Source organism: Symbiobacterium sp. (assembly GCF_040797425.1).
GTDB lineage: Bacteria > Bacillota > Sulfobacillia > Symbiobacteriales > Symbiobacteriaceae > Symbiobacterium.
In genome coordinates this window covers 1-54,132 of sequence record NZ_JBFNEH010000021.1, presented here as the reverse complement: position 1 = coordinate 54,132, position 54,132 = coordinate 1, and the positions used below count along the sequence as shown (strand labels likewise).

The 54,132-nt window shown below is 68.7% G+C and carries 54 protein-coding genes; 40 read left to right on the top strand and 14 right to left on the bottom strand.

All coding sequences use genetic code 11. From position 1 onward, the window contains the following. Nucleotides 1-222 precede the first annotated feature (222 nt). The 5 genes from AB2385_RS08535 to AB2385_RS08515 are packed head-to-tail and all read right to left on the bottom strand — an operon-like array spanning nucleotide 223 to nucleotide 4,759. Nucleotides 223-858 carry a response regulator gene (locus AB2385_RS08535; RefSeq protein ID WP_367654540.1) on the bottom strand — a complete coding sequence of 212 codons (636 nt, stop codon included), beginning with the start codon at nucleotides 856-858 and terminating at the stop codon, nucleotides 223-225. Further along, on the bottom strand, nucleotides 855-2,789 hold the full coding sequence (locus tag AB2385_RS08530) for a histidine kinase (RefSeq protein ID WP_367654539.1): 1,935 nt from the start codon (nucleotides 2,787-2,789) through the stop codon (nucleotides 855-857). Before AB2385_RS08530 ends, AB2385_RS08535 begins: the two co-directional genes overlap by 4 nt. Next, on the bottom strand, nucleotides 2,789-3,400 hold the full coding sequence (locus tag AB2385_RS08525) for a molybdenum cofactor guanylyltransferase (RefSeq protein ID WP_367654538.1): 612 nt from the start codon (nucleotides 3,398-3,400) through the stop codon (nucleotides 2,789-2,791). Before AB2385_RS08525 ends, AB2385_RS08530 begins: the two co-directional genes overlap by 1 nt. Nucleotides 3,401-3,424: 24 nt before the next feature. Continuing rightward, the gene (locus AB2385_RS08520) at nucleotides 3,425-4,294 is read right to left on the bottom strand and encodes a hypothetical protein (RefSeq protein ID WP_367654537.1); all 870 of its coding nucleotides are present in this window, start codon (nucleotides 4,292-4,294) and stop codon (nucleotides 3,425-3,427) included. A 6-nt stretch (nucleotides 4,295-4,300) separates the two neighbouring features. Then, nucleotides 4,301-4,759 (bottom strand): NUDIX hydrolase, encoded by a 459-nt coding sequence (locus AB2385_RS08515; protein WP_367654536.1) that lies wholly within the window; start codon nucleotides 4,757-4,759, stop codon nucleotides 4,301-4,303. A 214-nt stretch (nucleotides 4,760-4,973) separates the two neighbouring features. Here AB2385_RS08515 and AB2385_RS08510 point away from each other — a divergent pair, with 214 nt between their 5' ends. Beyond that, nucleotides 4,974-5,510, top strand: coding sequence for a hypothetical protein (locus tag AB2385_RS08510; protein WP_367654534.1), 537 nt, complete (start codon nucleotides 4,974-4,976; stop codon nucleotides 5,508-5,510). A 49-nt stretch (nucleotides 5,511-5,559) separates the two neighbouring features. Here the strand turns inward: AB2385_RS08510 and AB2385_RS08505 are convergent, their stop codons facing one another. Further along, complete coding sequence (locus tag AB2385_RS08505; protein WP_367654533.1) at nucleotides 5,560-6,597, bottom strand: aromatic acid exporter family protein; 1,038 nt, start codon at nucleotides 6,595-6,597, stop codon at nucleotides 5,560-5,562. An 82-nt stretch (nucleotides 6,598-6,679) separates the two neighbouring features. Here AB2385_RS08505 and AB2385_RS08500 point away from each other — a divergent pair, with 82 nt between their 5' ends. The 10 genes from AB2385_RS08500 (at nucleotide 6,680) to AB2385_RS08455 (ending at nucleotide 17,213) form a co-directional block, all read left to right on the top strand. Next, nucleotides 6,680-7,282, top strand: coding sequence for a DUF1256 domain-containing protein (locus tag AB2385_RS08500; RefSeq protein WP_367654532.1), 603 nt, complete (start codon nucleotides 6,680-6,682; stop codon nucleotides 7,280-7,282). 173 nt (nucleotides 7,283-7,455) lie between these two features. Continuing rightward, nucleotides 7,456-7,998, top strand: coding sequence for a hypoxanthine phosphoribosyltransferase (gene hpt / locus AB2385_RS08495; protein WP_367654531.1), 543 nt, complete (start codon nucleotides 7,456-7,458; stop codon nucleotides 7,996-7,998). Between the two features lie 18 nt (nucleotides 7,999-8,016). Further along, nucleotides 8,017-9,555 carry a glutamine-hydrolyzing GMP synthase gene (gene guaA / locus AB2385_RS08490; protein WP_367654530.1) on the top strand — a complete coding sequence of 513 codons (1,539 nt, stop codon included), beginning with the start codon at nucleotides 8,017-8,019 and terminating at the stop codon, nucleotides 9,553-9,555. Nucleotides 9,556-9,746: 191 nt separating this feature from the next. Next, nucleotides 9,747-10,772 carry a heat-inducible transcriptional repressor HrcA gene (hrcA, locus tag AB2385_RS08485; RefSeq protein WP_367654529.1) on the top strand — a complete coding sequence of 342 codons (1,026 nt, stop codon included), beginning with the start codon at nucleotides 9,747-9,749 and terminating at the stop codon, nucleotides 10,770-10,772. A gap of 149 nt (nucleotides 10,773-10,921) precedes the next feature. Beyond that, nucleotides 10,922-11,542: a nucleotide exchange factor GrpE gene (gene grpE, locus AB2385_RS08480; RefSeq protein ID WP_367654528.1), complete on the top strand. Its 621-nt coding sequence runs from the start codon at nucleotides 10,922-10,924 to the stop codon at nucleotides 11,540-11,542. Nucleotides 11,543-11,576: 34 nt separating this feature from the next. Then, nucleotides 11,577-13,433: a molecular chaperone DnaK gene (gene dnaK, locus AB2385_RS08475; RefSeq protein ID WP_367654527.1), complete on the top strand. Its 1,857-nt coding sequence runs from the start codon at nucleotides 11,577-11,579 to the stop codon at nucleotides 13,431-13,433. 107 nt (nucleotides 13,434-13,540) lie between these two features. Then, complete coding sequence (gene dnaJ / locus AB2385_RS08470) at nucleotides 13,541-14,692, top strand: molecular chaperone DnaJ (RefSeq protein ID WP_367654542.1); 1,152 nt, start codon at nucleotides 13,541-13,543, stop codon at nucleotides 14,690-14,692. 64 nt (nucleotides 14,693-14,756) lie between these two features. After that, nucleotides 14,757-15,554, top strand: a complete 798-nt coding sequence (locus AB2385_RS08465) for a hypothetical protein (RefSeq protein ID WP_367654526.1) — start codon at nucleotides 14,757-14,759, stop codon at nucleotides 15,552-15,554. Between the two features lie 16 nt (nucleotides 15,555-15,570). Beyond that, nucleotides 15,571-16,485, top strand: a complete 915-nt coding sequence (prmA, locus tag AB2385_RS08460) for a 50S ribosomal protein L11 methyltransferase (RefSeq protein WP_367654525.1) — start codon at nucleotides 15,571-15,573, stop codon at nucleotides 16,483-16,485. Next, nucleotides 16,482-17,213: a 16S rRNA (uracil(1498)-N(3))-methyltransferase gene (locus AB2385_RS08455; RefSeq protein ID WP_367654524.1), complete on the top strand. Its 732-nt coding sequence runs from the start codon at nucleotides 16,482-16,484 to the stop codon at nucleotides 17,211-17,213. Before prmA ends, AB2385_RS08455 begins: the two co-directional genes overlap by 4 nt. A gap of 25 nt (nucleotides 17,214-17,238) precedes the next feature. Here AB2385_RS08455 and AB2385_RS08450 read toward each other — a convergent pair whose 3' ends face one another. Together AB2385_RS08450 and AB2385_RS08445 are read right to left on the bottom strand one after the other, a co-directional pair. Continuing rightward, nucleotides 17,239-18,075: a PIG-L deacetylase family protein gene (locus tag AB2385_RS08450; RefSeq protein WP_367654523.1), complete on the bottom strand. Its 837-nt coding sequence runs from the start codon at nucleotides 18,073-18,075 to the stop codon at nucleotides 17,239-17,241. 13 nt (nucleotides 18,076-18,088) lie between these two features. Beyond that, nucleotides 18,089-18,844 (bottom strand): PIG-L deacetylase family protein, encoded by a 756-nt coding sequence (locus AB2385_RS08445; RefSeq protein ID WP_367654522.1) that lies wholly within the window; start codon nucleotides 18,842-18,844, stop codon nucleotides 18,089-18,091. A 274-nt stretch (nucleotides 18,845-19,118) separates the two neighbouring features. On the opposite strand from AB2385_RS08445, the gene AB2385_RS08440 reads away from it, so the two are divergent. The 9 genes from AB2385_RS08440 (at nucleotide 19,119) to AB2385_RS08400 (ending at nucleotide 27,369) form a co-directional block, all read left to right on the top strand. Beyond that, on the top strand, nucleotides 19,119-20,225 hold the full coding sequence (locus AB2385_RS08440) for a D-alanine--D-alanine ligase family protein (protein WP_367654521.1): 1,107 nt from the start codon (nucleotides 19,119-19,121) through the stop codon (nucleotides 20,223-20,225). Nucleotides 20,226-20,332: 107 nt separating this feature from the next. Then, entirely contained in the window at nucleotides 20,333-20,677 is a 345-nt protein-coding gene (locus AB2385_RS08435) for a histidine triad nucleotide-binding protein (RefSeq protein WP_367654520.1), read from the top strand. 86 nt (nucleotides 20,678-20,763) lie between these two features. After that, nucleotides 20,764-20,943: a 30S ribosomal protein S21 gene (gene rpsU, locus AB2385_RS08430; protein WP_367654519.1), complete on the top strand. Its 180-nt coding sequence runs from the start codon at nucleotides 20,764-20,766 to the stop codon at nucleotides 20,941-20,943. Nucleotides 20,944-20,965: 22 nt separating this feature from the next. Next, on the top strand, nucleotides 20,966-21,415 hold the full coding sequence (locus AB2385_RS08425; RefSeq protein ID WP_367654518.1) for a GatB/YqeY domain-containing protein: 450 nt from the start codon (nucleotides 20,966-20,968) through the stop codon (nucleotides 21,413-21,415). A gap of 116 nt (nucleotides 21,416-21,531) precedes the next feature. Then, a complete protein-coding gene (locus tag AB2385_RS08420) occupies nucleotides 21,532-22,116 on the top strand; it encodes a 4Fe-4S dicluster domain-containing protein (protein ID WP_367654517.1) in 585 nt (194 codons plus the stop codon). A gap of 19 nt (nucleotides 22,117-22,135) precedes the next feature. Next, on the top strand, nucleotides 22,136-24,259 hold the full coding sequence (locus AB2385_RS08415) for a molybdopterin oxidoreductase family protein (protein ID WP_367654516.1): 2,124 nt from the start codon (nucleotides 22,136-22,138) through the stop codon (nucleotides 24,257-24,259). A 50-nt stretch (nucleotides 24,260-24,309) separates the two neighbouring features. Continuing rightward, nucleotides 24,310-25,647 (top strand): nodulation protein NfeD, encoded by a 1,338-nt coding sequence (locus tag AB2385_RS08410; RefSeq protein ID WP_367654515.1) that lies wholly within the window; start codon nucleotides 24,310-24,312, stop codon nucleotides 25,645-25,647. A gap of 17 nt (nucleotides 25,648-25,664) precedes the next feature. Then, the gene (gene floA / locus AB2385_RS08405; protein WP_367654514.1) at nucleotides 25,665-26,645 is read left to right on the top strand and encodes a flotillin-like protein FloA; all 981 of its coding nucleotides are present in this window, start codon (nucleotides 25,665-25,667) and stop codon (nucleotides 26,643-26,645) included. A gap of 457 nt (nucleotides 26,646-27,102) precedes the next feature. Then, on the top strand, nucleotides 27,103-27,369 hold the full coding sequence (locus tag AB2385_RS08400; RefSeq protein WP_367654513.1) for a hypothetical protein: 267 nt from the start codon (nucleotides 27,103-27,105) through the stop codon (nucleotides 27,367-27,369). Between the two features lie 75 nt (nucleotides 27,370-27,444). On the opposite strand, the gene AB2385_RS08395 is transcribed toward AB2385_RS08400, so the two are convergent. After that, a complete protein-coding gene (locus tag AB2385_RS08395; protein ID WP_367654512.1) occupies nucleotides 27,445-28,422 on the bottom strand; it encodes a hypothetical protein in 978 nt (325 codons plus the stop codon). Between the two features lie 230 nt (nucleotides 28,423-28,652). On the opposite strand from AB2385_RS08395, the gene AB2385_RS08390 reads away from it, so the two are divergent. The 3 genes from AB2385_RS08390 (at nucleotide 28,653) to lysS (ending at nucleotide 32,876) form a co-directional block, all read left to right on the top strand. Further along, nucleotides 28,653-29,933: an MFS transporter gene (locus tag AB2385_RS08390; protein ID WP_367654511.1), complete on the top strand. Its 1,281-nt coding sequence runs from the start codon at nucleotides 28,653-28,655 to the stop codon at nucleotides 29,931-29,933. Nucleotides 29,934-30,052: 119 nt separating this feature from the next. Then, nucleotides 30,053-30,913, top strand: coding sequence for a DegV family protein (locus AB2385_RS08385; RefSeq protein WP_367654510.1), 861 nt, complete (start codon nucleotides 30,053-30,055; stop codon nucleotides 30,911-30,913). 466 nt (nucleotides 30,914-31,379) lie between these two features. After that, on the top strand, nucleotides 31,380-32,876 hold the full coding sequence (lysS, locus tag AB2385_RS08380; protein WP_367654509.1) for a lysine--tRNA ligase: 1,497 nt from the start codon (nucleotides 31,380-31,382) through the stop codon (nucleotides 32,874-32,876). Between the two features lie 143 nt (nucleotides 32,877-33,019). Here the strand turns inward: lysS and AB2385_RS08375 are convergent, their stop codons facing one another. Beyond that, nucleotides 33,020-34,576: a CapA family protein gene (locus AB2385_RS08375; RefSeq protein WP_367654508.1), complete on the bottom strand. Its 1,557-nt coding sequence runs from the start codon at nucleotides 34,574-34,576 to the stop codon at nucleotides 33,020-33,022. 409 nt (nucleotides 34,577-34,985) lie between these two features. On the opposite strand from AB2385_RS08375, the gene yqfC reads away from it, so the two are divergent. From yqfC to AB2385_RS08300, 15 genes are all read left to right on the top strand, one after another. Continuing rightward, complete coding sequence (yqfC, locus tag AB2385_RS08370; protein ID WP_367654507.1) at nucleotides 34,986-35,282, top strand: sporulation protein YqfC; 297 nt, start codon at nucleotides 34,986-34,988, stop codon at nucleotides 35,280-35,282. 1 nt (nucleotide 35,283) lies between these two features. Continuing rightward, a complete protein-coding gene (gene yqfD / locus AB2385_RS08365) occupies nucleotides 35,284-36,549 on the top strand; it encodes a sporulation protein YqfD (RefSeq protein ID WP_367654506.1) in 1,266 nt (421 codons plus the stop codon). Then, nucleotides 36,542-37,561, top strand: coding sequence for a PhoH family protein (locus AB2385_RS08360; protein ID WP_367654505.1), 1,020 nt, complete (start codon nucleotides 36,542-36,544; stop codon nucleotides 37,559-37,561). The genes yqfD and AB2385_RS08360 overlap by 8 nt, the downstream gene beginning before the upstream one ends. Nucleotides 37,562-37,644: 83 nt before the next feature. After that, on the top strand, nucleotides 37,645-39,918 hold the full coding sequence (locus AB2385_RS08355) for an HDIG domain-containing metalloprotein (protein ID WP_367654504.1): 2,274 nt from the start codon (nucleotides 37,645-37,647) through the stop codon (nucleotides 39,916-39,918). After that, nucleotides 39,896-40,366: an rRNA maturation RNase YbeY gene (ybeY, locus tag AB2385_RS08350; protein ID WP_367654503.1), complete on the top strand. Its 471-nt coding sequence runs from the start codon at nucleotides 39,896-39,898 to the stop codon at nucleotides 40,364-40,366. Before AB2385_RS08355 ends, ybeY begins: the two co-directional genes overlap by 23 nt. Continuing rightward, entirely contained in the window at nucleotides 40,363-40,848 is a 486-nt protein-coding gene (locus AB2385_RS08345) for a diacylglycerol kinase family protein (protein ID WP_367654502.1), read from the top strand. Before ybeY ends, AB2385_RS08345 begins: the two co-directional genes overlap by 4 nt. A gap of 16 nt (nucleotides 40,849-40,864) precedes the next feature. After that, entirely contained in the window at nucleotides 40,865-41,278 is a 414-nt protein-coding gene (locus AB2385_RS08340) for a cytidine deaminase (protein WP_367654501.1), read from the top strand. Then, entirely contained in the window at nucleotides 41,275-42,228 is a 954-nt protein-coding gene (gene era / locus AB2385_RS08335; protein WP_367654500.1) for a GTPase Era, read from the top strand. The genes AB2385_RS08340 and era overlap by 4 nt, the downstream gene beginning before the upstream one ends. 140 nt (nucleotides 42,229-42,368) lie before the next feature. Next, a complete protein-coding gene (locus AB2385_RS08330) occupies nucleotides 42,369-43,664 on the top strand; it encodes a LysM peptidoglycan-binding domain-containing protein (protein WP_367654499.1) in 1,296 nt (431 codons plus the stop codon). Between the two features lie 35 nt (nucleotides 43,665-43,699). After that, nucleotides 43,700-44,494, top strand: coding sequence for an alpha/beta fold hydrolase (locus AB2385_RS08325; RefSeq protein WP_367654498.1), 795 nt, complete (start codon nucleotides 43,700-43,702; stop codon nucleotides 44,492-44,494). Nucleotides 44,495-44,849: 355 nt separating this feature from the next. Next, nucleotides 44,850-46,211 carry a magnesium transporter gene (mgtE, locus tag AB2385_RS08320; protein WP_367654497.1) on the top strand — a complete coding sequence of 454 codons (1,362 nt, stop codon included), beginning with the start codon at nucleotides 44,850-44,852 and terminating at the stop codon, nucleotides 46,209-46,211. A 114-nt stretch (nucleotides 46,212-46,325) separates the two neighbouring features. Continuing rightward, nucleotides 46,326-47,375: an NADH:flavin oxidoreductase/NADH oxidase gene (locus AB2385_RS08315; RefSeq protein WP_367654496.1), complete on the top strand. Its 1,050-nt coding sequence runs from the start codon at nucleotides 46,326-46,328 to the stop codon at nucleotides 47,373-47,375. Between the two features lie 16 nt (nucleotides 47,376-47,391). Beyond that, nucleotides 47,392-47,766: a CrcB family protein gene (locus AB2385_RS08310; protein WP_367654495.1), complete on the top strand. Its 375-nt coding sequence runs from the start codon at nucleotides 47,392-47,394 to the stop codon at nucleotides 47,764-47,766. Further along, on the top strand, nucleotides 47,763-48,143 hold the full coding sequence (crcB, locus tag AB2385_RS08305) for a fluoride efflux transporter CrcB (protein ID WP_367654494.1): 381 nt from the start codon (nucleotides 47,763-47,765) through the stop codon (nucleotides 48,141-48,143). Before AB2385_RS08310 ends, crcB begins: the two co-directional genes overlap by 4 nt. A 190-nt stretch (nucleotides 48,144-48,333) precedes the next feature. Next, nucleotides 48,334-48,822, top strand: a complete 489-nt coding sequence (locus tag AB2385_RS08300; protein ID WP_367654493.1) for a ferritin — start codon at nucleotides 48,334-48,336, stop codon at nucleotides 48,820-48,822. A 74-nt stretch (nucleotides 48,823-48,896) separates the two neighbouring features. Here the strand turns inward: AB2385_RS08300 and AB2385_RS08295 are convergent, their stop codons facing one another. The 4 genes from AB2385_RS08295 to AB2385_RS08280 all read right to left on the bottom strand — a co-directional run bounded on the left by AB2385_RS08295 (nucleotide 48,897) and on the right by AB2385_RS08280 (nucleotide 52,439). After that, a complete protein-coding gene (locus AB2385_RS08295; RefSeq protein WP_367654541.1) occupies nucleotides 48,897-49,811 on the bottom strand; it encodes a hypothetical protein in 915 nt (304 codons plus the stop codon). A 42-nt stretch (nucleotides 49,812-49,853) separates the two neighbouring features. After that, nucleotides 49,854-50,546 (bottom strand): ABC transporter permease, encoded by a 693-nt coding sequence (locus AB2385_RS08290; protein WP_367654492.1) that lies wholly within the window; start codon nucleotides 50,544-50,546, stop codon nucleotides 49,854-49,856. Further along, nucleotides 50,546-51,253: an ABC transporter ATP-binding protein gene (locus AB2385_RS08285; RefSeq protein WP_367654491.1), complete on the bottom strand. Its 708-nt coding sequence runs from the start codon at nucleotides 51,251-51,253 to the stop codon at nucleotides 50,546-50,548. Before AB2385_RS08285 ends, AB2385_RS08290 begins: the two co-directional genes overlap by 1 nt. Before the next feature lie 169 nt (nucleotides 51,254-51,422). Further along, entirely contained in the window at nucleotides 51,423-52,439 is a 1,017-nt protein-coding gene (locus tag AB2385_RS08280) for a LytTR family transcriptional regulator DNA-binding domain-containing protein (protein WP_367654490.1), read from the bottom strand. A 143-nt stretch (nucleotides 52,440-52,582) separates the two neighbouring features. On the opposite strand from AB2385_RS08280, the gene AB2385_RS08275 reads away from it, so the two are divergent. Then, on the top strand, nucleotides 52,583-52,909 hold the full coding sequence (locus tag AB2385_RS08275; protein WP_367654489.1) for a thioredoxin family protein: 327 nt from the start codon (nucleotides 52,583-52,585) through the stop codon (nucleotides 52,907-52,909). A 40-nt stretch (nucleotides 52,910-52,949) separates the two neighbouring features. After that, nucleotides 52,950-54,038 carry an LLM class flavin-dependent oxidoreductase gene (locus tag AB2385_RS08270; RefSeq protein WP_367654488.1) on the top strand — a complete coding sequence of 363 codons (1,089 nt, stop codon included), beginning with the start codon at nucleotides 52,950-52,952 and terminating at the stop codon, nucleotides 54,036-54,038. The last annotated feature ends 94 nt before the right edge of the window (nucleotides 54,039-54,132 follow it).

Genomic DNA, 54,132 nt, shown 5'->3' with positions numbered 1-54,132 from the left:
GGGCGGGGGGGGGGGGGGGGGCGGGGGCCCCCCCCCCCCCCCCCACTTAAAAGAAACAGGACGCCTCCCGCAAGGCGTCCTGTTTCTTCTCACATGGGGGAAGGGGATCTCGACTGACCACACTCACAGCATACCCCCTGCCCCCCTGTGTGACATCCTTCCCCGGGCGGGATTTTGCTGCCCACGCCGGGAGGAGTCGGACCTCCTCCCCGCGGATGAGGGTCATTCGTCCACCAGGTGCTCCCGCACCGCCCACAGGGCCGCCTGCGTCCGGTCGGCCAGCTGCAGCTTGCTCAGGATCGACGAGATGTGGGTCTTCACCGTGGTCTCGCTGATGACCAGCTTCTCGGCGATCTCCCGGTTGGTCATGCCGTGGGCCAGGCACTTCAGCACGTCCAGCTCCCGCGGGGTGAGTAGCTCCCGGCGGCGGGCCTGCTGCGGCTGCGTCGTGCGCACCATCAGCCGCTTCATCACCTCGGGGTGCAGCCGGGGTTCGCCCCGGTGGACCGCCCGGATGGCGTCTACCAGGTCGGCCGGCTCAATGTCCTTGGTAAGGAAGCCCAGCGCGCCCTCCTCGATACAGGCCATCGCCTTGTCCAGATCCAGGAACGAGGTGAGCATGATCACACGGGCGCCGGTCCCCTTGAGGGCCCGCAGTGCGCTCAGCCCATCCAACTCAGGCATCATCAGATCCATCAGTACGACGTCGGGCTTCAGCTCCTTGGTGAGCTTTACCGCCTGCTGGCCGTCCGCCGCCTCGCCGACCACCTCGAAGTCATCCTGCAGCTCGAAATAGGTCCGCAGCCCCTGCCGCACCATGAAGTGGTCATCGCAGATCAGTATCCGTACAGGGTTCAACCGGTCTCACCTCCGGAGGCTACAGGAATTCGGGCCCGGATGCACGTTCCCTGGCCTGGCCGCGACTCGACTTCCAGGGAGCCCCCCACTTCGCTCACGCGCTCTCTCATTCCGATCATACCGAATGAACCGGCGGGCACGCCAGCGGTCGGGTCAAATCCGATGCCGTCATCGCAGACTTCCAGGAACGCTTCGTCCGGCTGCAGCTTGAGCCGCACCCGCACGTGTTGCGCCCGGGCATGCTTCGCCACGTTGTTCAGCGCCTCCTGCGCCACCCGGTAGAGGGCGAACTCGACCTCCGGCGTCAGCCGTTCATCGCCCTCCAGGGCCAGCGAGACGTCGATGCCCTGCCGGCGGCGGAAGAGGTTGATGTGATTGCTGAGCGCCATCGCCAGGCCCTTCTCCTGGAGCGCGGCCGGCCTCAGCTCGAAGATCAGCGAACGCATCTCGGCCAGGGCCTCCGCCGCCATCTCCTGCGAGCGGCTCACCAGCGCGGCCGCCTTCTCCGGCTTCCGTTGCAGCAGGCTGGCGGCGGACTCCAGGTTCAGCGTGAGGCCGAAGAGCATCTGGGTGACGGAGTCGTGCAGCTCCCGGGCCAGCCGGTTCCGCTCCTCCAGCACCGCCACCTCCCGCGCCTTGGCGTGCAGCTCGGAGTTCTCGATGAGGCGGCCGGCCTGGTTGGCCAGCAGCGTAAGCAGGCGCATGTGCTGCTCGTCGAACCGTCCGGGCTGCTGGCTGGCCACCACCAGCACGCCCAGCGTCCGGTCCTTGGTGCGGATCGGCGCCTCGATCACGTCCCGCCAGTGGCCGGACCGCACCAGGTCCTGATTGAGGCGCGGATCGTTCTCCGGGTCGCGGGAGACGTGGGGCTGTCCGGTCTGCAGCACGAGGCTGGTCAGGTTGCCCTGCATCGGCAGCTCCAGCCCGATGTACCGCTCCATGCCCTCGCCGCTGGTCGCCCGCACGAACTGGCGGCCGTCGGCCGTGAGCAGGGTCACCAGGGCCGACGACCCGCCCGTCACCCGCACGGACTCCCGGGCGATGACCGCCAGGACCTCGTCGGGGTGGATGGCCGTGCTGATCGCCTCGTCCACCGCGTGGAGCGCCTCTGACTCCGCCAGTCGCCGCTCCAGCGCGGTCACCGTCTCGGCCAGACGGGCCGTGCGGTCCTGTACCTTGTCTTCCAGCGTGGCCAGCAGTTCGTTCAGCCGGTGGAACTCCTGGGAGAGCGCCCACGTCGCCGCCAGCGGGCCGAAGAGCAGCACGATGGCAGGCGGCTGGTACTGGAAGATGAGGGCCGCGGTACCGCCCAGGGTGGTGATCATCAGGTACGGCACCAGGGGCAGGCGCTCCCACTCTTTCCGCAGGTACTCCCCCACGGGGTCCCGTCGCAGCGCCGCCATGCCGAGGGGGTAGAAGACGATGCGGATGAGGAGCCGGATCGAGATGCCCACGACGATGGCGAGCCAGTCCTGGCTGAAGACGATCGCCCCGGCCGCCGGCCGGAGCATTCCCGCCGCCCAACCGCCCAGGGCCACGGCGGCGAAGGTGACGACGCCGCGGACGAAAGCCCGGGCCAGGCGGTTCTCTTTCGGGCGGGTTGCCCGCACGAGCGGCATGCCGAACAGGTGGTAGGCGGCGGTGCCCACGGCCGAGCCCAGCCCCGCGATGAACGGGTGGTAGAGCAGCATGGCCGCCACATCGATGGCCATGGAGACCGAGATGTCGCCGCGGGCTCCCCGGATGGCCACACGCCACGGCTGTGCCAGCCAGACCAGCAGGGCGATGATCGCCGCGATGGCAAACGAGGAGAGCGGCGGCGGCAGCGGCTGGCTCCGGCCGGGGAAGGAGACGGGCAGGAGCAGCGAGGCGCAGGCGAGCAGCCCCAGGGAGAGCATCGAGATGAGCAGGGAACGCGAGTTCTTCTTCATTATGAATCGCCTTCTTGCCTCACCCGGCGGCGGGCCTGTTCCCAGTCGTCGGGGGTGTTGCAGTTGAAGAAGAGCCGCTCGGGGTCGCCGAAGCGGCGCAGTTCGGCGTCGTCGATGACCCGGACGCGCAGGTCGGTGAAGATCGCGATGGGCCGCAGCCGCCGCGCGTCCAGGTTCCGGGTGATGACGGGCAGGCAGCCCTTGCCGTACACGGCGTGCATCGGCTCGAACTCTCCGGCCACTCGTGGCACGACGATATCGTGACCGGGGGCCTCCCCCACCATGTAGCGGACGAGGGACTCGTCGACGAAAGGCATGTCCACGGCGCAGAAGAAGGCGTACTCGAAGCGGCTGGCCTGCAGCCCGGCCTCCAGCCCGCCGAGCGGCCCGAGGCCCGGAATCCGGTCGCTCACCGTCTGCAGCCCCAGGAAGGCGAAATCCGCCGGGGTGTTGGTGACGACCACCACCTGTGCGAACCAGCAGCTGAACCGCCGGGCCAGGCGGCTGATCAGGGGCTCCCCTTCGAGTTCGAGCAGCGCCTTGTTGCGACCCATGCGGGTCGAGCGCCCGCCGGCCAGGATCACGCCGCAGGCCTGCATCGGAGTCTCCACTGAGCCCTCACCTCGTCCGTTGCGTTATTGTGCGGGCAGAGCCGGCAGCTCGAGCAGGAACATCGCCAGGGCGGGGCTCTCGGGGTCTGCCTCTGCCGCCTCCTCCGCCAGGGCGGCGGCCGTCTCTGCGTCGCCCAGCGCAAGAGCCGCCTGGCCGGCCAGTACCAGGGTCTCCGCCCGCCAGGCGGGGGAGTACGTTCCCGGGGAGTACGGCCGCGCGAGCACCAGCGCCCGCTGTGCGTAGTTCAGGGCCTCTTCCGCATCGCCCAGGCTGAGCTTGAACCGGGCCCAGGCCGCCGCCACGTCAGCCCGTTGCGGTGCGGTCGTACGCTCCTCGGCCGTTCTCAGCGCGTGCTCGGCCTGCCGGAGCCGCCCGAGGCCGCGGTAGGCGTAGTGCAGCTCCAGGTGGCCGCGGTAGTGGTAGGGGTCGATGGCGACGATGGCCTGCGCCAGCGCCAGCGCCCGGGTGTACTCGGTGTTGTGGTAGGCGTTCAGGGCGAGGTCAAAGAGCGGCTCGGCCCACGCGACCGCCCAGCGCTCGCCCTCCCGGCGGAGCGTCAGCCAGGCTTCAGGCCACTCCACGGTGCGCCCCGGGTCGGTAAGCACCAGCCCGTTCACGCGGACCCGCATCACCCCGGGCTCCGCCTCCACAGCCTGGGCCACCTCTTTGTAGGTCACCTGGGTCTGCTCCAGGTAGGCGCTCACGGCGTCGCTCCCCATGCGTTCCCGCGCCTCCCCGGTGAGCGCGTTCCAGACCAGCGTGAAGTCACCGGCAGCGAGTGCGGCGAGGAACCGCTCTGCGTCGGCGGCAGCGGCTTCTTCCTGCGAGAGCTCGGCGCCGCACCCGGCAACCAGGAGCGCGAGCACCCCCAACAAGGCGATCACGCGGCGCACCGGCGTTCACCCCCGTTCCGCGGCCGCGGCGAGAGCCCGGTCGACCCAGGCCCGCACCTCGGCCGTCAGCGGGATCTGGTCCAGCTCCGCGGGGCCGAACCAGCCCACATGCTCCACCTCGTGATTGGCGACGGGGCTGACCGCAGTCGGGTCAGCGGGGCGTGCGAAGTAGATCAGGTCGATGTGCTCGTGGTCCGGCCCGATGCGCTCGAGCTGGACGCCCTCGGGGCGGGCGAGCTGGCGCGGGCCGGGAATGGGCGGCAGGGACGGCGGTGAGGTGAGGACGACCGTGATCCCGGTCTCCTCCCGGACCTCCCGCACGGCGGCCTCGTCGGGCAGCTCGTTGGGTTCGATGTGCCCGCCCGGGGGCAGCCACATGCCGAGCTTCCTGTGCCACAGCAGGAGCACCCGGCCCTGGTGGACCACGAAGGTGGCAACGGTGAAATCGCGTGTGACGGCGGCCATGCGCGCAAACAACCCCTTCAGTAGTACCATTGCACAAATCTTCGCCCCCCGCAGCAGGCCACCTGTGCGACACGGTTCGTGCGGCAGGCACATACGCTGGGAAACGGGGGTGAAGTGGATGTTTTACGGGCCCGTAGGATTCCCCTCTTCTCCCGGAGCGGGCGGGGGATCCCGTTCAGACGGTGCGGGCGGCACGTCCCGCGACAGGAGCGGCATGCCATCTGGCATGGGCGGCACGTCCGACGACCGCAGCGAAATGCAGCGCGGCATGGACGGCATGACCCAGGAGGCCATGCCCTGGGGCCAGATGGGCATGCCCGGGATGATGGGCGGAATGCCTTGGGGTAAGCCCGGGATGATGGGCGGAATGCCCTGGGGTAAGCCCGGGATGATGGGCGGAATGCCCTGGGGTAAGCCCGGCATGATGGGCGGGATGCCCTGGGGCAAGCCTGGCATGCCGTACGGCATGGGCGGCGAGGCTTACGACCAGGGTGACACGCCCTACGGCAAGGGTGGCATGCCCTTCGGCATGGGCATGATGCCCTGGGGCAAGCCCGGCATGCCCTTCGGCAAGGGTGGCATGCCTTTCGGAAAGCCCTTTGGCAAGGGCGACACGACCTACGATAAGGGCGGCTTCGGCAAGCCTCCCGTGTGGGGAATGACCCCCGGCGGCGGTTTCGCCAAGCAGTACCCGCCCGGCATGATGGGCATCCCTTACGGATACTATCCCGGCTACGGCCTGGTGCAATAGCCGGGCGGGCGAGAGGAGACGGCAGGGCCGCGGGAGGCGGCGCCTGCCGTCACGCCTGTTCGCAGAGGCGGGCCAGCGCGTCTATTCGCCACCCCATATGACGAATCTCGGCCAGCACCAGGTGCAGCTGGAGGCCGAACTCCCGCCGGTCGCGGTGGTCGATCAGCCCTTCCACCCTGCGGCTGAAGGCCGCAAGGGCCTCCTGGTACCTGCGGGCGGCGTCGGGATCGCCGGGACCCTCGTTCAGCACCCGGTCCATGACCGACGCCCGGTAGGCCTGCAGGGCGCGCAGGACCGCCGTCAGCAGTTCCCGCTCCGGCCCGTGGGGCAGGCCGCCGGCCTCCAGGATGAGCTTGTGAATGTCCGTGATCGCCTCCACAAATACGAACAGCGAGTTGTTCGCCTGCTTGAGCAACGCCGCGCGCGGCTGACGGACCTCCCGCGTGTCCAGGTCCAGCGTGGAGCGGGCGGCTGAAAGGTGCGCCTGCGCCGCGACCGCGTCGGCCTTGATTTCCTCCTTGGTATAGTCCTGCGGGCTTCCGAGGCTTCGCACCAGGCGTTCCAGGAAGCGTTCGACCTTCCCGTTGCCGGCGGCGATCTCCGCCTTGGCCCGCCCCAGCGCGTCCGGCGGGTGGATGAGCCGGTTGACCACGTATCCCACCGCCATGCCGGCCGCGATGACGCCCATGCGCGCGAGGGTGTAGGCGAGGAAGTCCTGCTCCGGCCGGTCCATCACGAAGAGGACGACCACCACGGCCAGGCCCGCCGCGTCCGGGAGCCGCAGCCGCACCAGCAGCCCCAGGACGAGGACCGAGGCCAGGGCCATGGTGAGCGGATTCACGGGGAGCCACAGGCCCAGGAGGGTGGCCACGAGGCCGGCCACGGCGTTGCCCAGGAGCTGCTCCCGGAACACCTCGTGGGCCTGGCTGAGGGTGGGCTGCACGGCGAGCACGGCGGCCACGGCGCCGAAGGTGGCGTAGGCCGAGCCAAACCAGTGCAGCAGGGCCAGCGTCAGGAACACCGCCACGCCGGTCTTGATGATGCGGGCGCCAAGGAACGGCTGAAGCACGCGCAGGGGGAAATCCATCTTGATCACCTGCATCCAATGATTGACAGGCCGGGTAACTCCTGTTATAGTCAGAATTACCGAAACAAAGGAGGAGTGCCCGGTGTCCCGCGATGGCGCACGATCACCGGTGGTCGACGTGCACTTTCAGGACCCGACGGCCGTTCGGCAGCTCGCCAGGGCGCTGGGCGACCAGTTCCGGGCGCACGCGCAGGCGGAGCGGTATTTCCCTGTCTTCTTCCTGGTGGGGGCAACCAGCTCCACCGGCGACTCCCTGGGGCCGTTCACCGGCTGGTTCCTCAAGCGCAAGGGCTTCACCGGGGAGTACGTGGGCGACCTCGAGAACCCGGTTCACGCGACCAACCTGCGGGGGCGGCTGTCCGAGGCGCGAGCCCGGGCGCTCCGACGGGAGAAGCTGCCGTACCTCATTGCCGTGGACGCGGCGGTGGGCCGGCCCGGCCGCCTTACGCTGACCCCCGGCCCCCTGCGCCCCGGCGCCGCAATGGGGAAGAACTTGCCCCAGGTGGGCCAGGTGCACATCATGGGCGGAATGGCCAACTTCCCCTTCATGATCTGGTTCGCCGGCCTCGACCAGACCGTGGGCATGGCGGAGGTGATCGCCGACGGCCTCATGGCCTTCTGGGCCGACTACGAGTCCGGAAGGCTCTTCGGTCGCCGGCAGATGCTTCAGACCGGTCTGGCGTGAAAGAGATGCGATATCGTCGCCCGATGGTTCGCCGCCGCGTGCGGCGAACCCTTTTTGTATGGCCATGTACGGCCTTTGACATGTGGGGGTATAGTGACCTTGACGTGTCTCTACAGGACGGGTAGACTGTTCCCAATACAGGCGAATCCAGGGCAGGAGAGGAGACCGCGACGATGCAGCAGGATATCGAACGCGTGCTCATTACGGAAGCGGAGATCAAGGCCAAGGTCGCGGAACTGGGCGCACAGATCTCAAGGGACTTCGCAGGTAAGGACCTGGTGGTGGTGGGCATCCTGAAAGGGGCCGCCCTCTTCTGTTCCGACCTCTTCCGCGCCATCACCATCCCGGCCGAACTCGACTTCATGCGCATCTCGTCCTACGGTGCAGCCACCAAGTCCACCGGCGTCCACCGCGTGCTGCTGGACCTGGACTACACGCTGGAAGGCCGGCACGTCCTCATTGTGGAGGACATCGTGGATACGGGCCTTACCATCAAGTTCCTGAAGGAGTACCTGTCCCAGCGCGGCCCGGCATCGCTGAAGGTGGCGGCCCTGCTGGACAAGCCCTCCCGCCGGAAGGTTCCGGTCACCGTTGACTACTGCGGCTTCGAGGTGCCGGACTTCTTCGTGGTGGGCAACGGGCTCGACTTCGGCGAGAAGTACCGCAACTTGCGTGATATCTGCATCCTCAAGCCGGAGATTTACGGCAGAGCCTGATTCGGAAGGAGACGCGGAATGAGCTACCACAGCGACCTGATCGTGGTTGTGGATTTCGGGGGGCAGTACGGCCACCTGATCGCACGCCGCGTGCGGGAGGCGCACGTCTACTGCGAGATCTGGCCGGCCAGCGCCCCGGCGCAGCGTTACCGGGATGCGGGCGTGAAGGGGATTATCTTCTCCGGCGGCCCGGCCTCGGTCCTGGCCGCCGGTGCTCCTCGCATCGACCCGGCGGTATACGGGCTGGGCATCCCGATCCTCGGCATCTGCTACGGCATGCAGCTCATGGCGCTACAGCTGGGCGGCGAGGTGGAACGGCCGGAGCGCGGGGAGTACGGCAAGGCCACGCTGCGCCTGGCCGAGGAGCACCCACTGCTCAGCGGCCTGGAGCGGGAAACCCCCGTCTGGATGAGCCACTTCGACGCGGTGAAGCGGATGCCGCCCGGGTTCCGGGTGCTGGGTGCTACCGAGAACACGCCGGCAGCCGTGATGGGTGATGACGAGCGTCGTCTGTACGGCGTGCAGTTCCATCCGGAGGTGGCGCACACGCCTCAGGGCCGTCAGATCATCCGGAACTTCCTCTTTAACATCGCCGGGTGCAAGGGGGACTGGACCACCGAGTCCTTCATCGCCCATCAGGTGGAGGCGATCCGCCAGCGGGTGGGCGACGGCAAGGTGCTGTGCGCCCTGTCGGGCGGCGTCGACTCCTCGGTGGCGGCGGTGCTGGTCCACCAGGCCGTCGGCGACCAGCTCACCTGCGTGTTCGTCGACCACGGCCTCATGCGCAAGGGTGAGCCCGAGCAGGTGGTGCGCACCTTCCGCGATCACTTCCACATCAACCTGGTGCACGTCGACGCCTCTGAGCGCTTCCTGAGCAAGCTGAAGGGCGTCGCGGATCCCGAGCAGAAGCGCAAGATCATCGGGAACGAGTTCATCCGCGTCTTTGAGGATGAGGCCCGCAAGCTGGGGCGGATCGACTTCCTGGTGCAGGGAACCGTCTACCCCGATGTGATCGAGTCCGGTACCGACACCGCCCGCGTGATCAAGTCGCACCACAACGTGGGCGGGCTGCCGAAGGACATGCAGTTCCAGCTCATCGAGCCCTTCCGGGAGCTGTTCAAGGACGAGGTCCGGGCCGTCGGGCGGGCCCTCGGCGTGCCGGAGGAGATCGTCGGCCGCCATCCGTTCCCCGGACCGGGGCTCGGCGTCCGGGTGCTGGGTGAGGTCACCCCGGAGAAGCTGGCGATCCTGCGGGAGGCCGACCACATCTTCGTGGAGGAGGTGCGGAGGGCCGGGCTCTACGACGAGCTCTGGCAGGCCTTTGCCGTGCTGCCGGATGTTCGCAGCGTGGGCGTGATGGGCGACGAACGGACGTACGCGTATCCCATCATCCTCAGGGCGGTCACCTCGGAAGACGCCATGACGGCCGACTTCTACCGGTTCCCCTGGGAAGTGCTGGAGCAGGTCGCCCGACGCATCGTGAACGAGGTTCCGCACGTGAATCGCGTTGTGTACGACGTGACCTCGAAGCCTCCGGGAACCATTGAATGGGAATAGTGCGTATCTATATGGAGCCGGGGCGGCGTGCCTCCGGCTCCTTCTTCTCGGCGCCGCCGCAGCCTTGCGTCCCTTGACTTTCCTACGGGTTGATGCTATTTTCATGCTAGGTGCGTTAGCACTCGCGGGCGTTGACTGCTAATGGGTCAATGCCCTTTTGGCACCTGGGGCCCGTGCGGAGGTGACTCCCCGTGATTGATGACCGCAAGAACAAGGTGCTGCAGGCGATTGTGGAGGATTACGTCGCTACCGCGGAGCCGGTCGGGTCACGGACGATTGCGCGCAAGTACAACCTCGGAGTCAGCCCTGCCACGATCCGCAACGAGATGTCCGATCTCGAGGACATGGGCTACCTGGAGCAGCCGCATACCTCGGCGGGCCGAATTCCCTCGGACCGCGGCTACCGTTACTATGTCGATTGCCTGATGCCCGAGTACTCGATGAGCCGCGCCGAACAGGAGCGGATCAGCCAGACCTTCAAGCGCAAGATTCGCGAGATCGACGTCCTGGTGCGCGAGACGGCGCGCCTTCTCTCCGATACCACGCACCTGACGGCGGTGATCTCGGGACCGCAGTTCGGCAAGGCGGTGTTCAAGGAAATCCGGCTGGTGCCTCTGGGACGGGACAGGGCGCTGATGATCTACATCACCGACGCGGGTCAGATCGAGAATCAGGTGCTGGAGCTGCCCGTCGAGGTGACCATGCTGGAGTTCCAGCAGGTGTCTGAGGTCCTGAACGAGCAACTGCGGGGGCAACGGGTGGACTCGCTCTCCCGCGGAGCCCTCCAGGCGCTTCACCGGGAGCTCTCCAAGTACGGCATCCTGCTGGAGCAGGCGCTCTACTTCCTCGAGGAGCGGATGGAGCCGGGCGAACGGCGGCGCCTCTACTTCGGCGGCACCACCCACATGCTGGACCAGCCGGAGTTCCGGGACGTCAACAAGCTGAAGAGCCTGCTCTCCTTCCTGGAGCAGGAAGATGTCGTCGCCGAGGTGTTGCAGCTGGACCGGGAGACCGACAAGGTCGAGATTCAGATCGGCGAGGAGATCCGGCTGCGCGAGCTGGCCGACTGCTCCATCGTGACGGTGACCTACCGGCTGGGCGACAAGACCATCGGCAAGATGGGTGTGATCGGACCGAAGCGGATGGAGTACGCCAAGGTGGTCTCGGTGCTCAACTCCGTGGCCGCTTATCTCAGCGAGGCATCGGTTCACCGGTAGGCATGGCGCCCGGGGAAAGCGAGTCCCCGGGCCTTTTTGTGCGCTGCGTTGGGCTTGACACCGCTACGGGCCGGTGCTATGTTCATTTGTGAATGCGTTAGCACTCGTTCCGGTCGAGTGCTAACAGGAAAAAGAGGTGACCGGCATCCATGGAGGAGCAGTCCAGGAACAACCCTCCGGACCAGAAGCCGCCGGAACCAGAGCAGGCTCCGCCCGACGGGCTGGAAGCGGCTGAGTCCGCGCCGGAACCGGTTGAGGCCCCGCAGGGGACGGCGGAAGGCGCCGGCTCGGCCGAGGCGGAACAGCCCGGGCAGCTTGAGCAGGAACTCCAGGCGGCGCAGGCGAAGGTGGCGGAGCTCACCGATCGGCTGATTCGGCTGCACGCTGACTTTGAGAATTACCGGCGTCGCATGCAGCGGGAGAAGGAGGAAGTGGCGGTTTACGCAAACCAGCGGCTGCTCCTGAACCTTCTGCCCGTGCTCGACAATCTAGAAAGAGCACTGGCCACGCCGCCCACTCCCGGCGACGAGCGGCTGCGCCAGGGCGTGGAGCTCACGGCCCGCTCGTTCCGCGACCTCCTGAGCAAGGAGGGGGTCACCCCCATCGAGGCCGTGGGGAAGCCTTTCGACCCGAACCTGCACGAGGCCATGATGACGGACGAGGATCCGCAGCAGGAAGACGGCATCGTGCTGGCCGAGTTCCAGAAGGGTTACCGCCTGGGGGACCGGGTGATTCGGGCGAGCCTGGTCAAGGTCAACAAGCTGAGCTAGCGGGCAGACCTGTTCTTAAGGAGGCTTACGGCAGATGGCCAAGGTAATTGGCATCGACCTGGGCACCACCAACTCTTGTGTGGCGGTAATGGAAGGTAACGAACCTGTTGTGCTCGAGAACGCGGAAGGCGACCGCACCACCCCGTCGGTGGTGGCGTTCAGCAAGACCGGCGAGCGCCTGATCGGTAAGGTGGCCAAGCGGCAGGCCATCACGAACCCCGACCGCACCATCATGTCGATCAAGCGGCACATGGGTTCCGATTATCGCGTGCGCATCGACGACAAGTCGTACACCCCGCAGGAGATCTCGGCGATGATCCTGTCCAAACTAAAGGCAGACGCCGAGGCGAAGCTGGGTGAGAAGATCACGCAGGCCGTGATCACCGTGCCGGCCTATTTCACTGACTCCCAGCGGCAGGCGACGAAGGACGCCGGCACGATCGCGGGCCTGGAAGTCCTGCGCATCATCAACGAGCCGACCGCGGCTGCCCTGGCCTACGGCCTGGACAAGGGCGAGGACCAGCGGATTCTGGTCTTCGACCTGGGCGGCGGTACGTTCGATGTGTCGATCCTCGAGCTGGGCGGCGGCACCTTCCAGGTGATTGCCACCGCCGGCAACAACAAGCTGGGCGGCGACGACTTCGACCAGCGCATCGTGGACTACATCGCCGACCGCTTCCAGCGGGAGCACGGCATCGACCTGCGCAAGGACCGGCAGGCCCTGCAGCGGCTGCGTGAGGCCGCCGAGAAGGCGAAGATTGAGCTCTCTTCCGTGACCACCACCAACATCAACCTGCCCTTCATCACCATGACCAGCGAGGGTCCGGTCCACCTGGATGAGACCCTCACCCGGGCCAAGTTCGAGGAACTGACGGCCGACCTGGTGGAGGCCACCATGGGGCCCACCCGCCAGGCCCTGAGGGACGCGGGTGTCGAGCCCAAGGACATCGACAAGGTGCTGCTGGTGGGCGGCTCGACCCGGATCCCCGCGGTGCAGGAGGCCGTGCGCCGGTTCTTCGGCAAGGAGCCGTACAAGGGCATCAACCCCGACGAGGTCGTCGCGATGGGCGCCGCCATCCAGGCCGCCGTCATCAAGGGCGACGTGAAGGACGTCCTGCTGCTGGACGTCACCCCGCTCTCGCTGGGGATTGAGACCCTCGGCGGCGTGTTCACCAAGCTGATCGAGCGCAATACCACCATCCCGACCCGGAAGAGCCAGATCTTCTCCACCGCCGCCGACGGCCAGACCCAGGTGGAGATTCACGTGCTGCAGGGCGAGCGCGAGATGGCCGCCGACAACAAGACCCTGGGCCGGTTCATCCTCGACGGCATCCCGCCCGCACCGCGGGGCGTGCCCAAGATCGAGGTCACCTTCGACATCGACGTCAACGGCATCGTGCACGTGTCGGCCAAGGACCTGGGCACCGGCCGGGAGCAGCACATCACCATCCAGTCGCAGACCTCCATGTCCAAGGAAGAGATCGAGCGGGCGGTCAAGGAGGCCGAGGCGATGGCCGCCGAGGACAAGCGGCGGCGCGAGGAGGCCGACATCCGGAACAATGCCGACGCGGCAGTGTACAATGCAGAGAAGATGATCAAGGAGTCGGAGGGCAAGGGCATCGACCCGTCGCTCATCGACGCGGTGAAGAGCAAGATCGAGCCGGTCAGGGAGGCCCTGAAGGGCTCCGACATCCAGAAGGTCAAGCAGGCCACGGAGGAGCTGACGGAGGCGGTTTACAAGCTCTCTTCCGCCATCTACGAGAAGGCCGGGGCCAGCGCCGGGACCGGCACCCAGTCTGGCGGCGCCAGCGGCAGCACGACCGGTGGCACGACCGGCGGCGACGGCCAGCACATGGATGCCGAGTTCAGGGTGAAGGACGAGGACAAGTAGGCCGGACTGGACGGCACAACAGGAGGGGGGCCGCTTGCTGCCTCCCTCCTGTCGCTTGCCCCAGGGCAGCCCCGGTGGTAACTTTTAAGCAGTAGGGGGTGGGCCGACTGGCCAAGCGTGACTATTACGAGGTGCTGGGCGTTCCCCGGAACGCCACCGAGGCTGAGATCAAGAAAGCCTTCCGCAACCTCGCCCGCAAGTACCACCCGGACGCCAACAAGGACGACCCGGACGCGGCCGAGAAGTTCAAGGAGATCAACGAGGCCTATCAGGTCCTCTCCGATCCCGAGAAGCGGGCCCGGTACGACCAGTTCGGCCATGCCGCGGAGCAGATGGGCGGCATGGGGGGCAACCCCTTTGAAGGGTTTGGTGGCTTCGGGCAGGACTTCGGGGGCTTCGGCGACATCTTCGAGATGTTCTTCGGCGGCGGGCGGTCTCGCTCGTCCCGCGGACCCGTCCGCGGCGCCGATTTGGAATACGACCTGGAGCTCACCCTCGAGGAGGCGGCCTTCGGCTGCGTGAAGGAGCTGCGGGTGCCGCGCACCGAGGACTGCGACACCTGCCACGGCTCCGGTGCCCGGCCGGGCACGCAGCCCGTCACCTGCCCCAAGTGCAAGGGCACCGGCCAGATTCAGATCACGCAGAACACCGTGTTCGGCCGGTTCGTCAACGTGAGCACCTGCGACCGCTGCCGGGGTGAGGGGAAGATCATCGAGTCGCCCTGCCCCACCTGCCGCGGCCGCGGCCGCGTGCAGAAGTACCAGCGGGTGGAGGTGAAGGTGCCGGGCGGCGTGGAGACGGGCACGCGCCTGCGCATGGCCGGTTACGGCGAGGCCGGCGAGCGGGGCGGCCCGCCCGGCGACCTGTTCATCGTGATGCGCGTCCGGCCCGACCGGCGCTTCCGCCGCGAGGGCGACGACCTCTACAGCGAGGTGGAGATTTCCTTCATTCAGGCGGCCCTGGGCACCGAGATCGAGGTGCAGACGCTGGACGGACCCGAGATGGTGCGGGTGCCGGAAGGTACCCAGCCGGGCGACACGATCCGCCTCAAGGGCAGAGGCACCAAGCACCTGCGGGCCCCGGGCCGGGGCGACCTGCACGTGGTGCTCAAGGTGAAGACGCCCAGCCGCCTCTCCGAGCGGGAGCGGGAGCTGCTCATGCAGCTGGCCGCCCTGCGGGGCGAGCGGGTGGCGGGCATGTCCGACCACAAGGAGAAGGGATTCTTCGATCGGATGAAGGATGCCCTGGGTGGCCGCTAGCAGAACCAGCGGGCCTCTCCCGGTGCGCGGGAGAGGCCCTGCTTGATGAAGAGGAGATGCAGCCGTGTCGCCTTCGTCCCGCCGTGATCCGCTGTTCGACCCCACCTTGCCGCCCGCGCAGTGGGCAGCGGTGCGGCGCCGCCGGCGCGTCCGGGGGATTCTGGCCGTGCTTCTCACCGTCCTGGTGGGCGTGGCCGCGGCGTGGGGCTTCCGCACGCTCAGCGACCGCACCCGGAACCTCACGCCGGCCCAGGTGGCCGAGGCCGCCGGCCTGGCCTTGCTGGCCGTGGAGCGGTACGACTTCGCGGCCACCCTGGCCGGCAGCTCGCCGGACGGCTTCTTTCCCGAAACCCAGCTCACCGGCGAGTACCAGGCCGACCCGCCGCTGCTGCACCTGGCCGGCAGTGTGGGCACCGGCACGGTGCGCACGCCCTTCGAATACTACCTGGTGGACGGCGAACTCTACGTACGGCAGGTGCGGAGCGGGGGCTGGCTCCGCGCCCCGACTGCCGATGCGGTGGACGTGGTGGCCTTTCAGCCTGACAATCTGGCCGCACCGCTGGTGGCGGGCCTGCGCGGGGCCGAGCTCTTGCGGCGGGAGCGGATGGGCGACAGCGAGGCGGTGGTCCTCGCCCTGGACCTGGACCCCGCCGTGATGCAGGTGAGGCCGCCCGGCGACGGCGAGCGGGTCCTCTACCGGCTCTGGGTGGACACCCGGACGCTCAGGCCCCTGCAGTTCACCATTCAGGTGGACCGGCCGGCCAGCACCGGTACCAGCTTTCAGTACCGCCTCAGCTGGACGTATCCCGAGTCCGGGCCGCTGGCACTGCCCGATGAGCTGCGGCAGGCGGCCGCGGACTGAACGAGGAGGAGAACACTTGCGCTATCTGGAGACAGCGATCCGCTGCCGCCGAGGCGCGGCCGACGCGGTGGGAAACCTGCTCATGGAGTTGAGCGGGGGCGGGTATGCCGTGGACGACCCCCTGGCCGTGCAGCAGAACCGATCCCGGTGGGATGCCACCGACCTGGAGCCGGGCGACCCGGAGTGGGTGACGGTGACGGCCTGGCTGCCGGAAACCGACGACCTGGAGCAGCAGCGGCTGCGGCTGGAGGCCGCCCTGGACGAGATCCGGGCCCTCGGCCTGGGCACCGTGGAGCCGGCCCGTTTCCGCTGGGTCCAGGAAGAAGACTGGGCCAATAACTGGAAGGCCTACTTCAAGCCGCTCAGGGTGGGCGAGCGGCTGGTCGTCATCCCTTCCTGGGAGCAGTACGACCTGCAGCCGGGTGACCTGCCGCTCTATCTGGACCCCGGCATGGCCTTCGGCACCGGCACCCACGCCACCACGGCGCTCTGCCTGCGCTGGCTGGAGCGGCTCGTGCGGCCGGGTGCCCGGGTGATCGACGTGGGCACGGGCTCAGGCATCCTGGCCATCGCGGCCTGCCGCCTGGGCGCCGGCTCCGTGCTGGCCATCGACACCGATCCGGTGGCGGTGGAGGTCGCCGCCGAGAACGCCCGGCGGAACGGGACGCCGGTGGAGGTGCGGCGGGCGACTTTGGACCAGGTGGCGCACGAAGGCGCCGACCTGATCGTGGCCAACATCATCGCCTCGGTGATCGTGGAGATCCTGCCCGACGTGTACGGCCGGCTGAAGTCCGGCGGCCGCTTCCTGGCCTCGGGAATCATCGCCGAGAAGCGGGACCAGGTGGCCGCGGCGATGACCGAGGCGTGGCTGACGCCGGTGGGCGTGCACGAGCAGGATGGCTGGGTGGCCATCCTGGCGATGAAGCCGTGACGACCCGCTTCTTCCTCGACCGGGTCGAGGGCGAGCGGGTCGCCCTCTCGCGGGCCGACTCGCATCACCTGCTGCGGGTGCTGCGCGCGGTGCCCGGAACGCCGTTTATCGTCCTGGCCCAGGGTATGCACTACGACTGCGTGCTGGAGGAGGTCGCGGACGGCCTGGCCTGGGGGCGTATCACGGCCAGCCGCCCGGCTGCGGGCGAGCCGCGCATCCGCATTGTACTCTTCCAGGGCCTCGCCAAGGGCGAGAAGCTGGAGCGGGTGATCCAGCACGGCACCGAGCTGGGGATTGCCGAGTTCACCCCTGTTGCCACGTCCCGCAGCGTGGTGAAGCTGGACGCGCAAAAGGCCGCCGAGCGCACGGAGCGCTGGCAGCGCATCGCACGGGAGGCGGCGGAGCAGTCGCGCCGGGGGGCCGTGCCCCGGGTGACGCACCTGCACACGTGGCAGCAGGCGGTGGCGCGCATCCCCGAGTTCGACCTGGCGCTGGTGCCCTGGGAGGAGGGAGGCGTGCCCCTCAAGGCGGCCCTCGAGGCCTGCCCCGAGGCGGTTTCTTTCGCCCTGTTCACCGGGCCGGAGGGCGGCCTGTCGGCGGAGGAGGTAGGGCTCGCGCGGGAAGCAGGCGCCATCCCGGTAACCCTGGGGCCCCGCATCCTGCGCACCGAGACGGCGCCTCTGGCGGCGGCCGCGGCGATCCTGTATGCCCGGGGCGAGATGGGGTAGCGAAACTCGGGGCTCTGCCGGAGCGTCACATCAGCCGGAACAGGGCCTCGGCATACGTCGCGCCGGATCTGCCCGCCATGACGCGGCCCATCAGGCGGATCGCCCCGTCGGTCTCCGCCTCGTCCAGGTAGACCATCTGGCTTCGGTGCGCCTTCACGGCCCGCAGCTTGTCGTCGATCACGGGTGTGATATCCACCAGCACGTCAGGGCTGCGGGTGCCATACAGGTAGACCTGCGCGCCGCCGGTAAAGCGGCTCCGGGCCAGGTCGATCACCGCCCGCCCGAGGGCCTTGTGGTCCCGGTTGGCCATCTGCGGCACCAGTTCCTTCGGGTCGAAGGCGAACACCACCTCAGGGGCCGCGTGGTCCCAGGCCCGGGCCAGGACCCGTTCCAGGCGGGGGTCCTCGGGCAGGCCGAAGTCGGGCAGCCCGAGGAAGGTGACCGACTCATACCCCTGCAGACGGGCGGCCTCCCACTGCTCGGCCTGGCGCTGCGCGGCGAGCCCGTCCCGGTTGCCCCGCTTCTCGCCGTCGGTGAGCACGACGGCGGTGATGCGGCTGCCGGCCAGAGCCATGCGGCGGAGGGTACCGCCGCAGAAGAACTCCAGGTCGTCCGGGTGGGCGGTAAAGGCCAGGACTCGCCGGGGCGAGCTGACCAGGATTTCGCCCTGCGCGAGGGCCAGCGCCGGATAGTTCGGGGCCAGGAAGCAGGCGATCAGGCGCTCGATCCAGGGGCTGCGGCCGGCGCGGTAGAGTCCCGAGAACAGCCGACGCCTGAAGGTCAGCGTCCGGTCGGGGCGGGCCGGCACCCGTTCGGATGCGGAACCTGCTTCTCCGGGTGCGGGGCTTGCTTCTTCGGGCACCGGGCTCACCTCCTCAGACCAGCCGGTAGAAAGGCTCCGCGTACAGTGCGGGCACCCGCCCCGTGTGCAGGCGGCCGACGTACCGGTTGAACCAGGCCACCGCCCAGTCGGGCCCCACGAGCTGGCTTCGGTGTGCCCTCACGGCGTTCAGCTTCTCCTGGGCCACCTCGGTGATGTCGACCAGGACGTTGGGGTGGCGGGCGGCGTAGAAGTAGATGCGCTCGCCCCGGGAGATGGCGCTGCGGGCCCGGGCCAGCACTGCCGCCCCGAGCGCCAGGTGGTCCGGGTTCTGGAACAGGGGCATCGGGCCCTTGGGGTCGAAGGCCAGCACCAGTTCCGGGCGGGTGCGGCTCCAGAGCTCGTCCAGGGCCCGCTCCAGGGCGGGGCCGGGGCGGATCTGCCCGTCGGGGAGGTCCAACTGGATCAGCTCGGCCCGCAGGATCGCCGCTGCCTGCCCGGCCTCCTTCGCCCGGATTTCCCCGATGTTGGCGCGGTTCGTGGCCTGCTCGCCCCGGGAGAGCACGGCCATGGTCACGGCGCTGCCGTTCTGGGACAGGAGCCGCAGCGTCCCCCCGGCGAACAACTCCAGGTCGCCCGGGTGTGGCCCGATGGCGAGCACCCGGTAGCGCCGGCTCACCATCTCCAGACCCGCCTGCAGCGCCACGCTGGGGTAGTAGGGCTGCTGCATCCGGCGCCAGACCACCCACGCGGTGGCCACGGCTCCCCCGGCGATCAGCCAGGGGAGTGTTGAACCCGATCGTCGGTTCACTGCATGCACGGCCCCTCTCTTGCAGTGTCACCGCTAGCATGCATCACTCCAGGGATTTTCACGCCTCCGGACGCCCCATGGGGGCAGGAGACGGCCCGACTTCCTGGAGAAGCTAAGAGGGAAGCGCGCTCCCGCACTCACGGGTCCCGTATCGGCGCGCCCGTCCGGCTGCCGACGGTGGCGTCTGGCCCGGGCGCCGCATAGGCTGGGGCGCGCCTGTTCGACCAGGCGATCGACGCAACTCATTCTACATACCTGAAGAGGAGATGCCCTCATGAACGCGAAGACCCGCGTCTACCTGATCTTCGGCGGCCGGTCGACCGAGCACGAGGTCTCGCTGATGTCCGCCCGGAACGTGCTGCAGGCCCTGGACCGGAACAAGTACGAGGTGGTGCCCATCGGCATCACCAAGGAGGGCCGGTGGCTGCTCACCGGCGATCCCCTCAAGGCGCTCACGGAGGGTGTGACGGCGGCGGGCGGCCAGCCCGTCGGCCTGCTGGGCGACCCGACGCAGGCCGACCTGCTCGCGCTGGCCGAGTCTGCACCTGCCCTGGGGCCGGCCGACCAGGTGGTCTTCTTCCCCGTGCTGCACGGCGCCTACGGGGAGGACGGCACGATTCAGGGGCTGCTGGAGATGGCGAACGTGCCCTACGTCGGCTGCGGCGTGCTGGCCTCCAGCGTGGGCATGGACAAGGGCGTGGCCAAGGCGCTCTTCCAGCAGGCCGGCCTCACCGTCGCCCCGTACAAGGTCTACCTGCGGCGCGACTGGGAGCGCGATCCCGCGGCCGTCAAGGCCGACGTCGAGGCCACCTTTGCCGGGGAGTTCCCGGTCTTCGTGAAGCCGGCCAACCTCGGCTCCTCGGTGGGCATCACCAAGGTGAAGCGGCCGGAGGACCTGGACCGGGCCTTCGCGGAGGCGGTCCGCTTCGACCGGCGCATCCTCGTGGAGAAGGGCATTGACGCGCGGGAGATCGAGGTGGCGGTGCTGGGGAACGACGACCCCATCGCCTCCATCGCCGGTGAGATCCTGCCCGGCGCCGAGTTCTACGACTACAACGACAAGTACTTCAGCGACCGGTCGCAGGTGCGGATTCCAGCCGACCTGCCCGACGACCTGATGCAGGAGTTCCGCCGCCAGGCCGTCGTGGCCTTCAAGGCGATCGACGGCTCCGGCATGGCCCGGGTGGACTTCTTCCTGGAGCGGGGCACCAACCGCATCTACATCAACGAGGTCAACACCATCCCCGGCTTCACCCGCATCTCGATGTACCCGAAGCTGTGGGAGGCCTCGGGCATCAGCTACAGCGAGCTGTGCGACCGGCTGATCCAGCTCGCGCTGGAGCGGCACGCGGACAAGAACCGAAATGCCACGTCTGTGTGAACGGCGTGGAGGAATTTGCCGTTCCCGAGAAGAATAATTTGACGCGTGTTGAACAGAATAAGCGGGCGCGCCTCTGCGCCTGCAGCCAGATGCTGGAGTGATACGGCGTGGCTCACGATTGCCTGTTCTGTAAGATCGCTGCCGGGGAGATTCCGTCCAGCAAGGTCTACGAGGACGAGGACGTCCTGGCCTTCCGGGACATCAACCCGGTTGCACCCGTGCACGTACTGGTGATTCCCAAGCAGCACCTCGGGTCCGTGGCGGATCTCCGGCCGGAACACACCGAGCTGCTGGCGAAGCTGTTTGCCGCCGTGCAGCGGGTGGCCGCGGAGACGGGCGTGGCCGAGACGGGCTACCGGGTCGTTACCAACCACGGCAAGGACTCCGGTCAGCAAGTGCTCCACCTGCACCTCCACGTGCTGGGCGGGCGGACGCTGGGGCCCGTGGCCTGAGCGTTTGACATAAGCTTTGCCCCGCGGTATAATCACGGAGCGTGTTCTTTTTCCCCCAGGTCCAGCGGAGGGGAGGGAAGTCCGGGATGTCCGAAGTCAAGATCGGCAAGAACGAGTCGCTGGATAGCGCCCTTCGCCGTTTCAAGCGTCAGCTGCAGCGGGCCGGAGTGCTCGCTGAGATTCGGAAGCGCGAGCACTACGAGAAGCCGAGTGTGAGGCGCAAGAAGAAGAGCGAGGCCGCTCGTAAGCGCAAGTACCGCGACTAGTCTTCGAAGGAGCTGGCTGCGCATGAACCTCAGTGAACGTCTCACCGAGGACATGAAGGCCGCCATGAAGGCCGGCCCTGCCGGAAAGGTGCGCCTCGAGACGATCCGGTTCCTGCGGGCGGCGATCAAGAACGCAGAAATCGAGAAGCACGCACCCCTCTCCGACGATGAGATCCTCGGCATCATCCAGAAGCAGGTGAAGCAGCTCAAGGAGTCCATGGCTGACTTCGAGCGGAGCAGTCGGAAGGATTTGATCGAGCGGGCGCAAGCCGAGATCGACGTCCTGTCGGATTACCTCCCGAAGCAGCTTACCGCCGATGAGGTGCGGGATCTGGCACGCAAGGTCATCGCCGAGGTCGGCGCGCAAAGCGTGAAAGACATGGGAAAGGTGATGGGCCCGCTGATGGCCCAGACCAGGGGACGCGCAGACGGCAAGATGGTCCAACAGATCGTCAGGGAATTGCTCGGGTGATCGAATGACCCCGGTGGACGGAAAACGCCCGCCGGGGTTTTCATCTGTCTGCAGTGCCCTCTACCGTGCTATAGTCTAGAAATAGACCCATGTGCGAACAGCGAGGAGGGCGAACCGTGCCCAACGGCTCATCGGGTGATCGCCGGTCATTCCTGCGGCAGGGCCTGCGCAGCCTTGTGCGCGCCGTGGCGGAAGGCGTGGAGGCTGCGGCCGACGAGGCGGCGGCGCGGGCCTCGGGAGGGCGCCGCCATCTGCGGCCGCCGGGCGCCCTGCCGGAGCCGACCTTCCTGCTCACCTGCACGCGCTGCGGCGACTGCGCCCGGGCCTGTCCCGTCGGCGCGATCCAGCTCTTGCCGCCCTCTGCAGGTGCGGCGGCAGGCACGCCGTACATCGACCCGCTCCGGAGGGCCTGCGACCTCTGCGGCCGCTGCATGCCCGCCTGCGCGCCGGGAGCCCTGCAGCCCGTGGCGGCGGCCCGGGAGGTGCGCATGGGCCTGGCGGTGCTCGACCCCGCCCTGTGCTGGGCGTTCCAGGGGTCGCCCTGCTCCCTCTGCTACCACCGGTGCCCCTTTCCGGACGAGGCAATCCGGCTCGTGGCGGGAAAGCCTGCGGTGAACCGGGAATACTGCACGGGGTGCGGCGCCTGCGCCTACGTGTGCGTGAGCACGCCGCTCGCCATCACCATACAGCCGACCAACTGACGCGCGAGGAGGGCCTGCCATGACGGAGGGACGCAAGACCAGACCCGCAAGTCGGGTTGACACCGGGGGGATCGTGGTGAAGCCGGCCGTCTGCCCCCACGACTGCTGGGATACCTGCGCCATGCTGGTGCAGGTGAAGGACGGCCGGGTTGTGCGCGTGATGGGCGATCCCGACCATCCGGTGACGCGCGGATTTCTCTGCGTGAAGACCAACCATTACGAGGAGCGGGTCTACAGCCCCGACCGGGTGCTTTACCCCATGAAGCGCACCGGGCCGAAGGGCTCCGGGCAGTTTGCGCGCATCTCGTGGGACGAGGCGCTTTCCATCATCGCAGACCGGTTCCGCGCGATCATCGCCGAGTACGGGGCGGAGGCCATTCTGCCTTACTCCTACGCCGGCACCATCGGCGTTCTGCAGTACGGCTCCATGGACCGCCGCTTCTTCCACCGGCTCGGGGCGAGCCAGCTGGACCGCACCATCTGCTCCGCGGCCGGGGAGGCGGCCGTGAACTCGGTGCTGGGCGCCCGCATGGGGCCCGACCCCGAGGACATGGTGCATGCCCGCCTCATCGTGGTGTGGGGCGTAAACCCCATCTCGTCCAATCCCCACCAGTGGCCGATCATCGAGGAGGCCCGGCGGCGGGGGGCCCGGCTGGTGGTCATCGACCCGTACCGGCACAAGGCGGCCCGGGAAGCCGACTGGCACCTCTCGCCCCGCCCGGGCACCGACGCAGCCCTGGCCCTGGGGGTCATGCACGTGCTGGTGCGGGAGGGCTGGCTGGATCGGGAGTACATTGACCGCTACACCCTGGGCTTCGACCGCCTGGAGCGGAAAGTGGCCGAGTGGCCGCCGGAGCGGGCCGCAGCCGTCACGGGCATCCCGGCCGGCGACATCGTGGCCCTGGCCCGGCTGTGGTGGGAGAGCCGGCCCGCGGTGTTGCGGGTGGGCTATGGCCTGCAGCGCCACACCAACGGCGGCTCCACCGTGCGGGCCATCGCCATGATCCCGGCCCTCACCGGCCACTGGCGCGACCGGGGCGGAGGCTTCCTGCTCTCCAACTCCAGCTCCTACGGCCTCAACTCGTTCGCACTGAAGCGGCCGGACCTGATGCCCTCGCCGCCTCCGCGCGTGATCAACATGATCGAACTGGGCAAGGCGCTCACCGAGCCTCTGGACCCGCCGGTGAAGGCCCTGTTCGTCTATAATTCCAATCCTGCGTGCGTCGCACCGAACGGATCGCGGGTGTTACAGGGTCTATCCCGTGAAGACCTGTTCACCGTGGTGCACGAACAGCTCTTCACCGACACCTGCCGCTGGGCCGACATCGTGCTGCCCGCGACCACGCAGTTCGAGCACCTGGACCTCATGACCTCGTACTGGCACCTCTACGTGCAGCTGAACGAGCCGGTGATCGAGCCCCTGGGGGAGGCGGTCCCGAACACCGAGCTCTTCCGCCGCCTGGCCCGGGCCATGGGATTCACCGAGCCCTGCTTCCGGGACAGCGACGAGGACCTGATCCGCCAGGCGCTTTCCAGCGGCAGCCCCTATCTGGAGGGCATCACCCTGGAGCGGCTGAAGCGGGAGCGCCGCATCAAGGTGAATCGGCCGGCGGCGCCGTTCACCGAAGGGGGGTTCGGAACCCCGTCCGGCAGGGTGGAGTTCTACTCGGAGGCCCTTGCGGCCCAGGGGTTCGACCCGGTGGTGGAGTACACGCCCCCGGCCGAGTCCGTCGACGGCTCGCCCGAGCTGGCGGCCCGCTACCCGATCGCACTGATCACTCCGGCCGCGCACCACTTCCTGAACAGCACCTTCGCCAATCTGCCGCGCATGATGGAGCGGGAGGGGGCGCCCACCATCTACCTGAACCCGGTGGACGCCGAGGCCCGGTCCATCCGGTCCGGCGACTGGGTCAGGGTGTTCAACGACCGGGGGTCCGTTCTGCTCAAGGCCCAGGTGGGTGACTGGTCGCAGCCTGGCGTGGCCATTTCGCCCAGCATCTGGTGGTCGCGCCACATGCCCGGCGGCGCCGGTATCAACGTGCTTACCCTGGACCAGCCTGCCGACATGGGGGGCGGAGCCTCCTTCCACACCAACCTGGTGCAGGTGGAGCGGGCCGACCCGCCGGGGCAACCATCACAATAAGCGACCGAGGCGCAGGAAAGCCGCCCGGTTCGCGATGGAGGTGACTTTCCATGCGCCAGCGACTCGCCCTTTGGCCCATCGTGGCGCTGCTCCTGAGCCTCTCCCTGCTGCTGGCCACGGCGCCCGGGGCCCAGGCGGCCGGCGCGACCGGTAAGGTCTATGTGCTCCGCATCGATGAGGGCCAGGTGATCGATCCGGGGCTGGCCCAGTTTGGCAGTCGCGTGTTCGACCAGGCGGAGGCCGACCCGGACGCCGTCGGGATCGCCGTGGTGCTCGATACGCCCGGCGGCTACGTGGACAGCGCGGTGCGCATCAAGGACCGGCTGCTGGCCGCCCCCAAGCGCATCAAGACCATTGCCTGGGTGGAGAACGAGGCCGTCTCCGCCGGGGCGCTCATCGCCACGGCGGCCGAGTACCTCTACATGGCCCCCGGTTCGGTGATCGGCGCCGCAGAGCCACGGGAACTCTTTACGGGTGAGACGGCCGATTACAAGGCGCTTTCGGTGGTGGTGAACTACTTCACCTCGGCAGCGGAGGCCAGGGGCCGAGACGCCGCTGTCGCCCGGGCGTTTGTCGACAAGGACCACCCCATCCCCGGGCAGACCGACACGCTGCTCACGCTCACCTACCAGCAGGCGGCAGACATGGGGTACGCGAGCGGCGTGGCCGGGAGCCTGAACGACGCCATCCGCCAGGCCGGCATCGCCGAGTACGAACTGGTGGAGCCGCAGTGGACGTTCTCCGAGCAGGTGGGCCGCTTCCTTACCACGCCCTGGGTGGCGATCTTGCTCCTGGTGCTCGGGGTGATCGCCTTCGGCATCGAGTTCATGCAGCCCGGTCTCACCGGTCCCGCCGCGCTGGGGGTCATCTGCCTCTCGCTGTTCTTCCTCGGCAATGCCCTGGTGGGCACCGCCGGGTGGGTGGAGATCGCCCTGGCGCTGAGCGGCGTGGTGCTCATGCTGATCGAACTGTTTACGCCTGGTTTCGGCGTGTTCGGCCTGGCGGGCATCGCCGCCTTCGGCGGAGCCATCTTCCTGGCGGCGCCCTCGGCCGGCCTGGCCTGGCGGTATCTCGTGTGGACGGCCCTCGCCGGCGCCTTCGTGCTCTTCGCCCTGATCCGGGCGATCAGCAAGCGGGGACTCGGCCGCATGCTCACGCTCTCGGACTCGGCGAAGGACTGGTCCGCCCAGTCGCCCGAGCGCTCCCACCTGGTGGGGCGGGAGGGCCGGAGCCTCACCGTGCTGCGCCCCGCGGGTACCGCCGTCTTCGGCGACCAGCGGCTGGACGTGGTGACGGAGGGCGAGTTCGTTCCCGCCGGCGTTCCGGTGCGTGTGATCCGCGTGGAAGGAACCCGAATCGTCGTCCGGGCTGTGGACAAGAAATCATGAATTGAGGAGGTCCGCACATGGGTGAGCTTGCATTCCTGATTCCGACGTTCTTGGTCATCCTGCTTCTGGTGCTTTTCTTCAGCTTCGTCCCGGTGGGGCTCTGGATCTCGGCGGCCGCGGCAGACGTGCGCGTCGGCATTTTCTACATGATCGGCATGAAGCTGCGCCGGGTGCCTCCGCACCGCATCGTGAATGCCCTGATCAAGGCGGAGAAGGCGGGGCTGGAGATCAGCATCGACAAACTGGAGGCCCACTACCTGGCGGGCGGCAACGTCGACCGGGTGGTTGACGCCCTGATCGCGGCGCAGCGGGCCGGCATCGACCTGGTCTTCGAGCGGGCGGCGGCGATTGACCTCGCCGGGCGGAACGTGCTGGAGGCCGTGCAGATGTCGGTGAACCCGAAGGTCATCGAGACCCCCGTGGTGGCCGGCGTGGCGCAGGACGGCATCGAACTGAGGGCCAAGGCCCGGGTAACGGTGAGGGCCGACATCAACCGGCTCGTCGGCGGCGCCGGCGAGGACACGATCATCGCCCGCGTGGGCGAGGGCGTCGTCTCCACGATCGGTTCGGCCAAGAGCCACAAAGAGGTACTGGAGAACCCCGACATGATCTCCCGGACCGTGCTGGCCAAGGGCCTGGATGCGGGGACGGCTTTTGAGATCGTCTCCATCGACATTGCAGACGTGGACGTGGGGGCCAACATCGGCGCCCGGCTGCGGGCCGACCAGGCCGAGGCGGAGAAGGTGATGGCCCAGGCCAAGGCCGAGGAGCGGCGGGCGATGGCGGTGGCCGAGGAGCAGGAGATGCGGGCTGAGACCCAGCGCATGCGGGCCAAGGTGGTGGCTGCCGAGGCGGAGGTGCCGCTGGCCCTGGCGCAGGCGCTGCGGGAAGGCAAGATCGGCGTGATGGAGTACCTGCAGATGAAGAACATCCAGGCGGACACCGCCATGCGGGAGTCCCTCGGCGGCACCCAGGACCGCGGCCGGGAACAGAAGTAGACTGGGAAGTAGGTGATCCGCCCTGGAAGAACTCGTATGGTTCATCGTGCTAGCGGTGGCGGGCGCCATCTGGAGCTCCGTCAAGGAGCGGCTGGAGAAGCCGCCTTCCCGCCGGAGAGGGCGGCCCCTCCCGCCGCCCCCGCAGCAGCCGCAGCGGCCCGCCACACAGGCCCCGGTCATGCCTCCGCGGCCCCGGCCAGTGCAGACGGCGCCGCCCCCGTGGGCGCGAAAGACTCCGGACAGCCAACCGGGGAGAGAGCAACCACTGCCGCCGTGGATCTGGGGCATCCCCGCATCGCCCGGTACGGACCCCCGGGAAGAGGGTTCCGGGGCGCGCCCGGCGGATGGAAGACCCGGGACTGGCACGCCGGCCCCAGGCATCGACGGTGTTGGCCGTGAGGGCATCGGTAGCGAGGGGTCTCGCAGCGAGGGCTTCGGTACCGAAGGCGTTCGCACCATGGGTTTTGGCACCGAGGGCGTGAGGACCGAAGGTGTACGGAACGAAGGCATCCCCAGCGAGGGGGTTCGCCCCGAGGTCGTGCCCGGGCAGCTGCAGAGTACGGTGCGGACCACTGCCAGTCCCGCTCCGGAGACCGCTGCTCAGCCGGAGCCGCCCCTGGCGGCGCTTCTCCGCACGCGGGAAGGGCTCGCCCAGGCGGTTCTGCTGGCGGAGGTGCTTGGCCAGCCGCGGGCACTGCGGCCTTACCGGGGCTTCCCCCAGTGACAACCAGAAGCCGTGGGCCGGGCGCGGGCGGGGGCCGGGCGGTGGGTGGCCGGGGTGCGGCCGGTCCACGGCTTTTCAGTGCAGTACGTCGGTCAGGACGGGTGCCATGATCCGCAGGAGTTCCTCCACCCACTGGGCGATGCGGTCGGGCAGCCCCTCGCCGGCCAGGTCGGCGAAGGGGCGGGACACCTGCACCGCCACGGTGTAGGCGTCCCAGTCGACGGTTTCGGCCAGAGAGGCGTCGACCTCCGCCGCGGGGATCTTCCGGTCATCCTCTGCCGACCACAGCCAGAGCACCGGCTCGGGCGCCAGCGACCGCAGTGCGTCGGCGAGTTTCCCGCCCTCCGCCAGCGTGGTTCGCAGCCGCTGGTGGGCCCGTCCGCCAGGTTCCAGCCACACCGCAATCTGCAACTCACTCGCCTCCAGGTTGAGGGCGATGCGCACGAAGTTCGCCGCGTCCTTCCCGGCCCCCGCGTAGTCCCGGAAGCAGAAGCCGGCCAGCAGGTCCTCTGCCCGGGCCGTGCGCAGGAGTGGCCAGCCTGCCGCGACGCCCGTCTGCAGGAGACTGAACAGTTCCTCGGCCAGCCGGAAAAAAGCGGCGAGGTCACGGTGGGCGCGGGGCGCCGCGTCCAGGAGTTCCGGCCCGAAGCCGGGGAAGTAGGTGATGCCCGCCTCGGGAAGGAAGGCGCGGAACTGGCGCAGCAGGAAGCCGGTGCGGCTCTCGGGGTCGTACTGCTCGCTCAGTTCCGCGAGCCAGCGGTCCAGCCGTTCCCACGAGAGCCGCCGCACCTCCGGCGAGCCCGGGGAGGCAGAGGCGATCCCGCCGACGACCAGCACGTCCGTCCCCTCGCGGGTGGGGGCCGGCGGCTCCTGACCGGGCGCGGTGGCGGCCACCAGCACCCGCCGCCCCGGCAGGCGGATCTCGCCCACGCCCTGGGGTTCGCCGGGGGCAGGAAAGTGGAACTCGGCCTTCTCCGTATCGCCCTCGCCCAGGTCTGCCAGGGCCAGCAGTCCGTCCAAGACGGCCCGGTCGCTGTGCTCCAGGAGCGCCATGAGGGCGGGGGTGAGTTGCGCGCCGCCCGTGCCGGCAGCAGAAAACAGGTTGACCAGAGAGATACCCCCACGTCTAGTCTGCCCGGAGGGGCCGGCCCGGACGCCGGTCCTATCGAGGAATCGTCCCCAGGTACGATGCGCTTACTCCCCCCGGTACGATTCACGGGCGGTCCGGTACTGCTAGGATGGTGCCAGTGAACGCTGCGTGCGTCTCTGGGGAGGGAACGGACATGACCCGCTATCTGGGGCTGTTCCGGAACCGCAACTTCCTGCGTTACTGGCTGGCGGGTGCGCTGGCAGGCGTCGGCGACTTCTTCAACACCCTTGCGCTGGTGAAACTCTTCAGCCAGGACCAGGATCGGATGGGCTTCTACACCTCGCTGGTGGTGGTCGCCAACCTGCTGCCGAACCTGGTGCTGGGCCCCGTGGCCGGGGTGCTGGCCGACCGGCTGCCGCGCAAGGTAATCATGGTCTGCGCGGACCTCGTGCGGGCGGCCCTCATGTTCAGCATGATCTTCGTGCAGGAGCCGCTGACCCTGATCGGGCTGGACTTTGCCGCTGCGGTGGCGGCGGCCTTCTTCGGCCCGGCCAGCTCCGCCCTGCTGCCCAACCTGGTGAAGCGGGAGGAGCTGGTTACCGCAGGCTCCCTGAACGTCATGACGGCGCGCCTGGCCATGCTGCTGGGCAACGCCCTGGGCGCCGTGCTGCTCGCGCTGGTGGGACCGGCGGCCGTGTTCGGGCTGAACGGCGGGATGTTCCTGATCTCCGCCCTGTTGCACGCGGGCATGCGGGTGCCGGCGCCCGCCGCGGCAGGTGCGCCGGTGCAGGGCGAGGGCACGGCTCCGGGGACCGGTCGCCGGCCGGTCGCCTCGCCCGTGGCCCGGCTGGTGGGGGACCTGCGGGAGGCCGCAGCCCTGCTCCGCGAGCGCCCGAACCTGCGCCACCTGCTCACCGGAGTGGGTATCGCCAACCTGGGCGACTCGGGCACCAACGTGCTTCTGGTCACGTTCTTTACCGTCACGCTGGGGCTGGCGGCTGAGCAGATGGGGTTCGTCCTTGCGGGCTTCGGCGCCGCAGCCGTGCTGGGGGCGTTCCTGATCGGGGCCCTGGGCAGTCGGGTCCGCTGGCGGCACCTCTTCAGCCTCGGCTGCTGCTACATCTGGCTCACCGCCACCGGTGCCGTGGTAACCAGCAGCCTGATTCCCAGCTCTGCCTTCCTGCTGCTGCTGGGCCTGGGCAGCGGGGCCGTCAACGTCGGTCTGCAGGTCGCCATGGCGGACCTGGTGCCGGACAACGTGCGCGGGCGCATCTCCGGCGCTTACAGCACCGTCAGCGCCGTGATCATGATTGCGGGCAACCTGATGGCCGGCGCCCTGGCCGACCGCATGGGGGCGGCCGAGACCATGCTGGGCTACTCCCTGGCCTACCTGGCGGCAGGCGTGTACGGCTACCTCAAGCTCCGGCCGGAGACGGCGGGGGCGGCCAGGGCGGCAGGCGCACAGGCGGACTGAGGGGGGCGCAGGGGGGCCGCAGGGTGAACGATCGGAGGCACGGCCGTGTTTCGATGGCTCTCTCCAGTGCTTGAATGTGTTAAGATGAAACAAAAACCCCTCATGGAGGTTCTATGGCCATGCCCCCGATTCGTATCCTCGCGGACTCGACCTGCGACCTGAGCCCTGAACTGCTGGCGGCAAACAACGTGCGGATCATCCCGCTCCTGGTGCAGTTTGACGAGGAGACGTACCAGGACGGGGTCGACATGGACTCGCCCCGGCTGTTCCGGATGGTGGCGGAGCGGAACAAGCTGCCCAAGACGGCCAGCGCCGGACCGGCCGCCTTGCGTCAGGCGTTCGCCGAGGCGACCGCCGACGGCAGCCAGGTGATCTTCATCGGCATCTCTTCGAAGTTCTCGGCCATGGTCCAGAACGCGCAGATCGCAGCTTCGGAGTTCCCCGAGGGCCAGGTGCGGGTTTTCGACTCCCGGAACCTTTCCACCGGCATCGGGCTGCAGGTGTTGCACGCCTGCGATCTGGTGCGGCAGGGGAAGTCGGTTGACGAGATCCTCGCCGACCTGGAGACGTACCAGGCCGGGGTACGCTCGCGGTTCGTCATCGATACGATGGAGTACCTGCACAAGGGTGGCCGCTGCAGCGGCGTGGCGGCCCTGGCGGGCACCCTGCTCAGGATCCGCCCGGTGATCGCGGTGGTCGACGGCGGCATGATCGTCGCCGCCAAGATCCGCGGGCCGCGCCGGAAGGCGCTGGACTGGATGCTGGAGCAGTTCGCCGATGACGTGGCACAGGGCCGGGTGCGCCCGGACCGGGTCTTCATCACCAGCCCCGACTCGCCGCACGAGGATGCCCCCTACATGGTCGAACAGGTCCGGCGCATCCTGCCGGAGGTGCAGGAGGTCATCGTCACCCAGGCCGGCGCGGTGATCGGAAGCCACTGCGGGCCGGGCACCATCGGCATCCTGTACGCCACGAAGTGAGGGGCCATACCTGCAGACATGCCCTGGTGCGCACGGCCTGTGCGGCCTGGAAGTGAACGGCGTACCGTCAGGCCGTTGACAGCCGGTGCACGGCGGTGTAGCATCATCGCTATACAAGGATCAAAGCAATAGGGTCCAACGCGATGAAGAGGGCGGGGGAAGCGTCCCCCGCTGCACAGGCCGTCTCGGGCGCAGAGAGCGGAACATGCGGTGCGAGTTCCGCCCCGGAGAGACCTGTGTATAAGGCCTCGGAGCTTCCCCCGAACCACCGGCCCCGGCCGGTGCAGTAGGCGAGGACGGCACTCCCCCGATACCGGGAGAAAGGGTTCGCCCCTGCGGGCGGGCCGGATCGAGGTGGGCCGCGTTGCATGCGGCCAAGTTGGGTGGTACCGCGGAGCAAGGCCTCCGTCCCATTTGTGGGACGGAGGCCTGATTTTCTTGACGGCCAAGAAGGAGGATTCGCCGAATGCTTTCCCGAGAGGAACTGCTGCAAGAGGCACGCCGCGCCAAGGTGGGCGCGCTGCGCCAGGCGGGCGTCGACCCCTTCGGGAGTCGCTTTCCGGACCGCCGCCTGATGGGCGACCTGCTGCGCGAATACGGCGCGGCCTCGGCGGAAGAGTTGGAGGCCGCCCGCCACACGGTCCGCGTGGCCGGTCGGGTGGTGAGCATCCGCTCCCACGGCAAGGCGGGCTTTGCCCACCTGCAGGACGGCTCCGGGCGCCTGCAGCTCTATCTGCGTCTGTCCGAACTCGACGCTCAGTCGGGCCTCATCTGGAACCAGCTGGACCTGGGCGACATCATCGGCGCCGACGGCGAACTGATGCGCACCCGCACCGGCGAGCTGACGGTGAAGGCGGCCAGTCTCACCATGCTGACCAAGGCGCTCCGGCCCCTGCCGGACAAGCACGGCGGGCTGAAGAACGTGGAGCAGCGGTACCGGGCGCGCCACCTGGACCTGCTGGTCAACCCCGAGAGCCGCGCCGTCTTCGAGGCCCGCACCCGCATCGTCTCCAGCCTGCGGCGCACGCTGGACGAGCTGGGCTTCCTCGAGGTGGAGACCCCGGTGCTGGTCCCGCTGGCCGGCGGGGCCGCTGCCCGCCCCTTCCTGACCTACCACAACGCCCTGGACCGGCACCTGAGCCTGCGCATCGCCACCGAACTGCATCTGAAGCGGCTGGTGGTCGGCGGCCTGGAGCGGGTCTACGAGATCGGCCGGGTCTTCCGCAACGAGGGAATCTCTACCCGGCACAACCCGGAGTTCACCTCGCTGGAGGCGTATCAGGCCTATGCGGACTACCGCGACATGATGGACCTGACCGAGCGGCTGGTGCAGAATGCGGCCCTGGCGGCAAGCGGCAGCCTGCGGGTGGGCGAGATCGACCTCAGCGGCCCCTTCCGGCGCGTCACGATGGCCGAGGTGGTCAGGGAGGCCACGGGCATCGACGTGCTGACCCTGGGCAGTTCGGGAGACGAGCAGAGGGACGCCCGGGCGGTCCGGGCGGCGGCCGAGGCGGCCGGCTACGCGGTCGAGGCGACGACCTGGGGCGGGCTGCTGGCCGAGCTGTTCGATAAGTACGCCGAGGACCGGCTCGTCCAGCCCACCTTCGTCATCGGCCATCCGGTGGAGACGTCTCCCCTGGCCAAGCGCGACCCCGCCGACCCCCGCCTGACGGAGCGGTTCGAGCTCTACGTGCAGGGGCGGGAGCTGGCCAACGCCTTCTCCGAGCTGAACGACCCCGACGACCAGCGCCGCCGGTTTGAGGCGCAGCTGGCGCAGCGACAGGCGGGCGACGAGGAGGCCCACCCGATGGACGAGGACTTCCTGGCTGCTCTCGAAGTGGGCCTTCCGCCCACGGGCGGTCTGGGCATCGGGGTGGACCGGCTGGTGATGCTGTTGACGGGGGCGCCGTCCATCCGCGACGTGATCCTGTTTCCGACGCTGCGGGAGCGGCAGGAGGACTGAACATCGCCCCACACCTGGGCAGAGGTCTGCACAGAAGAGCCATCGCGGCCGAGGAGGAGCACTCCTCGGGTCTGCGATGGCTCGTTCTGCACCGCCGCAGGGAAAGCGTGGTCGCGGCCCCGTGCGGGTGGGGGGTTGCGAACCTACCACCCGGAGATTTCCTGCATCTTCTGCCGCAGCCCTGCGGCCTCCTGGCCCTGCATGATGTAGGGCTGCTCGGCGTGGATCCAGACCGGGTGGACCTCCACCTGCTTCACGCCGTCCGGCCCGATCAGAAAGTCGAGGATCATCGACTCCCGGGCCAGGTCGGTGTCCTGCCGGTCCATGATGAAATTGCCCAGGCTGTAGGCGATGAAGCCGCCGTTGTACAGTTCGAACCCCTGGATGGCGTGGGGGTGGTAGCCGAGGACCAGGTCGGCACCCTGGTCGACCATGAAGCGGGCGAGCCGCTGCTGCTCCTCGGTGGGGTAGTTGACGAACTCCACGCCCCAGTGCAGGGCCACCGCCACGACGTCGGCCATCTCCCGGGCTGCCCGGATGTCTTCGGCCAGCCAGTCCTCCCGGATGGCCGGCACTCCCGGCCTGTCCTCCGTGGCCGCGAAGCTGCGGGGGTAGTCCCAGTCGAAGAAGAGGTCGGCGAACTCGCTGTAGCCCAGGAAGGCGACGCGGACCCCCTTCGCCTCCAGCACCAGCGGCCGGCGGGCCTCTTCGAGGTTCCGGCCGCCGCCGGTCCAGGGGATGCCGGCCTCCGCCAGGATGTCGAGGGTCTCGAGGAAGTTCTCCTCATCGTAGTCCAGGATGTGGTTGTTCGCCACCGTCACCCCGTCCAGGCCGGCGGCCTTCAGGACCTCAATGGCCGCGGGATCTGCCCGGAACCAGATCTGCTTGCCCGGCAGCGGGCGACCCGTGACGCCGATGGGCGACTCCAGGTTGGCGAAGGCCAGGTCGGCCGACGAGAGGTGGTCCCGCACCTTCTCGATGGGATAGAGCGTGCCGTTCTCCCGTATCGCCCGGGCGACGCCCCGGGCCAGCATGAAGTCGCCGGCGACGGAGAGCCTGATCCAGTCGCCGTGGCCTGCTTCGCCCTGCCCCTGGGTTCCCTCTCCCAGGGCCGCCTGGAGCGCGGCCCTCAGGGGGGCGATCCGGTCGTCTTCCCCGGGCCGGTAGGCCACGAACAGCCGGTCTGCCAGCGGGTACTCGCCCGACCGCACGCTCTGCGGGGTCGGGAGAATGCCATCCACCGGCACGGCCCGCCAGCCCGGACGGAGGTCTGCCAGCCGCCCCGCGGCCAGCGCCCCGCGCACCGGTTCTCCCGGCGGTTCGAGCCTGGGCAGCAGTTCCTGCGCCTCGGCCAGCGTGAGCGACAGGGGCTCGTCCAGCCAGCCCTGCAGGATCACCTTTTCCTCGCTTCTCAGTGGGAAGGAGGCGTAGGCGGGAGGCGGGTCCCCCGCGACGACGGCCGCGTCGGCCTCTCTCCGCGCCAGCGCCGCCGCGGCCTCGGCCGTGGGCAGCACCTCGACGCCGTCCAGCTGGGGCAGCGGTACGTCCGGCGGAGCGGCCAGGACGAGAACGCCGGAGCCGTCGTGGCTTGCACCCTGCCCCCCGTCCCCGGGCTGCGGTGCCGGCGCCCTGCTGCATGCCGTGACGGCGGTCAGCACGGCCAGGATGAGCGGCCACCAGGCCGGTCTGCGGAAGTGCATGAGCAGCCCTCCTTTTCCGTGGGAAATTCGGCCAGGACAGGGGGAGCACCTTCCGGCGGAGGCGGGCGGAGGTGAAACCGAAGCCGGGGGTCGGGTCCGTCAATGAGGTAACGGGAAACAGCCTCGGAGGGGTCAAGGTGAACCGCCTCCTGGTTGGCGTTCAAGACGACCAGGCGAGGTCTGTGATTCGGGCCAGACTTGCGGAGTTGAACCTTCCTGATGACGCCTTCTCGATTGCCATTGTGCAGTTGAGAGATGCCGTCATTCGCCGGGACTAGGCCGGCCTTTGCGCCACGGCTTGCGCCGCTGACCGGCATGGCATCAGGGCACCCGCCCACTTCTACCCCGGTCCCCTCCCCGCATACATACTCTCCAGTGGACGTGCCATCGCAGAGGGAGGGGTGGCCCCTTGCAGCAGCGGCGGACTGGCCTGAGGGAGCGTCTCGTCTCCCTCCTGGAGCTGCCGGGCGACGTGGTGCTCGACGTGCCCCGGGCGACCCTGATCGGAAATGCGGAGCTGGTGCTGGAGAATCACCGGGGGCTCTTGGAGTACCGGCCGGAGCGGGTGGTGCTGCGGCTGCCGGAGGGGCGGATGGCCATCGACGGCGAGGAGCTGCGGATCGGATACCTGTCGCCTGACCAGCTGGTGCTCCACGGCCGCATCACCGGGCTGCGCTATGCCCCGCCGGAAGGAGGCGGGGCTTGACATGCTGCGCCGGCTGATCCGACACCTGCTGGGCACCCTGCGCATTGAGGTGACCGGCGGGGCGATCGAACGCTTCCTCAACCTCTGCCTGGAGGCAGACATCCAGCTCTGGGACGTGCGCCGCTGGCCGGAGCGCCTGCAGGCGACGCTGCTGGTGCCCCACTTCTTCCGCCTCCGGCCCATCGCCCGCGCCAGCCGCTGCCGGGTGCGCATCCGGGAGCGGCGGGGCCTGCCATTCCTCAGCCGGCGGCTACGGCGCCGTCCCTTCCTGCTCGCTGGCGCGGCTGGCGCCCTGGCAACGCTCATCTGGGCGGGGAGCCATTTCTGGGTGGTGGACGTGCGCATCAAGGGTCCGGGCCACCTCGACCCCCGGGCCATCCTCGCCGTTGCGGCCGAGGCCGGGCTGCGCCGGGGTGCGTGGAAGACCCAGGTCGACCCTGACGAGGTCGCACGCCACCTGCGGCAGAAGATCGATGAGCTCTCCTGGGCCGTGGTGCGCGTGCGGGGCACCCGCGCCGTGATCGAGGTGGTGGAGAAGGGGGCGGTGAATCCGCCGGATCAGGCGGTTTGTGTGCACCTGGTCGCTCGCAAGGCCGGTGTGGTGGAGCACGTGATCCCGTTCCAGGGCGAGCCGCTCGTGAAGAAGGGGGATGTGGTGCAGGCCGGCGACATGCTGGTGGAGTGCGCCCTGCGCTACTGGGCCGGCGGCAGGCCCGCCGTCATCCCGGGCATGCCCCTGCCGCCCCGGGAGGAAGTGGCGCGCACCCTCATCGCCCAGGCCACCGTGCGGGCCCGGGTGGCGTACCGGCAGTATTACGAGTTCCCCGTCACCGAGACCGTGAAGGAGCCCACCGGGCGCCGTTACACCCAGTGGGTTTTGAACTGGAACGGCCGGTCCATACTACTGACCGGGCGCGGTCCGGTTCCGTACACTGATTATGAAGTCTCCACCCGGACCTTCCCCCCGGGGGGGTGGAGGAATTGGAACCCACCTGTCGAACTCGTGATTCGAGAGGTCGCGGAGGTCTCGACACGAACGGTGACGGTGCCGGTGGAGGAGCTGACGGAGCGGGCGCGCACGGCCATGGAGCGCCGCCTCGCCTGGCTGCTGGGGCCGGGTGATCGCATCGTGACGCCGCTCAGGGCCGAAGTCGTTCAGCAGGAAGGCGGCTACGTGGGCATCCTGGTCACGGTCGAGACGCTGGAAGAGGTCTCTGCCCCGCTGGAGGGGCCGATGGAACAACAGGCAGGTGACCGGGTTGGATGAGACCCTGGAACGGCGAATCCTGATTGCCGACAACGCGAAGGCGCGCGAGCTCTTCGGGTTGAACGATTCACATCTACGCTATATTGAAGAGAGCTTCGACGTCCAGCTGGTGCCGCGTGGCAACGAGGTGACGGTGAAGGGGCCGGAAGCCGAGGTGGGGCGAGTGGTGCGGCTCTTCGACCGGCTGACGGCCATCCAGAATCGCGGGGGCCGCGTGACGGAGCGGGACGTTCGTTATGCTGTCCGCCTCGCCCGGGAGGGGGATGAGAAGCCGCTGGCCGAGGCGTTCACCGACGTGATCGTTACCACTTACCGGGGCAAGCAGATCCGGCCGAAGACCCTGGGGCAGAAGGAATACGTGGACGCCATCCGCCGGAGCGGTGTGACCTTCGGCATCGGCCCGGCGGGCACGGGCAAGACCTACCTGGCCATGGCGGTGGCCGTGGCCGCCTTCAAGGCCAAGGAGGTCGCCCGCATCATCCTGACCCGGCCCGCGGTGGAGGCCGGTGAGAAACTGGGCTTCCTGCCTGGCGACATGCAGCAGAAGGTGGACCCCTACCTGCGGCCGCTCTACGACGCCCTGTTCGACATCATGGGCTCGGAGACGTACGAGCGGCTGCTGGAGCGGGGCGTCATCGAGGTGGCCCCCCTGGCCTTCATGCGGGGCCGCACCCTGGACGACTCGTTTATCATCCTTGACGAGGCGCAGAACACGACGCCCGAGCAGATGAAGATGTTCCTCACCCGCATGGGCTTCGGGTCGAAGATCGTCGTCACCGGCGACGTCACCCAGATCGACCTGCCCGAGGGGACCCGGTCGGGCCTCGTGGAAGTGCAGCGGATCCTGCGCAACGTTCCGGGCATTACCTTCTGTTATCTGACCGACCGTGACGTAGTGCGCAACGACCTGGTCCAGCTGATCATCAAGGCCTACGAGGCGGCGGAGAGCGGCGGAACCGGCTCGCACCCGCCCCGGCCTCGGGCTGAGAAGCGGGACGGGACGGAGTCTTAGAACAAGATGGGAGGTAGGGGGACGGTATAGCCAGACCCTCCCACGTCAATCCTATGCGTATATGGCAACGGTTTCGTGAACGTTTGGAGAACCTGACCCGACAGGATCGCTGGAAGAACTCCCGCATCCGCAAGGTGGTCTGGGGAGTTCTCTTCTTCGCGCTCCTCACCCTCGTGTTGGGCAACCAGAGCGCGCCGGTCCGCCTGGACGTTCAGGTGGGCGACGTGGCGCCGCGCAGCATCCGGGCGCCGCGGCCGATCAAGAACCAGATCCTCACCAATCAACGCGTCAGGGAGGCGGAGAACTCCGTCAGCCCCGTGTACAAGCGGGAGCCCGCGGTGCTCGAGTCCGCCCAGCAGCACGTAACTTGGGTCTTCAACGAGGTGCGCCGCTTCCGGTCCCGGGCCGATGAGGACCCCGCCAGCCGGGTGCAGGAGCTGGCGGACCGCATCCGGCTCAGCGTGGTGCCGATCGAAGCGTACCTGACCCTGCTGACGGTGGACGATGCCGCGCTCAACGATGCGGAAGCGCAGGCGGTGGCGCTCCTGCAGACCTCGCTGGGAGAGGATGTCTACGACCGGGACGTCACCCGCATCAAGGCGGGCATCGACAGCGGGGCGGAGCCGTTCACCCTCACCATCGAGGATGCAGATCTCGCCCAGTTCGTCCGGGAGCTGGTGAAGAGCCGGATCGAGTCCAACATGGTGTTGGACCAGGAGCAGACCGACTGGCTGCGGCAGAAGGCCGGGCAGGAGGTTCCCGAGGTCTGGTGGCAGAAGGGCGAGCTGATCATTGAGGCCGGCAAGCCCATCACCCAGGACCAGTACGAGGCCCTCGTTGAACTGGGGCTGGTGGGCCAGCAGGTCAACTACTACACCTGGGTGGGATCGGCCCTGATGGCGCTGGTGGTGGTGGGCGTGATGGCGCTCTCCATCAGCCGCTTCCGCCCCGAGCTCCTGGAGCGTGACTCGAAGCTCCTGCTGCTGGGGCTCATCGGTTTCATCACGCTCTTCCTCTCGCTGGCGATGACCCTCCTGGCCGACCAGATCGGAGACGGGGCCGCCTACCTGATGCCCGTGGCGCTGAACGCCATCCTCGCGGCGATCCTGCTGGACGCGCGGGTGGCCCTGCTCCAGTCCGTGATCATCGCCGTGCTTCTGGGTCTCTTCACATCGGCCGTGGATGCGGGCGCTGTCGCCGTCGGGGTGCTCGGCTCCGTGGTGGGCGTCTATGCCGTCGCCCGGGTGGAGAGCCGGAATGATCTCTACCGCGCCGGCTTGCTGGTGGGCCTCGCCAACGCGCTGAGCATCCTCGGTCTCCACCTGCTGGAGTCGGCGCCGCTGCTCGACTGGCTGGTCTGGCGCAACGTGGGCCTGGGCGCCCTGAACGGCCTGCTGGTGGCCATCCTGGTCACCGGCGCCCTGCCCTTCTTCGAGACCCTCTTCGGCATCGTCACGCCGCTCAAGCTGCTGGAGCTCTCCAATCCCAACCACCCGCTGCTCAAGCGGCTGATGGTGGAGGCGCCGGGGTCCTACCACCACACCATCCTGGTGGCCAACCTGTGCGAGGCGGCGGCCGAGGCCATTGGCGCGGACCCGGTGCTCGCCCGGGTGGGGGCCTACTACCACGACGTCGGGAAGATCAAGCGCCCCGCGTTCTTCGTGGAGAACCAGTTCGGCAGCGAGAACCCGCATGACAAGCTGCCGCCGAGCCTCTCGGCGATGATCATCACCAGCCACGTCAAGGAAGGCATCGAGCTGGCCCGGGAGGCCGGTCTGCCCCAGGAGATCATCGATTTCATCCCCGAGCACCACGGCACCATGCTGGTCAGCTACTTCTACCACATGGCGTCGCAGGGCGGCCAGTCAGAGTACGTGCTCGAGGAGGACTTCCGCTACGAGGGGCCAAAGCCCCGGCGGCGGGAGACCGCCATCTGCATGCTGGCCGACGGGTGCGAGGCGTCGGTGCGGGCCCTCCGCCAGCGGGGTCACCTGTCGGCCGACCAGATCGAGCAGCAGGTGCGCAGGATCATCAACGACCGGCTTCAGCAGGGGCAGCTGGACGACTGCGACCTTACCCTGAAGGAGCTGAACACCATCGCCCGGGTGTTCGTGAAGGTCCTGAGCGGCGTGCACCACGCCCGCATCGACTACCCCGGGCAGCAGAAGCCTGCGCCGGCCGCCGCAGACCAGGGCGCTCCCGCCCAGGACGGGGCTGCACCGGCCCAGGGTGGGTCGGGCCAGGAAGGCGCCGCGCCCGCGGACCCGGGCCGGGAAACGGCGGAGCAGGCAGAAGCGCAGCCGGAACCGGGCGGCGCTGAGGAGGCTACGCAGCGTGGAGATCTGGATCAGCAATGAGCAGGAGAAGGTCGAGTTCACGTCTGAGCACGAGGACCTGATCCGCAGGGTCGTGGAGCGAGCCCTCGCACTGGCCGGCGCCCACCTCGGGACGGAGGTCTCGGTCTCGGTGGTACTGGTGGACGACGAGGCCATCACCGACCTGAACCGCGACCACCGGGGCCTCGCCAGCCCCACCGACGTGCTTTCCTTCGCCCAGCTGGAGGGGGAGGACATGGGCGACTTGCCCGAAGGCGAGCCCCTGCCCCTGGGCGACATCGTGATTTCGCTGGAGCGCTGCCTGGCCCAGGCGGCCGACTACGGTCACTCCTTCGAGCGCGAGCTGGGCTTCCTCACGGCCCACGGCGTGCTTCACCTCCTCGGTTGGGACCACCAGACCCCCGAGGAGGAGGCGGCCATGATGGCCAAGACGGAGGAGATCCTGGCGGGCCTGGGGCTGCAGCGATGAGCAGCCGGCCCTTTCGGCACACCGGGGTCCTGCCGCGCTTTCGCGACGCGCTGCGGGGGCTGGTGCTGGCCTACCGCGAGGAGCCGAACCTGCGCTTCCACACCTTCGCTGCCGCCTGTGCCGGGGTCGCCGGGTATGCTGTGGGTCTCCGGGGGTGGGAGGTGGCCTACCTGGGCGTCACCATCGCCCTGGTGCTGACCGCGGAGCTGCTGAACACCGCGGTGGAGCGGGCGGTGGACCTGGCAGCCGCCGGACGGCTGCACCCGCTGGCCGCCGCGGCCAAGCAGGTGGCCTCGGGGGCCGTGCTCTTGACGGCGTTCCACGCGCTGTTTGCCGCGGTGGTGCTTTTCGTGCTTGAGCGTCCGCTGGGGGAGAGCCTCCGGGCAGTTGTCGCCCTCGTGGTGCAGCGCCCGCCCTGGCTCCTGCCACCCGTGATCACGGCGCTGCTGGGCCTCTTCGGGGGTGCCCGGCACGAATCCTGAGGAGGGGGAATAGCCCATGACCGATGCAGAACTGATCGCCGCCGCCCGGGAGGCGCGCACGCGGGCCTACGTCCCTTACTCCCGCTTCCCGGTGGGGGCAGCGCTGCTGGCCGAAGACGGCACGCTGTACACCGGCTGCAACATCGAGAACTCCAGCTTCGGGCTTTCCAACTGTGCCGAGCGTACGGCGATCTTCAAGATGGTGAGCGACGGGCACCGCCGCTTCACGGCCATCGCCGTGGTGGGTGACACCGACGGCCCCTGCAGTCCCTGCGGCGCCTGCCGCCAGGTGATGAGCGAGTTCGGCCCCGACGCGCGCGTCATCCTGACCAACCTGAAAGGGGATGTCAAGTTGACCACGGTGCGCGAGCTGCTGCCGGGGGCCTTCACGCCAGCCGACGTGCTGGAGGACGGGGAGGACGAGGCATGACCCAGGAACCCTTCCGCTCCGGATTCTGCTCGATCGTGGGCCGGCCGAACGTGGGCAAGTCCACCCTGCTCAACGCCTTCATCGAGGCGAAGCTCGCCATCATGTCGGACAAGCCCCAGACCACCCGCAACCGCATCCTGGGCGTCTACAACCGCCCGGGCGCACAGGTGGTCTTCCTCGACACGCCGGGCATCCACAAGCCGCGCCACCGGCTCGGGGAGTACATGAACAAGGTGGCCATCGGCACGATCCCCGAGGTGGACGTGGTCCTCTTCGTGGTGGATGGGTCCGTCCCCGAGCCCGGCGAGGGCGACAAGTATGTGGCCGAGGTGGTGGCCCGGTCGGGCCGCAGGGTGATCCTTGTCGTCAACAAGATGGACAAGGTGAAGCGGGGCGACTGGTACGCCGTGCTGGATGCCTACAAGGCCCTGGCCGACCCGGCGGTCCGCAGCGAGCACCCGGAGCCTGGTTCCCCCACCATCGAGTGGGTCGACATCGTGCCGGTGTCGGCCCTGGAGCACAAGAACATCGACGCGCTGCTGGATCTGATCGTGAAGCAGATGGAGGAGGGGCCGCAGTACTACCCCGAGGGCATGATCACGGACCAGCCGGAGCGGTTCGTGATCGCCGAGTTCATCCGGGAGAAGATCCTCCAGCTCACCCGGGACGAGGTGCCCCATTCGGTGGCGGTCGAGGTGGAGCAGATCCAGCGGCGGGAGAGCGGCACCGTCTACGTGGGCGCCACGATCTACGTGGAGCGGGAGAGCCAGAAGGGCATCATCATCGGCAAGCGCGGGGCGATGCTGAAGGAGATCGGCGCCCGGGCGCGGCAGGAGATCGAGATGATGCTGGGTTCGAAAATTTACCTGGAGTTGTTTGTGAAGGTGAAGGAGGACTGGCGCAACCGGGAAGCGGTCCTCCGGAGCCTGGGGTATCGGGAAGACGAGTAGGGGTCACGCCGTCCGGATGGGACGCGCAGAGGCCGCCAGGGCTGACCTGGCGGCCTCTGTTCCGTCTGTCTGCGGTTCCCCGGGCGCCGCCTCGGCATACGATGATCCTATCTGGAATGCCCCATGGGAGGCTGAGCGCCATGCAGATTCACGTGGTCGCGCCGGGGCAGTCGCTCTACAGCATCGCCCGCACCTACAGCGTCACCCCCGAGGCGATCGCCCAGGCCAACCAGCTCGCGGACATCCCCTACCTGGTCGTCGGGCAGGCCCTGGTGATCCCCATCACCGGCCAGTACTACTGGGTTCAGCCGGGCGACTCCCTTTGGTCGATTGGCCAGCGGTTCGGCGTCGCACCTGCCGAACTGGCCCGCATCAACGGCATCCCCCAGACCGCACCGCTTACTGTGAGTCTCCGGCTCTACATACCCCCGGGTCCCCGGCCCCGGAAAGAGGCCAACGCCTACGTGGAACCTTTCGGCGAGAGTGTGAGCGCAAACCTCCTCGCCTCCGCGCGGGAGGCGGTGCCCCACCTCACCTACCTGGCTCCCTTCAGCTACCGGGTGCAGCGGGACGGCTCGCTGCAGGCGCCGCCGCTTGACGGCCTGCTCCAGATCGCACGGGAGGGCGGAGCTGTGCCCATGCTGGTGGTGACCAACCTGGAGGAGGGCGGGTTCAGCGCCTCGCTGGGCCAGGCGATCCTGAACGACCAGGCGGTGCAGGACCGGCTGCTGCAGGAGATCCAGCGGCTCATCCGGCAGATGGGCTTCCGCGACGTGCACTTTGACTTCGAGTTCCTGCGGCCGCAGGACCGGGAGGCCTACAACCGGTTCCTGCGGCGCGCGGCCGACCTGGTCCACGCCGAGGGGGCCCTCATTTCCACCGCCCTGGCGCCGAAGGTGAGCGCCGAGCAGGCGGGCCAGTGGTACGAGGCGCACGACTACGCCTTCCACGGCCAGACGGTGGACTTCGTGGTGCTGATGACTTACGAGTGGGGCTACAGCGGCGGGCCGCCGATGGCCGTCTCGCCCATCGACCAGGTGCGCCGGGTGCTGGACTTCGCCCTCACCCAGATGCCGGCAGAGAAGATCATGATGGGGCAGAACCTCTACGGCTACGACTGGACCCTGCCCTACCGCCCCGGGGGCGAGTTCGCCCGGGCCATCAGCCCGCAGGAGGCCATCCGCATCGCGGCCCAGCGCGGCGTGGCCATCCAGTTCGAGGCCACGGCGCAGGCGCCGTTCTACCGCTACGTCGACCCGCAGGGCCGCACCCACGAGGTCTGGTTCGAGGACGCCCGCTCCATCCAGGCCAAGTTTGACCTGATGCGGGAACTGGGGCTCCGGGGCATCAGCTACTGGAAGCTGGGCCTCGCCTTTCCGCAGAACTGGCTCTTGCTGGAGGATAACTTCACGGTGGTGAAACGGGCGGCAGGTTGACGGTCACTTCCCTGGCCGTTGGGGAGTCTAAGAGGATGAGCAACGAAACGCCGGAGGAGTCGACGCCCATGCCCTTCCTCACCACGACGCATGGCAGCCTGTTCTACGCCGAGTCCGGGCCGGCCTCTGGCCGGCCGGTGCTGCTTCTGCACGCCGCCCTCCAGACCCACGAGTCGATGGCGCCCCTGGTGGAGGCGCTGGAGCCGCTGGGCCTCAGACTGGTCCGGCCGGACCTGCCGGGCCACGGCCGCTCCATGCCCGCAAAGGGCGGCGAGGTGCGGGCAGAGGCCGCCCCCGGCCCGCTCACCATCGGCGGGATGGCAGACGCCGTCGCCGCCCTGATCCAGCACCTGGGCCTCGGCGCACCCGTGGTGGTGGGCTACAGCCTGGGGGGCATGGTCGGGGTCGAACTGGCCCTGCGGGGCCTGGCGTCGGGCCTCGTGGTGCTGGCCTCCCGCATCCGCCCGGCCGAGGGCGCACGGGCCGTTTTCGCCCCGGAGGCCATCCGGCAGCGGTCGCCGCTCTGGGCGCAGCAGTTGGCGGCAAAGCACGTCGCCGTGCCCTGGGAGCGGCTGGCGGCGGCGCTGGGGGACCTCCTGGCCACGTGGCCCGGGTTCGACCCCGTGGCGCTGGCAACGCTTCCCGTCCCCGTGCTGGTGGTGCAGGGCGACCGGGACCAGATGGTGCCCCTGGCGCAGGGCCAGGAACTGGCCCGGCTGGTGCCGCAGGGCCGGTTCCAGCTGGTGCCCCGGGCCGGCCACCCGGAGCTGCTCTACCGGCAGGAGGCGCAGGTTGCCGTTAAAGACTTCATGCAGAAACTTTTGGTCTAGGTGGTTGCATCTGCTCCCCTCGGTGTTTACAATACAGAAGGACGTTTCGACAACGAGGCGCCCTTTGAACGGGGCGCCTTTCATGGTGGCGGACCGAAGGAGGTGGGTACGGAAAATGGATGCGGGACCCAGTCTTGATTACTGGAGTTTGCGGAACCCTGTAGGAGGCCCATCCGTTTTCACAGCCCACCGCCTCGAACCGCCAGAGCAGGTGAGGCTTACTGCCGCGCGCCGGTTGTAGGTCTTGCCTGACCCGGCTGTTCCTGCGCTTCGTCACGGCTGTGCGGGCCTCCGCATGGCCGTCTTCTCTTTTCTGAGGGGGCGGCGAGCTCCAGAGGAAAAGGAGGCGAGGCCAGTGAACCCGGAACTGATCGGAACGCTTGACCAGACCATCGTCCTGCTGCAGCAGCACCGCGAAGACGAACTGCGTGCCCTCCTCGCCGAACTCCACCCGGCCGACCTTGCCGAGCTGTTGCAGGAGCTGGAGGAGGAGCAGCGGGCGGCTGTGGTCCGCCTGCTCGCCGGGCCGACGGCGGCCGAGGCCATCGCCGAGCTGGAGCTGCCGGAGCAGGCGGCCATCGTGACCCAGCTGGCGCCGGAGCAGGCCAAGGCCATCCTGGACGAGATGTCGGCGGACGACGTCGCCGACCTTCTGGCCGAACTGGAGCCGGAAGAGTCGGGGGCCCTGCTGCAGCTGATGACCCGCGAGGATGCCACCGACGTCCGGGAACTGATGGGCTTCCCGGAGGACACGGCCGGCGGCATCATGACCACCGAGTTCGTGGCGATCCACGCCCACTGCACCGTGCAGGAGGCCATCGACGAGCTCAGGCGACTGGCCCCCTCCGCGGAGACGGCATACTACGTCTACGTCGTCGACGTTCGGGAGCGGCTGGTGGGCGTGCTCTCCCTGCGGGAGCTGATCGTGGCGCCGCCTGACACGGTGATCCAGTCCATCATGCGCACCAACGTGGTGTCGGTCCACGTGGGCGAAGACCAGGAAGAGGTCGCCCGGATCGTGCAGAAGTACAACCTGCTGGCGGTGCCGGTGGTGGACGACCAGCAGATCCTGCGGGGCATCGTCACGGTCGACGACGTCATCGACGTCCTGGAGGAGGAGGCCACGGAAGACATCTACCGCGCCGGCGGCGTGTCGGAGGCGGAGCAGGAACTCGACCTTGAGGGCTCCATCTGGCCGGCGATTGGCTCGCGCCTGCCCTGGCTGCTGGGGCTGCTCTTCCTGAGCCTGGTCTCCGGCAAGGTGATCGAGCACTTTACCCCTCTGATGGACCGGGTGACGGCCCTGGCCATTTTCATCACCACCATGGCGGGCGGGGCGGGCAACGCCGCCACGCAGGCGCTCACGGTGGTGGTGCGCGGCCTGGCCACCGGGGAGATGGAAGGGGAGCAGGTGTGGCGCGTGGTGTGGCGCGAGGCCCGCATCGGCCTGGTCATCGGCCTGGTGTGCGGGGTCGTGCTGGGCCTCACGGCCATGCTCTGGAACGGCTCTCCCTGGATCGGCCTGATCGTCGGCCTCTCGATCACCATCAACCTGATGCTCGCCAAGGCCGCCGGATCGCTGGTGCCGGTGATCATCCAGCGCATCGGGCTCGACCCGGCGGTGGCCTCGGGTCCCTTCATCGCCACGATCACCGACACGACCTCCATGCTGGTCTACTTCTCCATCGCGACGCTGATCCTGCGCGCGGTGCTTTAGACGCTTACCAGAGCGATGCGCTATAATTCACGAAGGAACGAATACCGGCGCGGCCGGGGCGACGGGTAACCGTCTGCCCGCGCAACGCAGTCTGCAGCAGGGAGGTTCAAGGGGATGGCCCATCTGTTCGAGCCACTGACCCAGCGGTCTGTGACGCTTCGCAACCGCATCGTCATGTCGCCGATGTGCATGTACGTCGCCGGCACGGACGGCATTGCCACCGACTGGCACCTCGTCCACTACGGCACCCGGGCCGTGGGCGGGGCCGGCCTCATCCTCACCGAGGCCACCGCGGTGGAGCCGCGGGGTCGCATCTCCGTGAACGACCTCGGGCTCTGGAACGACGAGCAGGCGGAGGCGCTCGCCCGCATCGCCCGCTTCGTGCACGAGCAGGGCGCGGCCTTCGGCATCCAGCTGGCCCACGCCGGGCGGAAGGCCTGGTCGCCCCGGAAGGGCGTCGGGCCGGAGCCGGCCGTGGCGCCCAGCGCCATCCCGTATGACTCGGATTGGGTGACGCCGGAGGAACTGGACCGGGAGGGCATCGACCGCGTGGTGGCCGCCTTCGAGGCGGCGGCCCGGCGGGCAGGGGAGCTGGGCTGCGACGTGGTGGAGATCCACGCCGCCCACGGCTACCTGCTCTGCGAGTTCCTCTCGCCGCTCTCGAACCGGCGCACGGACGAGTACGGCGGCAGCTTCGAGAACCGGTCGCGCCTGCTCCGGCGGGTCTACGAGGCGGTGCGCGCGGCCTTCCCCGCTGACCGTCCGGTGTGGGTGCGCATCTCGGCCACCGAGTGGGTGGAGGGCGGCTGGGACGCCGACCAGTCGGTGGAACTCGCCCGCCAGATGAAGGACTGGGGCGTCGACCTGGTGGACGTTTCCACGGGCGGCAACTCGCCCAGGCAGCACATCCCCAGCATCGGACCCGGCTACCAGGTGGCCTTCGCCGAGCGCATCCGCCGGGAGGCCGGCATCGCCACCGGGGCGGTGGGGCTCATCACCGCGCCGCAGCAGGCCGACGCCGTGCTGCGCAGCGGCCAGGCGGATGTGGTGCTGCTGGGCCGGGAGCTGCTGCGCAACCCGTACTTCCCGCTGGCGGCCGCCCACGCGCTGGGCCACGAGGTGGTGTGGCCGGAGCCCTACGTGCGCGGCAAGTTGCGCCAGTGAGATGAGGAGTTGTGACGTGGACTGGGTACTGATTGGCGTGGCGGGCGCCGCAGGTGCGGTGGCCCGCCATCTCGTTGGCACGTGGATTGGCCGCCTGCCGGGCGGCCGGGCTTTCCCCTGGGGTACGTTGGTCGTCAACACTGCCGGTTCGTTTCTTCTGGGGTTGGTGACCGGCCTGTTCGTGGGCCGCGGCGCCCTGGCGCCTGAGGTGAAGGCCGTGCTCGGAACCGGTTTTCTCGGTGCGTTCACCACATTCTCGACCTGGCAACTCGACCAGTACCATGCCCTGCGGCGGGGCGACCGCCGCTTGGCCTTCCTGAACGCCGCAGCGAGCGTGGTGTTGGGCCTCCTGGCTGCTGGGGCAGGACTTGCCATGGGGTGGGGGCCATGAACCGGGGGCCCGTGATCGGCGTCGCGGCAGGCGGCGCCCTGGGGGCTCTGGCTCGCCATGGTCTCGGCCAGTGGCTGACGGCGCTCCTGCCCTCGGCCTTCCCTGTGGCGACGCTCGTCATCAACCTGCTCGGCTCTGCACTGTTGGGCTTCGTGGTGGGTTACGGCATCGAGCGGGGGCGCCTTCCAGAGGCCTGGCGGGTGCCGTTGACGACAGGGTTCATCGGCGCGTTTACCACCTTTTCCACCTGGTCCGTGGACACGGTGCTTCTCCTGGAGGCCGGCCGCTGGCTGCCGGCTGCCGCCAACGTGGCTTTCAGCCTCGCGCTGGGGCTGGTGGCGGTCTGGGCTGGGCACCGGCTGGGGCAGGCGGCGTGAGCACGCGGCCTGCTCTTCCCGAAGATGGCCGACTTGCACTGCCCCCGGCACCGGGTGACGGGTTCACCCAGCCCATCGGCTCGGTGATCTCTGGAAAAGCCGCCGACAATTTTGCAGGAGGGTTGCCTGCCAACGGGGAAATGTAGAACGACACGGGCATCAACCCGGTCGAATCAAGGAGGCGATTCCCGTGAACAGGACCATGGAAGCGGCACTGAACGAGCAGATCAAAAACGAACTCAGCTCGGCCTACATCTACCTCGGCATGGCGGCGTACTGCGAGTCCGTCAACCTGCCGGGCATGGCGCACTGGCTGGAGGTCCAGGCGAAGGAAGAGCTGGAGCATGCGATGAAGTTTTACCGCCACGTGAACGACCGCGGCGGCCGGGTCCAGCTGCAGGCGATTCCCGAGCCCTCGTGTGACTATGCCTCGCCGGTGGCCGTCTTCGAGGCCGTGCTGGCGCACGAGCAGAAGATTACCGCGATGATTCACAAGCTGTACGCCCTGGCGGTGGAGGAGAAGGACTACGCCTCGCTGCCGCTGCTCCAGTGGTTCATCGAGGAGCAGGTGGAGGAGGAGAAGAGCGCCGACGAGGTGCTGCAGAAGCTCCGCATGGCGGGCGACAGCAAGAGTGCCCTGCTCTTCCTCGACTCCCAGTTGGGTACGCGGGAGGAGTAGCATCGGTTCCAACACAAAGCGGCGCCCCCTTCCGCGCTCCGCGCGGGAGGGGGGCGTTTTTTGTGGCAGCGCGGCTAAATCCAGGGGCCGGCCACTCCCATCAGGGTCTCCACGTAGTGGCGGATGTCGAACCAGCGCCGGTCGACCGTGACCGGGGTGCGCTGCTCTACCATTTCGATGGCCTCCCGAGGGTTGAGGGCGTCGTACCGGGGGTGATAGACCTCGGTCCACGGAGGCAGGTCGGGCCGGCCCGCCGGTGCGATGGGCGTGGCGCCCAGGAGGTAGGCCTCGTACAGGGCGAGGGTGAGGCTGCCGCCCGTGGTGGTGGAGACGGCGGCCTGCGCCCGGGCGAGCAGCCGGTAGTACTCCTCGTGGGGCAGGCGCCCCACCCCGATGCCCATCTGCCGCCACAGCTCCACGGGGTAGTAGGAGAGCGGGTCGATCGGCGAGGCGATGAAGACGCGGTAGCCCCGGTCCATCAGCTCGAAGGCCATCCGCACCGCGAGGTAGGGCTGGTAGAACTCGTTGAGCCGGCCCGGGAAGACCACCAGCCGCTCCCGATCAGGGCCGGGCTTGACCTCGGCGATCACCCGGTTGATGAGCGTGTGGTCGTAGGGGAAGCCGGCGGCGACCACCCGCGCCCGCGACCCGGCGGGAAGGTAGCGCTGGCCCCAGGGCACCATGGAGGGGTTCGTGACGAGGATGGCCGCCAGCGACGGGTGGCGGTAGATCCACAGGTCGGCCGGGTCGTAAGCGTTGGTGAAGGGGTTCCAGATGTCGTGCTCGTGGATGATGACGTGCTCAGGCGGCTCCGGCGCTTCCAGCAGTTGCTTCTGGATCGTGTAGCGGGTGAAGAAGACGGGGCCCCGGGGCCGCTCGGGCATGCGGGTCGAATACTCGTACTCGACGCCCGCCTCGTCCAGGCCCTTGCGGAGCCCGGAGAGGAAGTTGGGATACCAGGCCGTGGAGTCGTGGGGGTCGTAGATCACGTGCAGCAAGGGGCATCATCCTTTCGGAGCGGAAACGGCACGTTAGCGTTGGGTGGCCTGCTGCCGGAGCATGCGGGCATCGACGGCAAGCAGCAGCAGGGTGTAGAAAAGCATGACGGCGCTGTTCCGGGTGAGGGGCACCGGCGCACCCGTCCAGCCGCCCCAGAGCAGCTCCTGAACCGGACGGGTGGGCAGCCAGCGCATGATTTCCGCGATCGCCCACCCGGACTCCTGCCAGGGAACGATGGTTGCGCCCACCAGCAAGGCCAGCACCGGCGTGCGGTAGAGAGAGGAGGTTTTCAGATCCCGGGCGACGATACCGATGAGGGCGCCGGAGGCGGTGGCGAAGCCGATGGCGAGCCCCAGGCCGGCCAGCAGCACCAGGGGCGACCGGGGGGGCTGCCGGAAGAGCAACAGGATCACGGCCGAAAGGAGCGCGGCCAGCAGGACCCCCACCGTGGCCTTGGCGCCGATGATCTCCAGCGGCCGGGCCGGGGTCACCAGCAGGGCCTCGAGCGTCCGCCGCTCCTTCTCCTCCACGAGGGAGTTGACCGTCATCTGCCAGGTGCCGGTGTAGATGGTGACGACCAGGACCATCGGCACGAACGTGCCGCCATCCTGCGCGTCGAGGGCATAGACGGCCGCCATGCCCAGCATCATGAGGATGAACATCCACATCCGCCGGTTGCGCTTCAGCGCCCAGAACTCGCCCTGTATCAGGCTGATGTACCGCATCAGTCGGCCCTCCTTGTCAGCCGGATGAATGCGTCAGTCAGGGAAGGGCCATGCGTCTCCTTGAGCCTGGCCGGCGTATCACAGGCCACCAGGCGGCCTTCCCGGAGGAGGCCGACCCGGTCGCAGAGCGCCTCCACTTCGGCCATGTCGTGGCTACTCAGGAGAATGGTGACGCCCTGGCTGCGCAGGCTGCGGATGAGCGCGTGCAGTTCGGCCGCCGCCGCCGGATCGAGACCCGAGGTGGGCTCGTCCAGGTAGAGGAGGCGGGGGCGGTGCAGAATGGCCCGTGCCAGGGCCACCCGCTGGCGCTGACCTTTCGAAAGCCGACCGGCAAGCCGGTGCTGCAGGTCGGCCACCCCCATCTGTTCCAGGGCGTCGAGGGCCGCCTGTCGCGGCACGCCGAACAGCCCGGCGAACAGCACGAGGTTCTCCAGCACGGTCAGCCCGTCGTAGAGCAGGCCGCCCTCCAGCACGACGCCCATCTGCCGGCGGATGGCCTCGCCGTTCTGCCAGGGATCGAGCCCGGCCACCCGCACCCGCCCCCGGGTGGGTCGGGCGAGCCCGGCGACCAGCCGCAGGGTGGTGGTCTTGCCGGCGCCGTTGGGGCCGAGCAGTCCGAAGGTCTCACCTGTGCGGACTTCGAGACTGAGGTCGCTCAGGGCCGTTACGGAACCGTAGCACTTGGTCACCCCGGTCAGTACGATCATCCATCATCTCACCTCAGCCCCATTCTGACAGGGGGGTGAGGGGCATGCAGCATGCGGGCGACGGCGGGTGCGCCGGAGCGACGACTGGTGCCGGGAAGGGGACGAATGGTGCACAGGCGGGGCTGAGTGGGTCAGGCGCCGGATGGGCGGGCGAGGGAGCGGGTGCCGGTCACCACCCCAGCAGCGCCTTCAACTCCGCGACCCGGTGCTTGCTGAGCGGCACTTCCGAGCCGTCTTTGAGGCGCAGCGAGAAGCTGCTGCGGGTCCAGGGGACGATCTCCCGCACATGGGCGAGGTTGACCAGATAGCCGCGGTGGGCCCGGTAGAAACCGTGGGCGGCCAGCCGCTCCTCCAGTTCGGACAGCGTGAAGGAAGCCGTCCAGTCCCCTTCGGCGGTGTGCAGATAGACGCTCTTCTCCTGCGCGTAAGCGTAGAGAATCTCGGCGGGGGAGAAGAGCACCACACGGTCGTCTCTCCGGGCGGCAATCTGTTCCACCCGGGGCCGGTCAAGCCGTGCGCTGCCGGCTGCCGGGGCAGGCACGCCCTGCGGGGGCGCGGGCGCAGGCTCCACGAACCGCCCGTTTTCGAGGTAGTAGACGCGGCTGGCCAGGCGAAGCGTGCGCGGATGCCCGAAGGTGGTGATCAGCACACCTATCCCGCGGTCGGCCGCGGCGCCGATGGCCCCCTCGATGATCTCCGCGCTCTCCAGATCGACGTCGCCCACTGGTTCGTCCAGGACAAGCAGCGCCGGGTCGTGCAGCAGCGCGCGGGCGAGGCGCAGGCGCGCCGCCTCGCCCGGCGAGAGGTCGGCCACCAGGGTGTTGCGGCGGGCGGTCAGTTCCAGGTCGGCAGCCACCTTCCCAGCTTTCGCCGGGGGAAGCGACCAGAGCCGCGCATACAGCGTCAGCGTCTCCGCCACCGTGTGCGCCGGGTTGAGCCCCCAGGCGGAGCCGGCCACGCCCAGCCGGCTGCTTGCCATGGGGCTGCCGGGCTCGTGGCCGCAGATGCGGATGTACCCCCGGGACGGGCGCCCGATGCCCGTAAGCAGTTCCAGCAGGGGAGCCTTTCCGTTGCCGTGGCTGCCCACCACGGCCAGCACCTCGCCGGGGGCCAGCTTCAGGGAGATTCCGTGCAGGCCATCGGGGTGGTGCAGGTCTGAGATTTCCAGCAGAATGGTCAACGTCATCACCCGCAGAACTCTTCGCCCTGCCCTTGTAGTTTCCTGCGAGGGCCGGCAGCCATACCGCACCGGGGTACCCGGGCGTCTCTAGAGCAGGAGACCTTCCCCGCACGGATTTCGCCGGTGCGGGGTGGAGGAGGTACATATTGATGCAGAGGTTGACTGCGGCAACGTTTGACGCGGCCCTCCGCGAGTTCGACCATCTGGTCGTCAACTTCAGCGCCGACTGGTGTCCCGACTGCCGGCGCATCAAGGACGCCTACGCCGCTTTCCCCGAGCGCTTCCCGCAGCTGCACTTCGCCGTGGTGGACACCGACGCCAGCCCTGACCTGGCCGAGCGCTTCGACGTGCGGGGAATCCCGACGCTCCTGGTGTTCCGCAAGGGCGACCTGGTCGACCGGCTCTACAGCCGCGACGCCAAGACCGTGCGGCAGGTGGAGGAGTTCGTGGCCAAGCAGGTGGCGGTGACCCGCTGACGGGGGCAGCGGGGCGTACGACGAGACAGGGGATGATGCCTTGGAGCTCGGAATCTACACGTTCGTGGAGACGACGCCGGACCCCGTCACCGGCGTGCGGCTCAGCCCGGCGGAGCGAATCCGCAACCTGATGGAGGAGATCGAGCTGGCCGACCAGGTGGGGCTCGACGTCTTCGGCATCGGCGAGCACCACCGGCCGGAGTACGTCTCCTCGTCGCCCGCCACCATCCTCGCCGCGGCGGCGGTGCGGACGAAGCGGATCCGCCTCACCAGCGCGGTCACCGTGCTCAGTTCCGACGACCCGGTGCGGGTCTTCCAGCAGTTCGCCACGGTGGACCTGCTTTCCGGAGGCCGGGCCGAGATCATGGTGGGCCGGGGCTCCTTCATCGAGTCTTTCCCGCTCTTCGGCTATGACCTGGACGATTATGACGCGCTCTTTGCGGAGAAGCTGGACCTCCTGCTGAAGCTGCGGGAGTCGGAACAGGTCACGTGGGAGGGGCGGTTCCGGCCCGCCCTGCACGGGGAGGGCGTCTACCCCCGTCCGGTGCAGGAGCGGCTGCCCATCTGGGTGGCCGTGGGCGGGACGCAGTACTCCGCCGTCCGGGCGGGGGCCCTGGGGCTGCCCATGGCCCTGGCCATCATCGGCGGGCTGCCGGAGCGGTTCCGGCCGCTGGTCGAGCTGCACCGCAGGGCGGCTGAGGCGAACGGGCATGAGCCGCCTGCCCTCAGCATCAACTCCCACGGCTTCATCGCCGATCGGTCGCAGGACGCCGCCGACCTGGCCTTCCCGGCGTTCAAGGCAGTGATGGACCAGCTCGGGCGGGAGCGGGGCTGGCCCCCCATGACCCGGGCCCAGTTCGAGGCGTCCCGCAGCCTCCGGGGGGCGGACTTCGTCGGCAGCCCCGAGCAGGTGATCGAGAAGATCCTGTACCAGCACGAGCTGTTCGGTCACCAGCGGTTCCTGCTGCAGCTCACCGTGGGCAGCCTGCCGCACAAGGCGGTGCTGCGGGCGATCGAGCTCTTCGGCACCCGGGTGGCGCCCGTGGTGCGGCGGGAGATCGCCCGAAAGCAGGGGAGCGGGCCGGAGGGGCATGCGGAGCCGGGCAAGCAGGGCGACAAGGCCGAGTGAGCGCGAAAACCCCGCTGCGGTATCCGCAGCGGGGTTTTCCCAGGCTGCAGACAAAGGCGCCTCTTGTGGCCGCTCAGCGGCTCACAGGAGGCGC

Excerpts from the sequence above, each read along its gene's own strand:
- AB2385_RS08530 (WP_367654539.1), bottom strand. The coding sequence starts at position 2,789 with ATGAAGAAGAACTCGCGTTCCCTGCTCATCTCGATGCTCTCCCTGGGG.
- AB2385_RS08515 (WP_367654536.1), bottom strand. The coding sequence starts at position 4,759 with ATGGCCGCCGTCACACGCGATTTCACCGTTGCCACCTTCGTGGTCCAC.
- AB2385_RS08510 (WP_367654534.1), top strand. The coding sequence starts at position 4,974 with ATGCCATCTGGCATGGGCGGCACGTCCGACGACCGCAGCGAAATGCAG.
- AB2385_RS08505 (WP_367654533.1), bottom strand. The coding sequence starts at position 6,597 with ATGGATTTCCCCCTGCGCGTGCTTCAGCCGTTCCTTGGCGCCCGCATC.
- hpt (WP_367654531.1), top strand. The coding sequence starts at position 7,456 with ATGCAGCAGGATATCGAACGCGTGCTCATTACGGAAGCGGAGATCAAG.
- guaA (WP_367654530.1), top strand. The coding sequence starts at position 8,017 with ATGAGCTACCACAGCGACCTGATCGTGGTTGTGGATTTCGGGGGGCAG.
- grpE (WP_367654528.1), top strand. The coding sequence starts at position 10,922 with ATGGAGGAGCAGTCCAGGAACAACCCTCCGGACCAGAAGCCGCCGGAA.
- dnaK (WP_367654527.1), top strand. The coding sequence starts at position 11,577 with ATGGCCAAGGTAATTGGCATCGACCTGGGCACCACCAACTCTTGTGTG.
- AB2385_RS08440 (WP_367654521.1), top strand. The coding sequence starts at position 19,119 with ATGAACGCGAAGACCCGCGTCTACCTGATCTTCGGCGGCCGGTCGACC.
- rpsU (WP_367654519.1), top strand. The coding sequence starts at position 20,764 with ATGTCCGAAGTCAAGATCGGCAAGAACGAGTCGCTGGATAGCGCCCTT.
- AB2385_RS08425 (WP_367654518.1), top strand. The coding sequence starts at position 20,966 with ATGAACCTCAGTGAACGTCTCACCGAGGACATGAAGGCCGCCATGAAG.
- AB2385_RS08415 (WP_367654516.1), top strand. The coding sequence starts at position 22,136 with ATGACGGAGGGACGCAAGACCAGACCCGCAAGTCGGGTTGACACCGGG.
- AB2385_RS08410 (WP_367654515.1), top strand. The coding sequence starts at position 24,310 with ATGCGCCAGCGACTCGCCCTTTGGCCCATCGTGGCGCTGCTCCTGAGC.
- floA (WP_367654514.1), top strand. The coding sequence starts at position 25,665 with ATGGGTGAGCTTGCATTCCTGATTCCGACGTTCTTGGTCATCCTGCTT.
- AB2385_RS08400 (WP_367654513.1), top strand. The coding sequence starts at position 27,103 with ATGGGTTTTGGCACCGAGGGCGTGAGGACCGAAGGTGTACGGAACGAA.
- AB2385_RS08395 (WP_367654512.1), bottom strand. The coding sequence starts at position 28,422 with ATGGCGCTCCTGGAGCACAGCGACCGGGCCGTCTTGGACGGACTGCTG.
- AB2385_RS08390 (WP_367654511.1), top strand. The coding sequence starts at position 28,653 with ATGACCCGCTATCTGGGGCTGTTCCGGAACCGCAACTTCCTGCGTTAC.
- AB2385_RS08385 (WP_367654510.1), top strand. The coding sequence starts at position 30,053 with ATGCCCCCGATTCGTATCCTCGCGGACTCGACCTGCGACCTGAGCCCT.
- lysS (WP_367654509.1), top strand. The coding sequence starts at position 31,380 with ATGCTTTCCCGAGAGGAACTGCTGCAAGAGGCACGCCGCGCCAAGGTG.
- AB2385_RS08375 (WP_367654508.1), bottom strand. The coding sequence starts at position 34,576 with ATGCACTTCCGCAGACCGGCCTGGTGGCCGCTCATCCTGGCCGTGCTG.
- yqfD (WP_367654506.1), top strand. The coding sequence starts at position 35,284 with ATGCTGCGCCGGCTGATCCGACACCTGCTGGGCACCCTGCGCATTGAG.
- AB2385_RS08345 (WP_367654502.1), top strand. The coding sequence starts at position 40,363 with ATGAGCAGCCGGCCCTTTCGGCACACCGGGGTCCTGCCGCGCTTTCGC.
- AB2385_RS08340 (WP_367654501.1), top strand. The coding sequence starts at position 40,865 with ATGACCGATGCAGAACTGATCGCCGCCGCCCGGGAGGCGCGCACGCGG.
- era (WP_367654500.1), top strand. The coding sequence starts at position 41,275 with ATGACCCAGGAACCCTTCCGCTCCGGATTCTGCTCGATCGTGGGCCGG.
- AB2385_RS08330 (WP_367654499.1), top strand. The coding sequence starts at position 42,369 with ATGCAGATTCACGTGGTCGCGCCGGGGCAGTCGCTCTACAGCATCGCC.
- AB2385_RS08325 (WP_367654498.1), top strand. The coding sequence starts at position 43,700 with ATGAGCAACGAAACGCCGGAGGAGTCGACGCCCATGCCCTTCCTCACC.
- AB2385_RS08315 (WP_367654496.1), top strand. The coding sequence starts at position 46,326 with ATGGCCCATCTGTTCGAGCCACTGACCCAGCGGTCTGTGACGCTTCGC.
- crcB (WP_367654494.1), top strand. The coding sequence starts at position 47,763 with ATGAACCGGGGGCCCGTGATCGGCGTCGCGGCAGGCGGCGCCCTGGGG.
- AB2385_RS08290 (WP_367654492.1), bottom strand. The coding sequence starts at position 50,546 with ATGCGGTACATCAGCCTGATACAGGGCGAGTTCTGGGCGCTGAAGCGC.
- AB2385_RS08285 (WP_367654491.1), bottom strand. The coding sequence starts at position 51,253 with ATGATCGTACTGACCGGGGTGACCAAGTGCTACGGTTCCGTAACGGCC.
- AB2385_RS08280 (WP_367654490.1), bottom strand. The coding sequence starts at position 52,439 with ATGACGTTGACCATTCTGCTGGAAATCTCAGACCTGCACCACCCCGAT.
- AB2385_RS08275 (WP_367654489.1), top strand. The coding sequence starts at position 52,583 with ATGCAGAGGTTGACTGCGGCAACGTTTGACGCGGCCCTCCGCGAGTTC.